At 46.0% G+C, this 57671-nt stretch carries 52 protein-coding genes, 3 tRNA genes and 1 riboswitch (2 of these 56 cut by a window edge); of the genes, 33 read left to right on the top strand and 22 right to left on the bottom strand.

Annotation, left to right across the window (positions count from 1 at the left end):
• Positions 1 to 412 carry the beginning of a U32 family peptidase gene (locus tag ICN21_RS02300; protein WP_216176448.1) on the bottom strand. The gene continues 908 nt to the left of window position 1, outside the view, so only the first 412 of its 1320 coding nucleotides appear in the window; the start codon lies at positions 410 to 412; its stop codon lies off the left edge, out of view.
• Positions 413 to 513: 101 nt separating this feature from the next.
• A complete protein-coding gene (locus ICN21_RS02295) occupies positions 514 to 1383 on the bottom strand; it encodes a fumarylacetoacetate hydrolase family protein (RefSeq protein WP_216176446.1) in 870 nt (289 codons plus the stop codon).
• A 177-nt stretch (positions 1384 to 1560) separates the two neighbouring features.
• Here ICN21_RS02295 and ICN21_RS02290 point away from each other — a divergent pair, with 177 nt between their 5' ends.
• The gene (locus ICN21_RS02290) at positions 1561 to 3219 is read left to right on the top strand and encodes a thiamine pyrophosphate-binding protein (protein ID WP_216176444.1); all 1659 of its coding nucleotides are present in this window, start codon (positions 1561 to 1563) and stop codon (positions 3217 to 3219) included.
• 5 nt (positions 3220 to 3224) lie between these two features.
• On the opposite strand, the gene ICN21_RS02285 is transcribed toward ICN21_RS02290, so the two are convergent.
• On the bottom strand, positions 3225 to 4253 hold the full coding sequence (locus tag ICN21_RS02285) for a tripartite tricarboxylate transporter substrate binding protein (protein WP_251369930.1): 1029 nt from the start codon (positions 4251 to 4253) through the stop codon (positions 3225 to 3227).
• A gap of 126 nt (positions 4254 to 4379) precedes the next feature.
• Positions 4380 to 4455: transfer RNA gene (locus tag ICN21_RS02280), tRNA-Asn, on the bottom strand.
• A 21-nt stretch (positions 4456 to 4476) separates the two neighbouring features.
• Here ICN21_RS02280 and thiD point away from each other — a divergent pair.
• The 3 genes from thiD (at position 4477) to ICN21_RS02265 (ending at position 6159) form a co-directional block, all read left to right on the top strand.
• Positions 4477 to 5358, top strand: a complete 882-nt coding sequence (gene thiD, locus ICN21_RS02275; RefSeq protein ID WP_216176442.1) for a bifunctional hydroxymethylpyrimidine kinase/phosphomethylpyrimidine kinase — start codon at positions 4477 to 4479, stop codon at positions 5356 to 5358.
• A 157-nt stretch (positions 5359 to 5515) separates the two neighbouring features.
• On the top strand, positions 5516 to 5833 hold the full coding sequence (locus ICN21_RS02270; RefSeq protein ID WP_216176440.1) for a hypothetical protein: 318 nt from the start codon (positions 5516 to 5518) through the stop codon (positions 5831 to 5833).
• Positions 5834 to 5916: 83 nt separating this feature from the next.
• Positions 5917 to 6159: a hypothetical protein gene (locus ICN21_RS02265; RefSeq protein WP_216176438.1), complete on the top strand. Its 243-nt coding sequence runs from the start codon at positions 5917 to 5919 to the stop codon at positions 6157 to 6159.
• On the opposite strand, the gene ICN21_RS02260 is transcribed toward ICN21_RS02265, so the two are convergent.
• From ICN21_RS02260 to ICN21_RS02220, 9 genes are all read right to left on the bottom strand, one after another.
• The gene (locus ICN21_RS02260) at positions 6156 to 7082 is read right to left on the bottom strand and encodes a thiamine phosphate synthase (protein WP_216176437.1); all 927 of its coding nucleotides are present in this window, start codon (positions 7080 to 7082) and stop codon (positions 6156 to 6158) included. The two genes, ICN21_RS02265 and ICN21_RS02260, sit on opposite strands and share 4 nt — an antisense overlap.
• A gap of 10 nt (positions 7083 to 7092) precedes the next feature.
• Positions 7093 to 7911 (bottom strand): thiazole synthase, encoded by an 819-nt coding sequence (locus ICN21_RS02255; protein WP_216176434.1) that lies wholly within the window; start codon positions 7909 to 7911, stop codon positions 7093 to 7095.
• A gap of 17 nt (positions 7912 to 7928) precedes the next feature.
• Positions 7929 to 8126: a sulfur carrier protein ThiS gene (thiS, locus tag ICN21_RS02250; RefSeq protein ID WP_215294637.1), complete on the bottom strand. Its 198-nt coding sequence runs from the start codon at positions 8124 to 8126 to the stop codon at positions 7929 to 7931.
• Positions 8117 to 9262, bottom strand: coding sequence for an FAD-dependent oxidoreductase (locus ICN21_RS02245; protein WP_216176432.1), 1146 nt, complete (start codon positions 9260 to 9262; stop codon positions 8117 to 8119). Before ICN21_RS02245 ends, thiS begins: the two co-directional genes overlap by 10 nt.
• Before the next feature lie 5 nt (positions 9263 to 9267).
• Positions 9268 to 11208: a phosphomethylpyrimidine synthase ThiC gene (gene thiC / locus ICN21_RS02240; protein ID WP_216861632.1), complete on the bottom strand. Its 1941-nt coding sequence runs from the start codon at positions 11206 to 11208 to the stop codon at positions 9268 to 9270.
• A 37-nt stretch (positions 11209 to 11245) separates the two neighbouring features.
• Positions 11246 to 11353: riboswitch (TPP riboswitch) on the bottom strand.
• 75 nt (positions 11354 to 11428) lie between these two features.
• Positions 11429 to 12262 (bottom strand): NUDIX hydrolase family protein, encoded by an 834-nt coding sequence (locus ICN21_RS02235; RefSeq protein ID WP_216176430.1) that lies wholly within the window; start codon positions 12260 to 12262, stop codon positions 11429 to 11431.
• A 216-nt stretch (positions 12263 to 12478) separates the two neighbouring features.
• Positions 12479 to 12553, bottom strand: a tRNA-Arg gene (locus ICN21_RS02230).
• A gap of 232 nt (positions 12554 to 12785) precedes the next feature.
• The gene (locus tag ICN21_RS02225; protein ID WP_370624043.1) at positions 12786 to 14006 is read right to left on the bottom strand and encodes an MFS transporter; all 1221 of its coding nucleotides are present in this window, start codon (positions 14004 to 14006) and stop codon (positions 12786 to 12788) included.
• An 8-nt stretch (positions 14007 to 14014) separates the two neighbouring features.
• Positions 14015 to 15235 (bottom strand): CaiB/BaiF CoA-transferase family protein, encoded by a 1221-nt coding sequence (locus ICN21_RS02220; protein ID WP_215317954.1) that lies wholly within the window; start codon positions 15233 to 15235, stop codon positions 14015 to 14017.
• A 79-nt stretch (positions 15236 to 15314) separates the two neighbouring features.
• Between ICN21_RS02220 and ICN21_RS02215 the strand changes: the two genes are divergently transcribed.
• Together ICN21_RS02215 and parC are read left to right on the top strand one after the other, a co-directional pair.
• Entirely contained in the window at positions 15315 to 17303 is a 1989-nt protein-coding gene (locus ICN21_RS02215) for a DNA topoisomerase IV subunit B (RefSeq protein WP_215317953.1), read from the top strand.
• A gap of 164 nt (positions 17304 to 17467) precedes the next feature.
• On the top strand, positions 17468 to 19762 hold the full coding sequence (gene parC / locus ICN21_RS02210; RefSeq protein ID WP_216176743.1) for a DNA topoisomerase IV subunit A: 2295 nt from the start codon (positions 17468 to 17470) through the stop codon (positions 19760 to 19762).
• A 9-nt stretch (positions 19763 to 19771) separates the two neighbouring features.
• Here parC and ICN21_RS02205 read toward each other — a convergent pair whose 3' ends face one another.
• Entirely contained in the window at positions 19772 to 20731 is a 960-nt protein-coding gene (locus ICN21_RS02205) for an XdhC family protein (protein ID WP_216176428.1), read from the bottom strand.
• Positions 20732 to 20778: 47 nt separating this feature from the next.
• On the opposite strand from ICN21_RS02205, the gene ICN21_RS02200 reads away from it, so the two are divergent.
• The gene (locus ICN21_RS02200) at positions 20779 to 21420 is read left to right on the top strand and encodes an NTP transferase domain-containing protein (RefSeq protein WP_216176426.1); all 642 of its coding nucleotides are present in this window, start codon (positions 20779 to 20781) and stop codon (positions 21418 to 21420) included.
• Positions 21421 to 21427: 7 nt separating this feature from the next.
• Here ICN21_RS02200 and ICN21_RS02195 read toward each other — a convergent pair whose 3' ends face one another.
• Genes ICN21_RS02195 through ICN21_RS02185 form a run of 3 tightly spaced genes read right to left on the bottom strand, consistent with a single transcriptional unit; the run spans position 21428 to position 24012 of the window.
• The gene (locus tag ICN21_RS02195; protein WP_215294624.1) at positions 21428 to 21883 is read right to left on the bottom strand and encodes a RidA family protein; all 456 of its coding nucleotides are present in this window, start codon (positions 21881 to 21883) and stop codon (positions 21428 to 21430) included.
• A 52-nt stretch (positions 21884 to 21935) separates the two neighbouring features.
• Positions 21936 to 23111 (bottom strand): VWA domain-containing protein, encoded by a 1176-nt coding sequence (locus ICN21_RS02190; protein ID WP_216176424.1) that lies wholly within the window; start codon positions 23109 to 23111, stop codon positions 21936 to 21938.
• 19 nt (positions 23112 to 23130) lie between these two features.
• Entirely contained in the window at positions 23131 to 24012 is an 882-nt protein-coding gene (locus tag ICN21_RS02185; RefSeq protein WP_216176422.1) for a MoxR family ATPase, read from the bottom strand.
• 173 nt (positions 24013 to 24185) lie between these two features.
• Here ICN21_RS02185 and ICN21_RS02180 point away from each other — a divergent pair, with 173 nt between their 5' ends.
• Both ICN21_RS02180 and ICN21_RS02175 read left to right on the top strand, forming a co-directional pair.
• Positions 24186 to 24551 (top strand): cytochrome c, encoded by a 366-nt coding sequence (locus ICN21_RS02180; protein ID WP_251371992.1) that lies wholly within the window; start codon positions 24186 to 24188, stop codon positions 24549 to 24551.
• 13 nt (positions 24552 to 24564) lie between these two features.
• Positions 24565 to 24918, top strand: a complete 354-nt coding sequence (locus ICN21_RS02175) for a cytochrome c (RefSeq protein WP_216176420.1) — start codon at positions 24565 to 24567, stop codon at positions 24916 to 24918.
• Positions 24919 to 25003: 85 nt separating this feature from the next.
• On the opposite strand, the gene ICN21_RS02170 is transcribed toward ICN21_RS02175, so the two are convergent.
• Positions 25004 to 25642, bottom strand: a complete 639-nt coding sequence (locus ICN21_RS02170) for a GntR family transcriptional regulator (protein ID WP_216176418.1) — start codon at positions 25640 to 25642, stop codon at positions 25004 to 25006.
• 151 nt (positions 25643 to 25793) lie between these two features.
• Here ICN21_RS02170 and scpA point away from each other — a divergent pair, with 151 nt between their 5' ends.
• From scpA to ICN21_RS02130, 8 genes are read left to right on the top strand one after another with little or no spacing between them, the layout of a single operon-like run.
• Positions 25794 to 27920, top strand: a complete 2127-nt coding sequence (gene scpA / locus ICN21_RS02165; protein ID WP_370624042.1) for a methylmalonyl-CoA mutase — start codon at positions 25794 to 25796, stop codon at positions 27918 to 27920.
• Positions 27921 to 27944: 24 nt separating this feature from the next.
• Positions 27945 to 28970: a methylmalonyl Co-A mutase-associated GTPase MeaB gene (gene meaB / locus ICN21_RS02160; RefSeq protein ID WP_216176741.1), complete on the top strand. Its 1026-nt coding sequence runs from the start codon at positions 27945 to 27947 to the stop codon at positions 28968 to 28970.
• An 11-nt stretch (positions 28971 to 28981) separates the two neighbouring features.
• The gene (locus ICN21_RS02155) at positions 28982 to 30514 is read left to right on the top strand and encodes an acyl-CoA carboxylase subunit beta (RefSeq protein WP_215297217.1); all 1533 of its coding nucleotides are present in this window, start codon (positions 28982 to 28984) and stop codon (positions 30512 to 30514) included.
• A gap of 27 nt (positions 30515 to 30541) precedes the next feature.
• On the top strand, positions 30542 to 32566 hold the full coding sequence (gene accC, locus ICN21_RS02150; protein ID WP_216176739.1) for an acetyl-CoA carboxylase biotin carboxylase subunit: 2025 nt from the start codon (positions 30542 to 30544) through the stop codon (positions 32564 to 32566).
• 15 nt (positions 32567 to 32581) lie between these two features.
• On the top strand, positions 32582 to 33049 hold the full coding sequence (locus ICN21_RS02145) for a VOC family protein (RefSeq protein ID WP_216176413.1): 468 nt from the start codon (positions 32582 to 32584) through the stop codon (positions 33047 to 33049).
• A 40-nt stretch (positions 33050 to 33089) separates the two neighbouring features.
• Positions 33090 to 33821 (top strand): tRNA (adenosine(37)-N6)-threonylcarbamoyltransferase complex dimerization subunit type 1 TsaB, encoded by a 732-nt coding sequence (gene tsaB, locus ICN21_RS02140; protein WP_255534173.1) that lies wholly within the window; start codon positions 33090 to 33092, stop codon positions 33819 to 33821.
• Positions 33821 to 34348 (top strand): ribosomal protein S18-alanine N-acetyltransferase, encoded by a 528-nt coding sequence (rimI, locus tag ICN21_RS02135; RefSeq protein ID WP_216176411.1) that lies wholly within the window; start codon positions 33821 to 33823, stop codon positions 34346 to 34348. The genes tsaB and rimI overlap by 1 nt, the downstream gene beginning before the upstream one ends.
• Positions 34345 to 34866, top strand: a complete 522-nt coding sequence (locus ICN21_RS02130; protein ID WP_216176409.1) for a DNA polymerase III subunit psi — start codon at positions 34345 to 34347, stop codon at positions 34864 to 34866. Before rimI ends, ICN21_RS02130 begins: the two co-directional genes overlap by 4 nt.
• 12 nt (positions 34867 to 34878) lie before the next feature.
• Here ICN21_RS02130 and lplT read toward each other — a convergent pair whose 3' ends face one another.
• The gene (gene lplT / locus ICN21_RS02125) at positions 34879 to 36198 is read right to left on the bottom strand and encodes a lysophospholipid transporter LplT (RefSeq protein WP_215297209.1); all 1320 of its coding nucleotides are present in this window, start codon (positions 36196 to 36198) and stop codon (positions 34879 to 34881) included.
• Positions 36199 to 36272: 74 nt separating this feature from the next.
• Here lplT and alr point away from each other — a divergent pair, with 74 nt between their 5' ends.
• Positions 36273 to 37373: an alanine racemase gene (alr, locus tag ICN21_RS02120; RefSeq protein ID WP_216176735.1), complete on the top strand. Its 1101-nt coding sequence runs from the start codon at positions 36273 to 36275 to the stop codon at positions 37371 to 37373.
• 61 nt (positions 37374 to 37434) lie between these two features.
• On the opposite strand, the gene ICN21_RS02115 is transcribed toward alr, so the two are convergent.
• Positions 37435 to 38322: an outer membrane protein assembly factor BamD gene (locus ICN21_RS02115; RefSeq protein WP_216176408.1), complete on the bottom strand. Its 888-nt coding sequence runs from the start codon at positions 38320 to 38322 to the stop codon at positions 37435 to 37437.
• Between the two features lie 20 nt (positions 38323 to 38342).
• On the opposite strand from ICN21_RS02115, the gene ICN21_RS02110 reads away from it, so the two are divergent.
• The 7 genes from ICN21_RS02110 (at position 38343) to ICN21_RS02080 (ending at position 45972) form a co-directional block, all read left to right on the top strand.
• Entirely contained in the window at positions 38343 to 39386 is a 1044-nt protein-coding gene (locus tag ICN21_RS02110) for an RluA family pseudouridine synthase (RefSeq protein ID WP_370624038.1), read from the top strand.
• Entirely contained in the window at positions 39379 to 40143 is a 765-nt protein-coding gene (gene pgeF, locus ICN21_RS02105) for a peptidoglycan editing factor PgeF (protein WP_216176407.1), read from the top strand. The genes ICN21_RS02110 and pgeF overlap by 8 nt, the downstream gene beginning before the upstream one ends.
• 122 nt (positions 40144 to 40265) lie before the next feature.
• Positions 40266 to 41888, top strand: coding sequence for a class I poly(R)-hydroxyalkanoic acid synthase (phaC, locus tag ICN21_RS02100; protein ID WP_216176406.1), 1623 nt, complete (start codon positions 40266 to 40268; stop codon positions 41886 to 41888).
• Between the two features lie 49 nt (positions 41889 to 41937).
• Positions 41938 to 42678, top strand: a complete 741-nt coding sequence (locus tag ICN21_RS02095) for a 3-ketoacyl-ACP reductase (RefSeq protein ID WP_216176404.1) — start codon at positions 41938 to 41940, stop codon at positions 42676 to 42678.
• A gap of 108 nt (positions 42679 to 42786) precedes the next feature.
• On the top strand, positions 42787 to 43347 hold the full coding sequence (gene phaR / locus ICN21_RS02090) for a polyhydroxyalkanoate synthesis repressor PhaR (RefSeq protein ID WP_216176402.1): 561 nt from the start codon (positions 42787 to 42789) through the stop codon (positions 43345 to 43347).
• Positions 43348 to 43349: 2 nt separating this feature from the next.
• Positions 43350 to 44708, top strand: coding sequence for a 30S ribosomal protein S12 methylthiotransferase RimO (gene rimO, locus ICN21_RS02085; protein ID WP_216176400.1), 1359 nt, complete (start codon positions 43350 to 43352; stop codon positions 44706 to 44708).
• Positions 44709 to 44787: 79 nt separating this feature from the next.
• Positions 44788 to 45972, top strand: a complete 1185-nt coding sequence (locus ICN21_RS02080) for an acetyl-CoA C-acyltransferase family protein (RefSeq protein WP_216176398.1) — start codon at positions 44788 to 44790, stop codon at positions 45970 to 45972.
• Positions 45973 to 45987: 15 nt separating this feature from the next.
• On the opposite strand, the gene serB is transcribed toward ICN21_RS02080, so the two are convergent.
• The gene (gene serB / locus ICN21_RS02075) at positions 45988 to 46887 is read right to left on the bottom strand and encodes a phosphoserine phosphatase SerB (protein WP_255534172.1); all 900 of its coding nucleotides are present in this window, start codon (positions 46885 to 46887) and stop codon (positions 45988 to 45990) included.
• Between the two features lie 2 nt (positions 46888 to 46889).
• Positions 46890 to 50426, bottom strand: a complete 3537-nt coding sequence (mfd, locus tag ICN21_RS02070) for a transcription-repair coupling factor (protein ID WP_216176397.1) — start codon at positions 50424 to 50426, stop codon at positions 46890 to 46892.
• A 23-nt stretch (positions 50427 to 50449) separates the two neighbouring features.
• Between mfd and ispD the strand changes: the two genes are divergently transcribed.
• The 8 genes from ispD to lon form a co-directional block, all read left to right on the top strand.
• Positions 50450 to 51217 carry a 2-C-methyl-D-erythritol 4-phosphate cytidylyltransferase gene (gene ispD / locus ICN21_RS02065; RefSeq protein WP_216176729.1) on the top strand — a complete coding sequence of 256 codons (768 nt, stop codon included), beginning with the start codon at positions 50450 to 50452 and terminating at the stop codon, positions 51215 to 51217.
• 10 nt (positions 51218 to 51227) lie between these two features.
• Positions 51228 to 51731 carry a 2-C-methyl-D-erythritol 2,4-cyclodiphosphate synthase gene (ispF, locus tag ICN21_RS02060; RefSeq protein WP_216176395.1) on the top strand — a complete coding sequence of 168 codons (504 nt, stop codon included), beginning with the start codon at positions 51228 to 51230 and terminating at the stop codon, positions 51729 to 51731.
• A 27-nt stretch (positions 51732 to 51758) separates the two neighbouring features.
• On the top strand, positions 51759 to 52349 hold the full coding sequence (locus ICN21_RS02055) for a malonic semialdehyde reductase (protein ID WP_216176393.1): 591 nt from the start codon (positions 51759 to 51761) through the stop codon (positions 52347 to 52349).
• Between the two features lie 67 nt (positions 52350 to 52416).
• A tRNA-Leu gene (locus ICN21_RS02050) sits at positions 52417 to 52503 on the top strand.
• A 57-nt stretch (positions 52504 to 52560) separates the two neighbouring features.
• Complete coding sequence (tig, locus tag ICN21_RS02045) at positions 52561 to 53898, top strand: trigger factor (RefSeq protein ID WP_216176391.1); 1338 nt, start codon at positions 52561 to 52563, stop codon at positions 53896 to 53898.
• Between the two features lie 31 nt (positions 53899 to 53929).
• Positions 53930 to 54559 carry an ATP-dependent Clp endopeptidase proteolytic subunit ClpP gene (gene clpP / locus ICN21_RS02040; RefSeq protein WP_215297184.1) on the top strand — a complete coding sequence of 210 codons (630 nt, stop codon included), beginning with the start codon at positions 53930 to 53932 and terminating at the stop codon, positions 54557 to 54559.
• 35 nt (positions 54560 to 54594) lie between these two features.
• The gene (gene clpX / locus ICN21_RS02035; RefSeq protein ID WP_216176389.1) at positions 54595 to 55956 is read left to right on the top strand and encodes an ATP-dependent Clp protease ATP-binding subunit ClpX; all 1362 of its coding nucleotides are present in this window, start codon (positions 54595 to 54597) and stop codon (positions 55954 to 55956) included.
• Between the two features lie 189 nt (positions 55957 to 56145).
• Positions 56146 to 57671, top strand: the 5' portion of a protein-coding gene (lon, locus tag ICN21_RS02030) for an endopeptidase La (protein ID WP_216123753.1). It continues 907 nt past the right edge of the window; the window shows 1526 of its 2433 coding nt (coding positions 1-1526); the start codon lies at positions 56146 to 56148; its stop codon lies beyond the right edge, outside the window.

The raw sequence follows: 57671 nt of genomic DNA, 5'->3' as shown, positions 1-57671 counted from the left end.
TTATGCCAACTGAACGCCAAAATTTTGCAGAGGCACCATTTACCGTATTCGCTTGCACAGACAAATGAATTGGCATATCTGGCCAGGCTTCTCTAGCCATCATGATCAAACCAGGGTCTGACATGATGAGAGCATCCGGTTTCAGCGCTACAACTGGCGACATATCTCGAATGTAAGTCCGCGTCTTTCCGCCATGAGGCAGTAAATTAGAAACGAGATAAAACTTTTTTCCTAATTCGTGGGCAGTATCGATACCTTGTTTAAGAACTTCAATCTTTCCGAAGTCATTATTACGAACGCGTAAGGAATAGCGTGGCTGACCTGCATAAATAGCATCTGCTCCAAAATCAAAAGCAGTTTCGAGCATTTGGAGGCTGCCCGCGGGGGCTAGTAGTTCTGGCGTTTTCATCATGGAGGTATTTTAATGCCTGCTTAGCCCATTTGCTTGGTGAGAAAGTGCCCTAAATGTGCTTAAAAGGCCTCATTTAGGGGTTAATTTAGACGCTCAGCAGTTTATTCGTCTGCGATGGTGTTACGTAAGACGCCAATAGATTCAATTTCAATCTCACAGATATCGCCTGGCTTCATAAAGACAGGAGGTGTTCTTGCGTAACCTACGCCAGCAGGAGTACCTGTGATCACAACATCTCCTGGCTCTAAAGTCATACATTCAGAAATCAACACAATAGTTTCTGCAACACCCCAAAGAAAATCTTTAGTATTGGCGTTTTGCATCACTTGACCATTTAAACGTGATTGAATGTTGAGACCATCACATCCTAGGGGAAGTTCTTCCGGCGTCACTAACCATGGACCGAATGCACCCGTTTGATCAAAGTTTTTACCAATCGTCCACTGAGTAGTTTTACGTTGGTAATCACGAATGCTGCCATCGTTGAAGATGCTAAAGCCAGCAACGCAATCTAAGGCATTTTCTAGTGTTAGGTGACGCGCTTTCTTGCCAACAATAAAAGCCAGCTCAGCCTCGTAATCGAGTTTGTCAGACACCTTTGGTCGAATTATCGGACTTAAATGCGCTGTCATGGAGCTTGGGCCGCGCATAAAAAAGCTCGGGTATTCAGGTCTCGCGTTACCACCTTCTTTTGCGTGGTCAGCATAGTTCAAGCCCATGCAGACAATTTTCCCCGGTCTTTCAATGGGAACCTTAAAAGAAATCTCTTTGAGGTTGCCGCCGATTGCTTTGGAGTTTTTAAGTGCCAAGTCTGCTCGCTCCAATTGCTCTGGAGATTGAATGATTTCTTGTAAGTTATTCCAAATGAGTGGATCTGTGGCGCACAGATCAATATAGGTATCGTGACTACCTTTTGAGAGGGCGCCAACACCCTCATATCCATTTGGACCTCTAAAGCCAAATAGCCTCATATCAATATCTCCAATTTCATTGTTTTATTTCTATCTAAGTCATGCAGTATAGGGCAGCCTTCATGCATTAAAAGGCCGACTATTCACTCATTTAAAGGCCTCCCAGCCTATTAAAGTATGATAACTTTTCAGTCAAACGCATGAATATTATTAATTATAAGAAAGCATAAAAACATCATGGATACACCAAGCACGCTGCTCAATGGTGGCCAGATCCTGGCAAATGCATTGGTAAGGCAAGGGGTGGATATTGCCTTTGGTGTGCCAGGTGAGAGTTTTCTTCCCTTATTAAATGGTCTAGTAGATCATCCTAAGTTTCGATTCATTACTTGCCGACAAGAAGGTGGTGCTGCTTATATGGCAGAGGCCTATGCAAAGTTATCCGGTCAGCCAGGTGTATTGATGGTCACGCGTGGACCAGGCGCATCAAATGCCATGATTGGCATGCATACGGCTTATCAAGATTCAACGCCCATGGTTTTATTGGTAGGGCAAGTTGGCACTGATATGGTTGAGCGTGAAGCCTTTCAAGAAATCGACTATCGCCGCATGTATTCAGAATGTGCAAAGTGGATTGGTAGTATTGATCGCGTTGATCGCATTGACGAATTTGTTTCGCATGCATTCCACGTAGCACAGGCAGGGCGCAAAGGACCTGTAGTGTTAGCTTTGCCAGAAGATGTGTTGTATATGACTAGCCAAGAAAACCCTGTGAAGCCTGCACATATCGTTCAGCCAGGCTTAGATGGGAATGTTTTTCAACCGGCAATGCAAGCTTTTGCATCAGCCAACAAGCCTATGGTCATTGCCGGTGGGGGCAATTGGAATAGTGCTGCCTGTGAGGACTTGAGAAGCTGGGTCAATAGAGAAGGTGTACCGGTGGCGACCAGCTTTCGCTCACAAGATGTCATTGATAATCTAGATCCAGCGTTTGCAGGTGATTTAGGTATCGGTGCCAATCCTGCCTTAGTGAAGCGGATTCAAGAGGCTGATGTTCTTTTGGTGATTGGTGAGCGCTTAGGAGAAATGACAACGGCGGGATACAGCTTATTGTCTGTTCCGCAAACTAAAGCAACATTAATTCACGTCCTCTCAGGACCCGAAGAGTTGGGTCGCGTTTATCGCCCAGACTTTGCCCTTAATTGCAGCCCAGAAAATTTTTGTGCAGCACTCAAGACGGTGAAGATGGCTAAGAATCATGACTCAGCAGTCATGAAGACGGCGCATGCTGAGTATTTAACATTCTCAAGCCCGGTAACCGTTCCTGGTGATCTGCAGTTGGCGCAGATTATGTCTTCATTACCAAGCTCTATTCCACGTGACTCAATCATGACTAATGGCGCCGGTAACTTTGCTACTTGGGTGCATCGTTTTTATCCCTATGGCCCTTATAAAACGCAATTAGCTCCAGCCAATGGATCCATGGGTTATGGCCTGCCAGCAGCAATTGCTGCCAAAATAACCAATCCTGAAAAGGTGGCGATTGCAGTTTGCGGTGACGGTGATTTCATGATGAATTGCCAAGAGCTGGCAACGGCAGCACGGTATGACGCCTTTCCAATCATTTTTGTGGTGAATAACAATATGCTCGGAACAATCCGCATGCATCAAGAGCGAGAATTTACCTCTCGCGTGATTGCCACAGGCTTAACTAATCCAGATTTTGTGAGGTTTGCCGATAGCTTTGGCATGCCAGGATTTAGAGTGACTAAAACGGCAGAGTTTGCGCCCGTATTTGCAAAAGCGTTAGCAAGCAAGAAGGGCGCATTAATAGAATTGGTGCTCGACCAAGAAGTGATCTCGCCAAGCAAGCTACTTTCCCAATTAGGAAAGTAGCAGGGTCAATCTACCTTCGCTCCAGAATCTTTTACAACCTTAGTCCACTTCGCAATTTCATTTTTGATGAAGTTTGAAAATTGGGCTGGTGTATTGCCAACCGGTTGTGCACCCATGGCTAAGTATTTCTCTTTGACTGCGGCACTATTGATAGCAGCCATCAATACAGAACTATCTTTATTTAAAATATCGGCAGGCATATTTGCAGGGCCCACTACTCCAAACCAAGAGGTAGCTTCATAACCTGGGAGGTTTGCTGCTTCAGCAATGGTTGGCAAATCTGGGAATGCAGGAGACCGTTTAGCGCTCGTCACTGCTAATGCTTTTAAACGTCCAGCCCGAATATAGTTAATCGAAGACGGTAAGTTATCAAACATGATGTCAACGTTGCCGGCCATGAGATCAGTCACTGCTGGCGGGCTTCCTTTGTAGGGGAGGTGAACCATATAGGTTTTAGTCATTGATTTAAACAGCTCGCCAGCCATATGGATGGAGGTACCGTTACCGCTCGATGCCATATTGACCTTGCCTGGATTTGCTTTGGCGTAAGCAATCAGATCATTTACGCTATTGATGTTGTTCTTAGACGCAAATTCTGGATTGAGCACTAATACGTTAGGCAACTCGGCGACCAAGGTAATCGGCGTGAAATCCTTAATCGGATCAAATGGTAATTTACCGCCACCTTGTGTGTAGAGCGGAAGGTTGATGCCATGTGTACCTACTGATGCCATGAGCCAGGTGTAACCATCAGGAGCAGATTTAGAAACAATCTCAGCACCGATATTGCCGCCGGCACCGGGCTTATTGTCGATGATGACATTCCACTTAGCAGTACTTAACAGTTCATTTTGGAGTGGCCGAGCAATATTGTCAGTTGCGCCACCAGCCGGGAACGGAACAATAAAACGGATTGGCTTATTGGGGTAATCAGATTGCGCAAAAGACGTTTGCGATCCTGCAAAGAAGGTAGCAATGATGATGCAGCACTGCATTGCACGGCCAAACGCGTTAAAAGGGCTACTTTGAATCATTGCCATCTCCTGTTGATGAAAATCATTCTGATGATGATTTTTAATTGCTTAATTTAAGCATAACAGAGCAAACTGAGGGGATCAAAATGAAAAAGGGCCTAGATTTCTCTAGACCCTTCACTTATTTGGCTCCTCGACCTGGGCTCGAACCAGGGACCTACGGATTAACAGTCCGGCGCTCTACCGACTGAGCTATCGAGGAATAAGCCGATATTATAGCAAGATGAGATCACTTCTTCCCACTTCTATCCGTATCCCCAGGGTACTGACTATTGCTGGCTCGGATAGCGGCGGTGGAGCAGGACTTCAGGCCGACCTCAAAGTAATCACTGCCCTCGGTGGCTATGGGATGTCTGTGATCACAGCAATTACAGCTCAAAACACTTTAGGGGTTACGCGTATTCAGGATGTCGACTTAGATGTCGTGGAGGCTCAAATCGATGCCGTTTTATTAGATATTGGCGCTGATATCGTCAAGATCGGTATGTTAGCTAGCCCAGAAATTGTTCGCACTGTCGCCAAAACACTTCGTAAGCATGGTGTCAGCAGAATTATCTTAGACCCTGTATTGCGCGCAACCTCAGGCGCAAGTTTGGGTGGTGACGATACTGCTCAGGCAATGATGCAAGAGTTATTTCCAATGGCAACACTGATCACTCCAAATTTAGATGAAGCATCTTTACTATTGAGTCACGATATTGCTGGCCCAAATGAATTTCAATTCGCAGCACAAAAATTACTCGAGATGGGTCCGCAAGCAGTTCTGATTAAGGGCGGTCATCTTGATGCAAGCCATACTCAAATTACTGACTATTTAATGTGGCGCACGATTGAAGATAGTCTTGAAGTGGTTCAGTCAAAAGAGTTCAAACACTATCGTGTGAACACTGCAAATACTCACGGTACCGGCTGTTCTCTTGCTGCGGCGATTGCGACTTATTTAGCGGATGGCCATGATTTAAGTCATGCGGTTGCCAAAGCGATTGCTTATATTGAGGCAGGACTAGAAGCGGGCCGCTTCTTGAATATTGGGGAGGGTCCTGGCCCGCTTTGGCATATGCACGATTTTTATCCAACTTCTTTGCCAAATGAAGAAAGTAGTTAAGCCCAATAGCTGCAATTGAGATTTTTGCTGACTTATCCGCATTGCTTAGCCTAGACCTTTTATAAAAATTAAATATAAAAGTTATTTTCGATACTTCTAGGCTATTAGCCATAGAGGTAATACGATAGCGAGCATGTTATTTTCCTCGTCTCCCTTTTTGGAATTTTCGAAGTCTACCCGCAAGATCAATAAGCGCTACAAAATCAATGATTGTAAAGAGCTTCTGGTCCTAGAGGCTGTATTAGGGGCTTATTCTGATGGTGTGGAATTTTCGGTTTTAGATCTAATCTTGCTTGGTGATATTGCTTCACAAGCTACCCTTCATTCCATTATGAAGACTTTGATCTTAAAGAAGATGATAAAGACCGAGACTTGTAAGCGTGATGCAAGACGTAAGTATGTATTGCCCACTAAACAGGGCTTATCCTGGCTCAAAGATAAAGACGAATTATTAGCTAGTTCTCAGAATCGATGAGAGGAAAAAAATTCTACAGATTACTCGTTCGAAAGTCTGTAGCTTCATTGGTTTTATCTCTTGGGTTTACAGCTCAATCACAAATGGCGCTCTCGCAAACATATAAGGGTGAAGTTGTCGATTGCTACAAGGATGCTATCAAAGAGTCTTTTACTTTCTACGGCAATCCAGGGGATGCATTTACCCTTTATGACAACTCTACTTGGAAAGTCGCAACGGGTGGTCAATATGAGTATGTTCCGGTTCGCTACAAAGATGTTTTAATCTGTCCTGCTGCGGGTAAATTAGTGATTGGCAATAAAGCATTATCAATTTCTAAAAACTAGGTTTGCATTAATGCTTGCAGGTGTTTGACGGCAGCCTTAGGATCTTTGGCTTGTGTGATAGCTCTCACCACCGCAACAGAACCTACGCCACTCTTAGCAACCACATGAATGCTTTCTTGATCGATGCCACCAATGGCAACTAATGGATAGTGACTCATCAATTTCGCGTATTGATACAGTCTGCCTAGTCCTTGTGGAGCCGTAGGCATTTTCTTGAGGTTAGTCGCGAAGACTGCGCCCATCGCAATATAGCTAGGACAAAAACGGTCTGCATGAGCTAACTCAGCATAACCATGAGTGCTTAAGCCCAGCCTTAAACCTGCCGCCCGAATTTTTTCCAAATCAGCAGTCTCTAAATCCTCTTGTCCGAGGTGCACTCCATAAGCCTGTGCATCTATAGCCTCTTCCCAGAAGTCATTGATAAAGAGTAAGGTCTTGCTGCCGTCAACCGCTTTGACAGATTCCTTAATTTGTTTTCTGATTTTGTAGCGATCTTCAGATTTAAAGCGCAATTGCACAGTCGGCAGTTCAGCTTCAACCATACGCTTTACCCAATCAGCATCGGGCATGACACCATAAAGTCCCAAGCGCTTCGGACATTCTTTAAAAGCATTTGGATTCATATTGCGCGTCCAAGGCAATAAGTCGAACTGCTCTGGTCTGCTGGGCCACTTAAATGGATTAAAACCACCATCATGCAAGGTCATGCGAGACCATGCTTTACCTAAGACTTTGGCATCTGATTCAATAAAGCCCATTTCAATAGCAGCAAGTGCGCCAGCAAGTTCGTAATGATCAGTTGCAGCCTCATTATCAATGCGTGGAGGAGGTGAGCTCATGGAAAATTGTGGCAATGGAATACACAATTCATCGCCTTTATGCGCTTGAATAATCTGATCGGCAAGGTCACGTACTAGACTCATGGATTAGTCTCTAGGCTTGATGCCAAAAAGGTGTGCCAACTAAAGGGGTGCTTGCCTGGGCAGACTCTTGTGGTTTCATGGCGCCCGACAGGTAAGCAGTACGACCTGCATCCACAGCCATCGCAAAGGATATGGCCATAGCCACAGGATCATTCGCAAGGGCTACAGCAGTATTCAGTAGTACGCCATCAAACCCCCATTCCATTACCGTGCAAGCATGGGAAGGAAGTCCTAATCCCGCATCCACAATCAATGGCACCTTGATACGGTCACGCAATAACTTCATGGCATAAGGATTCAGTGGACCTTGACCAGTACCAATAGGCGCGGCCCAAGGCATCACTGCTTGGCAACCTACATCCACCAAACGTTGGCATAAAATCAAATCTTCGGTGCAGTACGGTAACACCTTAAAACCATCTTTAATTAAGGTTTCTGCTGTTTGCACAAGGCGCAACGTATCGGGTTGCAAAGTGTAGTCATCGCCGATGAGCTCTAACTTAATCCAATCACTCTCAAACACTTCGCGCGCCATCTGGGCAGTAGTAATCACTTCTTGCGGACTGTGGCAGCCTGCCGTATTTGGTAGAACTGGGACTGACATTTTCTTGAGCAGATCCCAAAAGCCGCTATGGGCTTCAGTAGTGCTAGTACCTTGGCGACGCAAGCTTACGGTAATCATCGCTGGATTGGCCGTCTCTACCGCATTCTCGAGTACCTGTGGAGAAGGATAGCGCGAGGTGCCTAATAGTAAACGGCTGGCAAAGCTCTCGCCGTATAAAACGAGGGCATCAGCGCTATTCAGATTATTGGGTAATGGTGCAGTCATAAATAGTAAATAGGGGATTAGCCGCCAGTGACTGGGGCAATGACTTCAATCTGATCATTTTCATTGAGGGGAAATTGATCGTATTTCGTTTTGGGTACAAAGTTCAAATTCACCGCAACTGCATAAGGCGGTTTTGCATTAATCAAGGACAGCGCATCTGAGATCATGCTCTGACTCGGAAGCTCATATTCGATTTGGTTGACGATTACACGCATACACTTGCCTCATGATTGCTAGTGTTACTGGTAATGCTCAAACCCAATTCGAATGCAGTATTGCTTTGACCAACTTCTAAGAGCTCTAATGTGGAATCTATCACAGCTGGAGATATCATAAATCCATGGCGGTAGAGACCATTGATCATGATCAAATCTGATAAGCCTTTATCTTTCTGCACCCGAATTTCTGGCAAGTTATTTTTCAAAGTAGGGCGACATTGGGTTGCCATCTCTAAGATGCGGGCTTCAGCAAAGCCGCTATGCACGGTATACACCGCACTGAGTAACTCCATCGCAGAGCGCACACTCATCTCCGAAAGATCATCAGACTCAATCTCCGTTGCACCTACAACGTAGACGTCATTCTCTTTAGGGGCGATATAAATGGGGTAACGAGGATGAATCAAGCGAGTAGGTCTGCGTAATTTGACCTCTGGGGCAAAGAGTCGCACCACTTCACCGCGTACTCCTCGCAAGCTCTTGCCAGGTGAGGTCCAAGCATCTTTGGCGCCATTACCACGGCAATCAATTACACATTGGTATTGACTGTCATTACGCATTTGCTCCGGATCTACCGCAGTATTCCAAAGACAATTGACTTTCAGAATGATTAATTCTTGTAATAGAGCATTCAGTAATTGACGATTATCGAGTTGACCTTCGCCAGGTAAATATAAGCCTTGTATAAATCGATCTGCGACACCAGGTTCAAGTTTGCGTAACTCTGCACTATTGAGTTTTTGCGGCAGCGTTAATTGAGGATTGTGACGACAATTCTTTTCAAGATGATTGGTAAAGCGCTCGGCTTCATTGGTATCTTGTCGATGCCACAAAATCAAAGTGCCATCTTGCTGAAAATAGACTGGATTAGAGAGTTCGCTAATGAGCTGTTTCCAACGTGGCAAGCTATGAATACCCATGCGTACCACCGAATCCTCGGTAATAGCAGACTCAGCCAATGGTGCCAGCATGGCAGCAGCAATACGAGCAGCTGCACCGCTTGCATCAGAACCGCCTTGATCAAATAAATCAACTTGCGCTCCACGCTGAGCAAGCGCTACCGCCAGGAGCCGACCCATGAGGCCGGCGCCGACGATAGCGTATTTGCTGGGCATGGATAAAGCTTGATTCATCGTGATTACTGATAAATCTCGCTACCGCGCTTGCGGAACTCTGCAGACATTTCTTCCATACCCTTAGCGGCGTCGGTCACTTCTGCAATCGGAATGACTTTAGAGCCTTGCTTGGGGTTGCCATCAGCGTCTAATGTAGCAGCATAGTCACGCACTTCTTGTGTGATCTTCATCGAGCAGAACTTCGGACCACACATTGAGCAGAAATGCGCAATCTTGGCGCCCTCAGCAGGTAAAGTAGCATCGTGATATTCACGGGCACGTTCAGGATCTAAGCCGAGATTAAATTGGTCTTCCCAGCGGAACTCAAAACGGGCTTTCGATAAGGCGTTATCACGTACTTGAGCGCCGGGTAAACCTTTTGCAAGGTCAGCACCATGCGCTGCAATCTTGTAGGTGATGATGCCTTCGCGCACATCTTCTTTGTCTGGCAAACCTAAATGCTCTTTTGGTGTGACATAGCAAAGCATTGCTGTGCCATACCAACCAATTTGTGCTGCACCGATACCACTGGTGATATGGTCGTAACCAGGGGCGATATCGGTAATCAATGGTCCGAGGGTATAGAAGGGGGCTTCTAAGCAATGCTTGAGCTCTTCAGTCATATTCTCTTCAATGCGCTGCATCGGAACGTGACCAGGACCTTCAATCATCACCTGCACATCATGTTTCCATGCCTTGGCAGTCAGTTCGCCGAGGGTATGGAGCTCACCAAACTGGGCTGCGTCGTTTGAGTCAGCGATGCAACCGGGGCGTAAGCCATCACCTAAGCTAAAGGAGACGTCATAGGCCTTCATGATTTCGCAAATCTCATCAAACTTGGTGTAGAGGAAGTTCTCTTTGTGATGAGCCAAACACCATTTAGCCATGATGGATCCGCCACGGGAAACGATGCCAGTGATTCGGTCAGCTGTCAGCGGTACGTAACGCAGTAATACACCAGCGTGAATTGTGAAGTAGTCCACACCTTGTTCAGCTTGCTCAATTAAGGTATCGCGGAACATTTCCCAAGTGAGATCTTCTGCGATACCACCAGTTTTATCTAAAGCTTGGTAAATCGGTACTGTACCAATTGGAACTGGTGAGTTACGAATAATCCACTCACGGGTTTCATGAATATGTTTACCAGTAGATAGATCCATGATGGTGTCAGCACCCCAACGAATCGACCAAACCATTTTCTCTACCTCTTCATTGATTGAAGAAGTCACAGCAGAGTTGCCTAAGTTGCCATTGATTTTCACACGGAAGTTACGACCAATAATCATTGGCTCTAATTCTGGGTGATTAATGTTGGCTGGAATAATGGCGCGACCAGCAGCAATCTCAGAGCGCACAAATTCACCGGTGACGATGTCAGGCAGATTGGCGCCATAGCCTTTACCGGGATGTTGTTTAAGTAATTGCTTGTATGCAGGATCTTTACGCAGTTGCTCTAGGCCCATGGATTCACGTAAGGCAACGTATTCCATTTCTGGAGTAATAATGCCTTTGCGGGCGTAATACATTTGACTGACGTTATTGCCTGTCTTAGCAACCCGTGGCGCACTTATATGCGCAAAGCGTAAGTTTTGAGTTGCCTCATCTTGGGAACGCGCAACACCATACTCAGAGCTGGGTCCAGAGAGTTGTTCAGTGTCATTGCGTTCTTTAATCCAAGTCTCACGCAATCTTGGCAGACCTTTTTCCAGGTTGATAACGATTTCTGGATCGCTATATGGGCCTGAAGTGTCGTAAACAGGAACGGGTGGATTGGCAACCAGCTCTTCACCAACCCGAGTTGGTAATTGCTCAATCATGCGAATCGGTGCTTTGATATCTGCACGTGAACCCTGTAAATAGGTTTTGGTAGATGCAGGATATGCAAATTTTTGACCGAAGTCGCGTTCTAAGCTCTTGAGGCTCGGAATTTCATGTTTGGTGGTTTTGGGGCTAGCTGTACTCATGTCCATCTCCTAACTGTTTTAGATGGACGAAACCGGGTGTCGGTCTGATGTAACTCCCCACGCCAGCATTACCTGGATCGGGTTCTAGGGTCTTTCTCAGCGCCTGTGAGCAAAATCTGCTCTAAGGGCACCCCTGTTTCATCCTTAAGGAGGATTTAACCACGAAAAGCCGCTTTGCTGCAGGATACCGTCCAAGAGGGGCAATAAGGGGTCTAAAAGGCTATTTATTGCGTCGCAAAAGGAAATCGGCAGTCACAAAAGCAGCATCGCTAGTGAATTCATCGGCAAGAATGCGGGCAGCGGCTTCCGCAAAAGAAACGTTAATAAAGCCACTCACTTCACCGTCATGATTGGTAGGAATGAAATTATCGGCCAGCACCAGGTCATACACATAGAGTTGCTCATCATGAAAACCGCATGCTGTAAGCGGACGACGCATATGAATGCGAGTTATGGGCTCAATCGCATCGGCAATTTGCGCGGGCACTCCGGCTTCTTCCCAGAGTTCACGTCGCGCACAGACCCAAGGGGTTTCATCAGCAGAGATTCCGCCGGCAGCCATATTGTCTAACCTGCCTGGATCGGTAGCCTTATTTTCACTGCGCCTGCCCAACCAAATTGCCTGGTTCTTGGTGTAACCATTGATATGGGTTGCCATACTGCGAAATCCAAAAGTACGAAAAGCAGCTCGCTCCAGACTAAAATATTGATGACCGTTTTGATCGACCCAAGCAAACTCTTCGTTTCGCCATCCAGGGATAAAGCCACCCAAGCGCAGGTGGTTCGCTAGCTGATTTAAGCTCATTGATACATCTTTAGGCTTGCCTAAGTGAATACTTAAGCGATCATTACCCATCGAAATCAGTGGAACAGCTTGTTTCTTGAGAAACTCTTGCAGGTAAGGAATAAATTCAGGATTAAGGTAGCCAATAGCCTGCTCCTCACTAGCGCCACGAGCAAAATAAATTGGTAAGTAATCAGCGGGAGCAGAGCGCGCCGTATTCTGGAGCATTTCCTCAAGGGCGGCGATGGTGCTATTAGATAAGGCAGTCATTCGTTGAAGTGTAAGGGAACTTGACTTCCTCCGCCGCAATTTGTCAAGACTTCCTAACACAAAACTGAGAAGCAATAGGAATACACATCGCAAAAATTTGCAGAAGAAGACATGCTGATAATTTAAGCAAGCTAGGTCGGTCTATATAAATCTGCGACTTACGAAAACTTTTACCGATTTATCCACATTGCCTGTGGATAACTCTGAATACATTGTTGGTCCCGCCGACAGGAATCGAACCTGTATCACACGCTTAGGAGGCATGTGCACTATCCATTGTGCTACGGCGAGTAGTAAAACTTTTTTCCTAAGGATTAAAGAATGATGCTAAGGAAAATTTGACTACATTCATATTTGCCAATGATTGCTTAACTGCGAACTTCACTACCAACCGCATAAAGCCCAAACTTGATTGCTAATGGCGATCATCATATCGGGTGCATAGTATGCAGAAAAAATGATGAGTAATACAAGCAATGCGAAGCCATAAAAAATCCACTTCCTTAAAGCTAGCTTAGGCTGCTTAAGCATTGGCGACTCTGGCAATGGCACGCTCTTTCACTGGTAAGTTTACTAAGAACGCAAATACTCCTAATGCAATCGCAATCTGCCAAACAATCAAGTAAGAGCCTGTGCGATCAAACAAATATCCCCCCAAGAAAGCACCACAAAAACTACCTAATTGATGAGAGAAAAATACTAAACCTGAAAGCATTGTCAGGTATTTAACACCAAAGATTTGCGCCACAATGCCGTTGGTTAATGGAATTGTCGAAAGCCACAAGAAGCCCATGATGGCAGCAAACACATAAGTGCTCATAGGACTTGGTGGGATTAATAAAAATGCAGTGATTGCAAACGCACGACCTAAATAGATTCCTGAGAGCAGATAACGCTTTGGAAAGCGTTGCCCAAAATATCCAGAGCCATAGGTACCAAAGATATTAAATAGTCCAATTAAGGCAAGTGCAGTAGTGGCAACTGCAGGTGCGCCTACGGCAGGATAAATAGAAGATAAATCTTTAAGGTAGGGTGCTAAATGAACTGCAATAAAGACCACTTGAAATCCACAAACAAAATAACCTAGGGTCAATAATTGAAAGCTCGGATTATTGATGGCCTCTTTTAAAGCTTCTTTAATGGTTTGATCACCTAAGTTATGGCTGTGAACAAAATTCTTCTCACGCAACATAAACGCCGTCGGAATCATCAGGCTGGCCATTAAGCCCAACATTAAGAGCGCGTCTTGCGCACCGAATGCGCTTAACAATCCTTGTTCTGCGGGGATCATCAGGAATTGACCAAACGAACCTGCTGCTGCTGCAATGCCCATTGCCCAAACTCGTTTATCGGCAGGCACGTTACGACCTAAGATGCCATAGACTACGCTGTAGGTGGTTGCAGTTTGTGCTAAACCAATGAGTAAACCGCCCGCAATCGTGAAATTAAGTGCATCAGTGGAAACAGCCATGCCTGCTAAACCGAGCGCATAAAGTACGCCACCAGCAATCATGATTTTGAATGATCCGTAGCGATCTGCTAGTGCCCCTGTGATTGGTTGTACAGCGCCCCAAATGAGATTTTGTAGGGCAATCGTTAAGGCAAAAGTTTCACGACCCCAACCATTGGCAGTAGTGATGGGTAAATTGAATAAGCCAAAACCATGACGAATACCCATGGAGAGTGTGACCATGAGTCCACCAAAAATGAGGACTTGTTTCATGGTGAGAGAGGGTTTGGAGATAGCGGTCATTAAATGATTCCCTTGTTGCGAAGTGCGGCGATTGATTTGTCATCCATATGGAGTCGCTCTTGAAGTACTTCTTGAGTATGTTGCCCGAGAGTGGGCGGAGCCATACGAACTTCAGTAGGTGTTTTGGACAGTTTCATAGGGCTAGCGACTAATTTCATATTGCCTACCGTTGGATGCGGCACATTGATTTGCACATTGCGCGCAATCACTTGTTCATTTTCAAATACTTCTTTGAAATTATTAATCGGACCGCAAGGCACATTGGCTTGCTCCAGCAGAGCAATCCATTCGCCCTTAGTCTTCTTGCGTGTCATTGCCTCTAATAATGGAATCAGTTGTTTGCGATGTTGCACACGTAGGGGGTTGGTTAAAAAAAGTGGATTGTCTGCTAGATGAGCTTCGCCCCCTGCGTTAACAAAATGCCGATACTGGCCATCATTACCTGCTGCTACGATCATCCAACCATCTGAGGTGGGGAAGGTTTGGTAGGGAACAATGATCGGAGAAGCATTACCCCAGCGACGAGGAACCTCACCTGAGGTTAAATAGGCGCTGGAGACATTGGCCATCACAGCGATTTGTGTATCGAGTAAAGACATGTCAATGTATTGACCTTCACCAGTGTGATCACGATGTACTACTGCAGCCAGGATTGCCGTTGAGGCATACATGCCGGTAAAGATGTCGGCAATCGCAACTCCCGATTTTTGTGGGCTGGCCCCTTCAAAGTCATCTGCTTCACCAGTCACACTCATGAATCCACCAATGCCTTGAATAATGAAGTCATAACCAGGTCGATGTGCATAAGGGCCGGTCTGACCAAAACCCGTAATAGAGCAATAGATTAAATCGGGCTTAATCTTTTTTAGGCTCTCGTAGTCCAAGCCATATTTGGCGAGGTCGCCCACTTTGTAGTTTTCGATTAGCACATCGGATTCGGCAGTCAACTCACGAATAATCGCTTGGCCTTCCGATTTGCTGATATCAACCGTAATCGAGCGTTTATTGCGATTGATGCAAATAAAGTAGGCAGACTCGTCAGTTTCTTGACCATGAGCGTCTTTGGCAAAGGGAGGGCCCCAGTGGCGGGTATCGTCTCCAGCGCCTGGGCGCTCAACTTTAATAACGTCCGCACCTAAATCTGCGAGATTTTGAGCGCACCAGGGACCCGCAAGCACCCGGCTGAGGTCTAAAACACGAATATGACTTAAGGCTCCCATGCCCCGATTTTGGCATGGATGACAGGGGAATTCGGGAAAAGTTCCGACTTAGGCTCAGACATGACTACAATTTGCGCGCATGGCTACCCGTAAAACTTCCGAATACAGCGAATCGTCGATTCAGGTCCTCAAAGGACTAGAACCAGTCCGTCAGCGTCCTGGGATGTACACCCGAACTGATAATCCTTTGCACATCATTCAGGAGGTCCTAGATAACGCCTCCGATGAAGCTCTGGGCGGATTTGGTAAGCAAATCATGGTTACTTTGCATACAGACGGCAGCGTAAGCGTGGAAGATGATGGTCGCGGTATTCCAGTTGGTATGCATCCTACAGAAAAGTTGCCTGTCGTCGAAATCGTCTTCACACAGCTTCATGCTGGCGGTAAATTTGAAAAAGGCACTGGTGGTGCCTACGCTTTTTCTGGCGGCTTGCATGGTGTCGGTGTCTCTGTAACCAATGCACTGTCTAAACGATTAGAGGTCACTGTTTGGCGTGATGGTCAAGTTTCTACCTTGACCTTTGCTGATGGCAAAGTGATTGAGAAACTCAAATCTAAATCCTCTACTAAAGACGATAAGTCACATGGCACGCGCGTGCGAGCATGGCCCGACGGTAAATATTTTGATAGCTCCGCGATTCCGATGGCAGATCTGATTCGCTTGCTCAGATCCAAAGCAGTTCTTTTGCCAGGCGTCAAAGTCACACTGATTCAAGAGAAGTCTGGCGACAGTCAAACATGGCAATATGCCCAAGGCTTACGCGGCTACCTCAATGAGGCGATTGCCCAAGCTGGGCATGGTCCGGAAGTGATCCCAGCCTTTGAAGGTGAGCAATACGCTACTGGCACTGGTGAAGATGATTCCTTTGCCGAAGGCGAGGGCGCAGCATGGGTAGTGAGCTGGACCGAAGATGGCGCACCGGTCCGTGAAAGTTATGTGAACTTGATTCCAACACCTGCCGGTGGAACACATGAAAGTGGTTTACGCGAAGGGCTCTTTAATGCTGTCAAAGGTTTTATTGAGATGCATGCTTTGCAACCAAAGGGTGTGAAGCTCATGCCTGAAGACGTGTTCGCACGCGCTTCCTTTATTTTGTCTGCCAAAGTATTAGATCCACAATTTCAAGGTCAGATTAAAGAGCGCTTAAATTCGCGAGATGCAGTGCGTTTGGTTTCTGGATACGCAAAATCAGCTCTAGAGCTTTGGCTCAATCAACATGTTGACTATGGTCGCAAGCTCGCAGACTTGGTTATTAAACAAGCACAGGCTAGAACACGAGCTGGTCAAAAAGTCGAAAAGAAAAAGTCTTCTGGCGTTGCGGTACTTCCTGGAAAATTGACGGATTGCGAGAGTGAGGATATTGCCCAAAACGAGATCTTCTTGGTAGAGGGTGATTCAGCAGGCGGCTCAGCCAAAATGGGTCGTAATAAGGAATATCAGGCCATCTTGCCCTTGCGCGGTAAGGTTTTGAATACTTGGGAAGCAGAGCGTGATCGCCTATTTGCAAATAATGAAGTCCACGATATTGCGGTAGCGATTGGTGTTGACCCACACGGTCCGAATGACAATCCGGATCTCTCTAACTTGCGTTACGGCAAGGTTTGTATCTTATCTGATGCGGACGTTGATGGCGCGCATATTCAAGTATTGCTGCTCACCTTGTTTTACAAACATTTTCCAAAACTCATTGAGTTAGGCCATGTCCATATTTCTAGACCGCCGCTCTTTAGAGTAGATGCACCTGCGCGTGGTAAAAAACCAGCACAAAAAATTTATGCGCTCGATGCGAGCGAGTTGCAAGCCATTGAAGATAAGTTACGCAAGGATGGCGTCAAAGAGTCTGCCTGGCAGATCTCTCGCTTTAAAGGCTTGGGTGAGATGAGTGCTGAGCAATTGTGGGATACCACCCTCAACCCAGATACGCGGCGTTTGTTGCCGGTTACTTTAGGCACCTGGACTGAAGATGAGACCTTTAAAACCATGGATATGTTGATGGGTAAATCAGAGTCTGGTGCACGTCGTGATTGGCTAGAAGAGCGTGGCAATGAAGTGGAGGCAGATATTTAATGGCTACGAAAAAGACTCCAGGCAAGAAGCCAGCAGTTGAGCAGGCAGATCTATTTTCATCCTCTATCGAAGAGATGGAAATTGTTGAGCTTGATCAGGCTACTGCATCAAAAGGACAATCCTCAACTCCGAATGGCCCCAAGGATCCACACGATCCTAAAACCATGAATCTCAATGAAGACAATAAAGACAGTTTGACGCTAGCCGTCTATGCTGAGCGTGCCTATTTGGATTACGCCATTAGCGTTGTCAAAGGTCGTGCATTACCAGATGTCTCTGATGGTCAAAAGCCTGTCCAGCGCCGTATCTTGTTCTCGATGAGCGAAATGGGTTTGCGCGCCGATGCTAAGCCCGTGAAGAGTGCTCGTGTTGTGGGTGATGTATTAGGTAAATTTCATCCGCATGGCGACCAATCAGCTTATGACGCTTTAGTTCGCCTAGCCCAGAGCTTTTCATTGCGCTATCCATTAATCGATGGGCAAGGTAATTTCGGTTCGCGCGATGGCGACGGTGCAGCAGCGATGCGTTATACCGAAGCCCGCTTAACCAAAATTGCTGGCTTATTACTCAGTGAAATCGATGAGGGTACTGTCGACTTTGCACCAAACTATGACGGCTCATTTCAAGAGCCGAAGCTATTACCAGCACGCTTACCATTTATTTTATTAAACGGTGCCTCCGGGATTGCAGTAGGTATGGCTACTGAAATTCCTTCGCATAACTTGCGTGAGGTTGCTTCTGCAGCAATCGCTTTAATGAAGTCACCCAAGCTCTCAACAGCTGATTTATTAGAGATTATGCCTGGCCCAGACTATCCAGGTGGTGGTCAGATTATTTCTTCTACAGCTGAAATTGCGCAGATCTATGAAACTGGTCGTGGCAGCGTTAAAGTTCGTGCCCGTTGGTCTGTAGAAGAGTTGGCCCGTGGTCAATGGCAGGTCGTTGTTAATGAATTGCCACCATCCGCCTCATCGCAACGTGTCTTGCAAGAAATCGAAGAGATCACCAATCCTAAAGTGAAGGTTGGCAAGAAGACCCTAACTCCTGAACAAAATAATCTCAAATCTACGATCTTGAACGTGCTCGATGGAGTGCGCGATGAGTCTAGTAAGGATGCAGCAGTGCGCCTGGTGTTTGAGCCAAAGAGCAAGAATATTGATGTCAATGAGTTTGTAAATCTGCTATTGGCGCATACCTCCTTGGAATCTAATGCACCGATGAATTTGGTGATGATTGGTAATGATGGTCGACCACGTCAAAAAGGCTTAAAAGAGATTATTTCTGAGTGGATAGCGTTCAGAGTGGCAACAGTCACACGTCGTACTCAGTTCCGCTTAGGCAAAGTTAAAGACCGCATGCATATTTTGGAAGGGCGCTTAACGGTTCTTCTCAATATTGATAAGGTTATCAAGATCATTCGCAATAGCGATGAGCCCAAAGCTGATCTGATGAAAGAGTTCAAACTTACAGATCGTCAAGCTGAAGACATTCTTGATATTCGCTTGCGGCAATTGGCGCGCTTAGAGGGCATCAAGATTGAGCAAGAGCTTAAAGAGCTTAAATCCGAGCGTGATGATTTAGAGGGTTTGTTACAAAGTGATACTGTTTTACGTAAACGCATCATTAAAGAAATCGAATCTGATATCAAAGATTTTGGTGACGATCGTCGCACTTTGATTCAGGAAGATAAGCGTGCTGTTGCAGAAACGAAGGTGATTGATGAGCCAGTCACAGTGATCGTTTCTCAAAAAGGCTGGGTCAGGGTGCGACAAGGCCATGAGCATGACGCCACACAATTTAGCTTTAAGGCTGGTGATGCGCTCTATGCAACCTTCGAGGTGCGAACGGTAGATGTTATTCAGGGCTTCGGTAGTGATGGCCGTGTCTATACAGTGCCTGTGAGCGAGCTTCCTGGTGCACGCGGCGACGGCTCTCCATTGACCAGCTTTGTAAACTTAGCGGCAGGCTCGCAAATGGTCGCTTATTACGCTGGTCAGCCTGATGATTTGGTATTACTTTCTACTAAAGCAGGTTATGGTTTCTTGGCTAATGTGTCGGATATGACTACACGCAATAAGGCTGGTAAATCTTTTATTACTGTCGATGCTAAAGTGTCGGGTGATGCCCCTTTAGGAGCCACTCAGGTACAAGTTGGCATGAAGCAAGTTGCTTGCTTATCAGAAGCTTCTAAGTTGCTTGTATTCCCGTTAGATGAGCTCAAACGTCTGCCAACTGGTGGCAAAGGCGTGATCTTGATGGGCTTGGATGACAAAGAGTTTATGGCTTCTGCCATTGCGGTGGGACCTAATGGCGCTACCTATTCAGGGGCAGGACGAGCCGGTAAGCCTACTGAACTAAGTTTAGATGCAAAAACCCTAAAGTCGTTTGCTGGCAACCGCGCACGCAAAGGTCATTTTGTTGAGCCACGCCTCAAAGAGGGCAAGCTGAAGGCTAACTAAGCCGAAAAATTAAACTTTCTTCGGAATCGCAACACCGTATTTAACGGCGATCACTTCCGCCAGAATAGATACTGCGATTTCTGGTGGGGTGAGTGCTCCGATGTAGAGGCCCACTGGCCCATGCAAGCGCTCCACCTCCTCTTTGCTGACATCAAAATCGATTAAACGCTCTTTGCGTTTTTGAGTGTTATTGCGACTACCTAAAGCGCCCACATAAAAAGCGGGGGACTTTAAGGCTTCCATCAGCGCCATGTCATCAAGCTTGGGATCGTGTGTTAGCGCCACAACAGCAGTATGGGGGTCGACACCAATCTCGAGTAAAACATCATCTGGCATACCTTTGATAAAAGTCACGTCATCACGATTAAGACCTTCGGCATATTCTTCTCGTGGATCAATCACAATGACCTCAAAGTCAGAGGCTAAGGCAAAGTCTGCGGTGTACAAAGATAACTGACCAGCACCAATGATTACCATGCGCCAACGGGGTCCATAAGTGGTGCACATCTCAGTAGCCGTGCAAGTAAATTCATCATTCCGATTACCGACCTGCAAAGTCGATTTACCACTAGCGATATTGACACTGCGTCTTGTGACTTGGTGTGAAGTGATGGACTCAAGTAATTTCTCAAGCACTGCTAATTCGGGTCTAGGCTCTACCAAGAGACGTAAAGTGCCGCCACAGGGAAGTCCAAAGCGCGCCGCTTCTTCTTGACTTACGCCATAGATCACCATTTCAGGGGTATCGCGCGTCAGAATTTCAGTTTGGACGCGGCTAATCAAGTCATCTTCGACGCATCCACCTGATACGGAGCCTGCTACTTGACCATCTTGTCGAATCGCTAGCCATGAGCCCACAGGGCGGGGTGCTGAGCCCCAAGTTTGGACTACGGTAGCAATAGCCACAGGGTGACCTGCTGTTAACCAGTTCACTGCAGATTTGAGGACGCTTAAATCAGTACTATTCATGTAATGTCTTTTTATATTTTTTTAGATTCTTATTTATTATCACTCTAATGACTCTCTCGGGTAAATCTACCAATCTGAAGCTGGCCATTGTCCTATTGGCTGCTGGTGAAGGAAGTCGCATGGGCTCGATTCCAAAAGCCTTGCTTCGTCAAGATGGAAAAAGCTTATTAGAAACCTTCTGTACCTCTGTTGATATGCTCAATACAGTGGAGTTTTTGGTCGTGACTGGATTTCATGCACAAGCTATTGAAGCCGAACTAAAACGCGTAGGTAAAACGACCAATGCAGCAATCACCGTCATTTATAACTCAAAGTCTGCTCAGGGTCAGGGCTCATCGGTGCGACTGGCACTAGAGAGTCTACAAAGTCAATTTGATGTACTTGCGGTATGCCTGAGCGATCAGCCTCACATTACTGATAAAGAGTTGGTGGTTTTATTGGAGCAGTTTGTAGACCGAAAAGATCCAGAAGAAATAGTGATGCCACAAGTCAATGGACAACGTGGTAACCCAGTATTGTTCTCTAGAAAGGCAGTAGAGGCAATTTTGTCAATGCCGAATATGGTGTGTCGACCTTATATGGATCAACACCCAGACCTAGTCAAAATTTACGAAACAGATCATGCAGCTTTCATCCTCGATGTCGACACCGATGCTGACATGCAGAAACTAGGGATCACACGTTCTTAGAGATTATTTAGATCTCTGCGATCAGTTCAATCTCAACGCAAGCACCTAATGGGATTTGTGCTACTCCAAAAGCGCTACGAGCATGTTTGCCAGCATCGCCAAAGACTTCGAATAAGAGTTCTGAGCAGCCGTTAACAACAAGGTGCTGTTCTGTGTATTCGTTTGTAGAGTTGACTAAGCCCATCACTTTGACAATCCGTTTGACTTTATCGAGCGAGCCAAGATGATTCTGTAATGTAGAAATCAAATCAATTGCGATTGAGCGAGCGGCTGCTTTGCCAGTCTCAGTGTTCATATCCTGACCTAACTTGCCAACCCAAGGTTTGCCATCGTGCTTGGCAATATGGCCAGATAAAAATACCGTATTACCAGTTGTTGCCGCCATCACATAAGCAGCTGCTGGTGGTCCAGGTGGAGGCAAATCAATGCTAAGGGTTTTCAGGCGATCGCTAATCTTGCTCATAGTGTTATTTAAATCTTTAAAAGATATTTAATGAAAGAATCTTACTGCTTAATTATTTCGAGAGCTGACGCATTGCGCTCTCGAGACCATTTAAGGTCACTGGATACATATGATCCTTCATAAGGTTTTTCATGATGTCGATGGATTGTCGATACTCCCAAATGGATTCTGGCTCTGGATTAAGCCAGGCAAAGTGAGGGAAGTGATCTAAGAGGCGGTTAATCCAAACGGCGCCAGCCTCTTGATTGTTATATTCAACTGAGCCATTCGGGCTCAGGATTTCATAAGGTGACATGGTGGCATCACCTACAAAAATCAGTTTGTAGTCAGGACCATATTTATTGATGATGTCTTGCGTAGAAGTGACTTGATCTCTGCGACGACGATTACTTTGCCAGAGATTTTCATATACGCAATTATGAAAATAGTAATACTCCAGATGCTTGAACTCTGCTTTGGCAGCGGAGAATAATTCTCCTATCTGCTTGATGTGGTCATCCATCGAGCCACCGACATCCATGAGAAGCAATACTTTGACTTGATTATGCCGCTCAGGTCGCATCTGAATATCGAGCATGCCAGCATTCGCAGCAGTCGAATGTATGGTCTTATCTAAATCGAGCTCTAACACTGAACCCTCTCGAGCAAAGCGACGAAGACGTCGTAATGCCACTTTGATATTGCGGGTGCCCAAGGCAAGATCACTGTCGTAATCCTTAAATTCTCGAGCCTCCCATACTTTGATGGCAGTGCGATTGCCTGCGCTTTCCCCGCCAATTCGAATGCCCTCTGGGTAATAGCCACTATGCCCAAAAGGCGAGGAGCCACCAGCCCCAATCCATTTATTGCCACCACCATGCCAATCTTTTTGTTCTTTCAGTAATTCTTCAAGACGTTTCTTGAGCGCTTCTGGACCGCCCAGTTTTTGGAGTGCCACTTTTTCTTCATCGGTTAAAACGCGTTGTAGTTTCTTTTCTAGCCACTCCATTGGAATATCAGGAGTCAGGGCGATGATTTGCTCAACACCTTTAAAGTACGAGCCAAATACCTGGTCAAAGCGATCAAAGTGTTGCTCGTCTTTCACGAGCGTCATTCGCGAGAGTTGGTAAAACTCATCGATCGACGGGTTGATGACGCCTGACTTTAATGCGTCTAAGAGAGTCAAAAACTCTCTTACTGAAACCGGTACCTTAGCCTCTTTCAGATTGAGAAAGAATTGAATTAACATCGCATGAGCCTAAGAGCAATTAGCGATGGTTACGATTCATCATCACTAAGCGCTCAAATAAATGAACATCTTGTTCATTCTTTAATAAAGCGCCGTGCAGTGGAGGAACAACGATCTTGTCATCTTGACTATAGAGTGCATCTGGAGGAATGTCTTCTGCCAATAAAAGCTTGAGCCAGTCAATGAGTTCAGAGGTAGAGGGCTTCTTCTTGAGGCCTGGCAGCGAGCGTATTTGGTAAAAGGCTTTGAGGGCCGCCTCTAGGAGATCTTGTTTGATACTGGGGTGATGCACATCCACGATACTTTGCATAGTTTTAGCATCAGGGAAAGCGATGTAATGAAAGAAGCAGCGACGCAAAAAGGCATCTGGTAATTCTTTTTCATTATTGGAGGTAATGATGACGAGAGGGCGATGCTTTGCCTTAATCAGCTCGCGGGTTTCATAGACATAGAATTCCATGCGATCAATTTCACGCAAAAGGTCGTTCGGAAATTCAATGTCTGCCTTATCAATTTCATCGATGAGCAAAACAGTGGGTTCGTTTGCTTCAAAGGCTTGCCATAAAACACCTTTGACTATGTAGTTGCGAATATCTTTAACCTTTTCATCGCCCAGTTGAGAATCGCGCAAACGACTGACAGCGTCGTATTCATATAAACCTTGTTGTGCTTTGGTGGTGGACTTGATGTGCCACTGCAAGAGTGGCATTTTGAGAGCGGCTGCGACTTCTTCAGCCAGCATGGTTTTGCCTGTACCTGGCTCACCTTTGATTAACAGGGGGCGCTGAAGCGCTATCGCTGCATTGACTGCCAGTTTGAGGTCATCGGTCGCAACATAGCTTTGACTACCATCAAAGCGCTTTGAATTTTGGGCAGAGGATGTGTTGAGTGGGTGGGTCATGAGAGGCAATCTAGAGGTCTTTTATCGGATGATTAAGTATAGGGAAATAGTGCCCAATCTTCAGTATTTCTCTTGATTTAGAGCGCAGAAATGAGGAAATCATGGTTAGGAGGACGTCTCTCCGCTATACTCTCGGTGGTTGATTTAAATCAAACTGATAAATACAGATTTCTATGAAAAAACTCTCCATTCTTACTCGATTGCTTGTTTGTGCTGGCATAGCATTAACTGGATTTGCCGCTCAGGCTGATGAAGTTAAAGGCAATGCGGCTGCGGGCAACGGCAAGGTTTGGCTTTGTGTTGGCTGCCATTCCATCCCTGATTACCGTGCTGACTATCCGTTGGTTTACAGAGTGCCTATGTTGGGCGGCCAAAATGCCGCTTACATTGCTTCCTCCTTGGCTGAATACAAGAAGGGCAACCGAAAGCATCCATCTATGCGAGCTATCGCCGCTAGCTTGTCTGACCAAGATATGGCTGATATTGGCGAATACTATGCTGCGCAAACTGCCAGCTCACCTAACAACCCATTGAAGTGATAGAGACACGTTTATGAAATTTGCACTAGTTACAGCAGTTTTGCTTTCCAGTATTAGCTTGGTTCATGTTGCTAACGCTGCCAGCGTTGAAAAAGGTCAAGTTTTAGTTGAGAAAGCCAATTGCGCATCTTGCCATGGTGCTGGTTTAAATGCACCGATCCTGCCTGCCTACCCAAAATTGGCTGGTCAATATCCTGATTACATTTATTACGCCCTAAAAGCTTACAAAGTAGGCAATGGAAATGCTCAATATGGACGTAATAATGCCGTGATGGGCTCGCAAGTTCAGGCATTCTCTGATGCTGACATGCAGGACATTGCAGCTTATGTTGCCTCTTTGCCTGGAAACTTCGTTATTAAGAAGTAAATCCGTTTCAGCAGTTCTTCATTGGGTATTCAATACAAAGGCTTAGAATAATCTTCTAAGCCTTTGTTATTGATAGTAAAAACTTTTATCTCAAAGCTTCTAAGCCTCTCGCAAAGTGTTTGCGCATAGCAGTTTCAGCCCCAGTCTGGTCTCTTTTCAATAGGGCGTTGAGGATGTCACGATGCTCCACTAGAGAGTTTTGTAGTCTTCCTGTACTGGTTAGAGAATCCTTCCGATGTAATTTAAGCACCTTACGAAGATCTGCAATGACCCCATTCATCCAGCGATTTCCGGCGATTTCTTGGATTAATTCATGAAATTTGCCATTAATCTCGAAAAATTGCTCAATATCTCGATCTGCGGCTGCCTTTTCAAGACGGTGATGCCAATAGTCCAATTGATTTAACTCATCTTCACTTGCTTTAGTAGCCGTTTCTCTGGCTGCTTCACCTTCCAGCAGGGAGAGGATCGTAAAAATTTGCTCTAAATCTTTTCTGGCGACCTCAGTGACATAGGCACCACGGCGCATTTTGATTGTCACTAGCCCCTCAGAGGCCAGTACTTTAATAGCTTCGCGCATGGGAGTTCGACTAATTCCAAATTGTTCTGCCAAGCGTTGTTCATCTAGCCAGCTTCCAGGAGCTAGTTCCTTAGCAAAAATTTGCTCTCGGAGACGATCGGCTACGTCTTCGTATAAAGGTCGATTATTCAGTTTTGTATCCATAATTATGAATACATGATATCTAGACAAATTCCAAATAGTCAAGCAGAATTACAAAATCTTAGATGCAATGCAACATATTAAACGGGAGTGCTTTGTGAGTTCAGAAAAGAAAAGTCCAGCTAGTGCATGGCCATCATTTCCAGAAGTCAATATAGAGACTTGGAAAAAGTCTGCCCAAAAATCAGCACCAAATGGCGATGTGGATAAGCTGGGCTGGAATACTCCTGATGGTATTCAGTTAAAAGCGCTTTACACCTCATTAGACACAGAGAACTTAAATTACACCGATACTTTGCCTGGTTTCGAGCCTTATGTGCGCGGACCACAAGCAACGATGTATTCCGTGAGGCCATGGACGATTCGTCAGTACGCAGGATTCTCCACTGCAGAAGAATCGAATGCCTTTTATCGCAAAGCATTAGATGCGGGTGGACAAGGTGTTTCTGTTGCATTTGACTTGGCAACACATCGCGGTTACGACTCTGATCATCCACGCGTTACGGGTGACGTTGGTAAGGCGGGCGTAGCCATTGACTCTGTAGAAGATATGAAGATTTTGTTTGATGGTATTCCACTAGACAAAGTATCTGTATCGATGACGATGAATGGTGCTGTATTGCCAGTGTTAGCGGGCTATATTGTTGCTGGCGAAGAGCAAGGTGTTAAGCAAGAACTGCTATCAGGCACCATTCAGAACGACATTCTAAAAGAGTTCATGGTGCGTAATACCTATATTTACCCGCCAGAACCATCGATGCGCATTATTGGCGACATCATTGAGTACACCGCGCTACACATGCCGAAATTTAACTCGATCTCGATATCGGGTTATCACATGCAAGAAGCTGGAGCAAACCAAGTATTGGAATTGGCATTCACCTTGGCTGACGGTAAGGAATATGTCAAAACAGCGCTTGCTAAAGGTTTGGATGTTGATGGCTTTGCTGGGCGTCTTTCATTCTTCTTTGCAATCGGCATGAACTTCTACTTGGAAGTTGCTAAATTACGTGCGGCACGCTTGCTGTGGTGGCGCATTATGAAATCATTTGAACCACAGAATCCAAAGTCTTTGATGTTGCGGACGCATTGTCAAACTTCAGGCTGGTCATTGACAGAACAAGACCCCTATAACAATGTCGTGAGAACTACGGTTGAAGCGATGGCTGCCGTCTTTGGCGGCACTCAATCCTTGCATACCAATTCCCTAGACGAGGCAATCGCTTTGCCTTCTGAGTTTTCAAGCCGCATTGCTCGTAATACGCAGTTGATACTTCAGGAAGAAACCCACATTACTAGCGTGATCGATCCCTGGGCTGGTTCTTACATGATGGAGAGCCTCACTCAAGAGATGGCCGATAAAGCTTGGGACATTATTCAAGAGGTTGATGCGATGGGCGGCATGACAAAGGCAGTTGAAAGTGGTTGGGCTAAGCTCAAGATTGAAGCAGCGGCAGCTGAAAAACAAGCCAAGATCGACTCAGGCACTGACGTGATTGTTGGCGTTAATAAATATAAGCTGGGCAAGGAAGATCTTGTAGATATATTAATGATTGATAACGACAAGGTTCGTGAAGGTCAAGTCGCGCGTTTAAAACAAATCAAAGCCAAGCGCGACAGTAAAAAAGTAGAGGCTGCATTAGAGGCGTTAACTAAGGCTGCAGAAGATCACTCCGGTAATTTATTGGAGTTATCTGTTAATGCAATTCGTTTGCGTGCGACCGTTGGTGAAGTGTCTGATGCGTTAGAGAAAGTTTACGGGCGCCATCGCGCCGATACTCAAAAGGTGACCGGAGTGTATGCAGCTGCTTATGACTCAGCCGAGGGTTGGGCAAAATTACAAACTGAAATCGCTGACTTTGCCAAAGAGTTTGGTCGTCGCCCTCGCGTGATGATTGCCAAACTAGGCCAAGATGGACATGATCGTGGGGCTAAAGTCGTAGCGACTGCCTATGCGGATTTGGGCTTCGATGTGGATATCGGACCCTTATTTCAAACACCTGAAGAATGCGCCCGTCAGGCGATTGAAAATGACGTTCATGCTCTAGGTGTATCTACTTTGGCGGCAGGTCACAAAACTCTAGTGCCAGCCATCATTGCTGAATTGAAGAAACAAGGTTCTGATGACATCATCGTTTTTGTCGGCGGTGTAATCCCAAGACAAGACTACGAGTTTCTTTACGAAGCGGGCGTCAAAGGGATTTATGGTCCAGGCACCCCAATTCCAGCTTCAGCAAAGGATGTGCTTGAGCAAATTCGTCAATCTGTAAAACCTGTTTGATACAAAGTTAACACATTGACGAGCATGCTTGAAGTTGCCGACCTAGCGCTAATAGCCGATCTTACTGGTGCACCCTCGCTTAAACAGCGACGTGCATTGGCAAAGGTTATTACCTTGCTGGAATCCACTCGCTTAGATCATCGCAAACGCGCTGATGATGTCCTTAATGCGCTTTTACCTAAAACGGGTAAGTCCTTTCGCTTAGGTATTTCGGGAGTTCCAGGGGTTGGTAAATCAACGCTCATTGAAACGCTTGGTCTGTATTTAATTGAAAAGGGGCATCGTGTTGCTGTACTTGCAATCGATCCATCTTCTAGTTTGTCAGGCGGTTCCATTCTGGGGGATAAAACGCGCATGGAGCGTTTATCCGTTCTAGAGAATGCCTTCATTCGCCCCAGCCCATCGTCATTGACGCTCGGAGGTGTTGCTGAAAAAACCCGTGAGGCCATGCTGGTGGCAGAGGCTGCTGGCTTTGACATCATCATCGTTGAAACAGTCGGTGTTGGTCAAAGTGAGATTGCAGTCGCAGGCATGACGGATATGTTCTTGCTACTTCAATTACCCAATGCTGGCGATGATTTGCAAGCGATTAAAAAAGGTGTCATGGAGATTGCAGATTTGATTGTGATCAATAAGGTTGATCTAGATCCAGCTGCGGCAATGCGCGCGCAACTTTTTATCACCAGTTCATTACGTCTCTTGGGCTTCCAGGGAAATCCTGACCATGCTTCGCACGATGAAGACTTTTGGCATCCCACTGTCATGACATTAAGCGCTTTAGAGGGCAAAGGTGTTCCTGAGTTGTGGGATAAGGTCACGCATTTTCAAAAACTGCAGCGAGCCAATGGTAAGTTTGATTCACGTCGTCAGCAACAGGCTGGTGCCTGGATGTGGGATCGCATTGATGCTGGCTTAAAGAATGCATTTCGTAGTAATGAAGCGGTTCAAGCGCTTCTACCAAGCTTAGTGGCACAAGTAAACCAGGAAACCATGGCGCCTTCAGTAGCAGCAAGACGCCTATTGGAGTCCATGGGACATGAATTTTTCTAAGGAGTCGGGCAATGCAAGACATCATTCAACAACTGGAAGCAAAGCGCGAGCTAGCACGCTTAGGCGGTGGCCAAAAGCGTATTCAGGCTCAGCACGCTAAGGGCAAGTTAACTGCTCGTGAGCGTATCGAGCTTTTACTCGATGCTGGCACCTTTGAAGAGTGGGATATGTTCGTAGAGCACCGTTGCCACGACTTTGGCATGGCCGATCAAACAGTGCCAGGTGATGGCGTTGTGACTGGTTATGGAATGATCAATGGTCGTTTGGTATTTGTGTTCTCACAAGACTTTACGGTTCTTGGCGGCTCATTATCAGAAGCCCATGCTGAGAAGATTTGCAAGATCATGGACCAAGCGCTCAAAGTCGGTGCTCCCGTGATTGGTTTGAATGACTCAGGTGGTGCGCGTATCCAAGAGGGCGTAGCTTCATTAGGTGGCTATGCAGAGATTTTCCAGCGTAACGTCACAGCCTCAGGAGTGATTCCACAAATCTCCTTAATCATGGGCCCGTCTGCTGGTGGAGCCGTGTATTCGCCGGCGTTGACGGATTTCATCTTCATGGTGAAAGACAGCTCTTATATGTTTGTTACTGGTCCGGAAGTGGTTAAGACCGTGACTCATGAGGACGTGACTTCTGAGGAGTTGGGTGGGGCAGTAACGCACTCAACCGTTTCTGGTGTTTGCGACTTGGCCTTTGACAATGATGTGGATGCCATCATGATGTTGCGTCGCTTCTTTAACTACTTGCCGCTTTCTAACCGTGAAAAACCGCCCTTGATCAAAGGGGCAAACCGCACAGAAGAGCCTGATTTTTCTCTCGATACCTTAGTGCCATCTAATCCAAATCAACCTTATGACATGAAAGAGTTGATTGAAAAGATTGTGGATGATGGCGTGTTCTTTGAACTTCAACCCGACTATGCTAAGAACATCGTGATTGGCTTTGCTCGCATGGAAGGTCGCTCTATTGGTATTGTTGCGAACCAACCATTAGTCTTGGCTGGTTGCTTAGATATCAAGGCATCTATCAAGGCAGCGCGTTTTGTCCGTTTCTGTGATGCCTTCAATATTCCGGTAGTGACTTTAGTTGATGTGCCAGGCTTTATGCCAGGTACCGCCCAAGAATATGGCGGCATTATTAAACACGGTGCGAAGTTACTCTATGCCTATGCAGATTGCACTGTACCTAAAGTGACCTTGATTACTCGTAAAGCCTATGGCGGCGCTTATGACGTGATGGCCTCTAAGCACTTGCGTGGCGACGTGAATTTTGCTTGGCCTTCAGCAGAGATTGCGGTGATGGGCCCTAAGGGTGCAGTCGAGATTATCTTTCGTGAAGAAAAATCTGAGCCAATAAAGATCGCTGCCCGTGAAGCAGAGTACAAAGCCAAGTTTGCAAACCCCTTTGTGGCAGGGCGTCGTGGCTATATTGACGATGTCATCCTCCCGCATGAGACTCGCAAACGGATTGCCCGTTCGCTCGCAATGCTCAAAGATAAAGATTTAAAAAATCCTGCGCGTAAACACGGCAATATCCCTCTGTAAAGGCGCTGATAGATGATGACTACGAAAATGTTTAAGAAAATTTTGATTGCTAATCGCGGAGAGATTGCTTGCCGTGTCATGAAAACCGCCAAAAAAATGGGCATCAAGACGGTGGCTGTTTATTCTGAGGCAGATAAAGAGGCGCGTCACGTTCAGATGGCGGATGAAGCCATCTGTATTGGACCGGCGCCTTCCCGTGAATCCTATCTTGTAATGGATCATATTATTCAAGCCTGCAAAGATACTGGTGCTGAAGCAGTCCATCCAGGATATGGTTTCTTATCCGAGAATGAGCAATTTGCTAAACGATGTGAAGAAGAGGGCATTGTCTTTATTGGTCCGAAGCATGAATCGATTGCAGCAATGGGCGACAAAATTGCCTCCAAAAAGCTGGCATTAGAAGCCAAGGTCAACACGATCCCTGGCCACAACGAGGCAATTGCCACAACAGATGAGGCGGTAAAAATTGCGCAAGGTATTGGCTACCCAGTCATGATTAAGGCTTCTGCTGGCGGCGGTGGTAAAGGTTTACGTGTTGCCTTGAATGATCAAGAAGCAGCCGAAGGTTTTACTGCCTGCAAAACCGAAGCGATGAATAGTTTTGGCGATGATCGGATCTTTATTGAGAAGTTTGTGGAAGGTCCGCGTCATATTGAGATTCAGGTCTTGGGTGATTCACATGGCAACGTAGTCTATCTGAATGAACGCGATTGCTCAATTCAGCGTCGTCACCAAAAAGTGATCGAAGAGGCGCCATCTCCATTTATTGATCCTGTTACTCGTAAAGCGATGGGTGAGCAAGCCGTTGCCTTGGCTAAAGCTGTGAACTACCAGTCTGCTGGCACTGTGGAGTTCGTGGTAGGCAAAGATAAGTCTTTCTACTTCTTAGAGATGAATACGCGCTTGCAGGTGGAACATCCCGTAACGGAAAGCATTACTGGTCTTGACTTGGTTGAGCAGATGATTCGGGTAGCGGCTGGGGAAAAGTTAGCATTTAAACAAGCGGATGTGAAGTTGGATGGTTGGTCAATGGAGTGTCGCATTAATGCAGATGATCCATTTCGCAACTTCCTACCATCCACAGGCCGTCTTGTGAAATATCGTCCACCGGAGTCCATTAATGGAGTACGAGTAGATACCGGCGTGTACGAAGGCGGTGAAATTCCGATGTACTACGACTCTATGATTGCGAAGTTAATCGTGCACGGCAAAGATCGTGCTGAGGCAATTGAAAAGATGCGTGCTGCCTTGAATGATTTTGTTATTCGCGGCATTCATTCGAATATACCGTTTCAGGCTGCTTTACTGCAACATCCCCGTTTCGTGAATGGCGATTTCACAACGGGCTTTATCGCTGAAGAATATCCAGAAGGCTTTAAGAAGGATTCTGTGCAGCCTGCAGACCCAAAACGCCTTGCAGCCCTAGCTGCCTTTATGCGCTATCGCTATCTTGAGCATATCAAGATGATTGATGGTCAATTGGCTGGTCACGAAATGGTGATTGCCAAGAAGTTTGTAGTGGTCACTGGTAAGAAAACAGGATCAATGATTGATCCGTATGAAGAGGCAGTGCGCATTGAATTAAAAGATGGCATCTATTCTGTATATATTGATGATGCAGATGGTGTTAGCCGTTATGACATTGAGAGTGATTGGCGTCCAGGTCAACTGGCTTTACATGCCACGATTAACCGTACAAGCAAGATTACGGCACAAGTAGAGCGCAAGGGTGTTCGTCTCTATCTAGTGCTTGATGGTGCGCATTACGAATGTATGGTGTTGAGTCCATTAGGGGCTGAACTTCAACGTCGTATGCCAGTGAAGCTTCCACCAGATACCTCGAAGTTGGTGATGTCTCCCATGCCAGGTTTGCTCACAAAACTTGCTGTTAAGGTGGGTGAAGCAGTCACAGCGGGCCAAAAATTAGCTTCAATTGAAGCGATGAAGATGGAGAACACAATCTCTGCAGCACAGGATGGGATTGTTTCAGAAATCTGCGCCAAAGAAGGTGAAAGCTTGGCGGTAGATCAACTCATCATTCGTTTTGAATAAGCAGGACCATCATCCATGACAGCTAAACCGTTCAAAATTCTCGGTATTCAACAAATCGCTATTGGCGGCACAAGCAAAGATCGCCTCAAAAAACTTTGGGTAGAGATGCTCGGCTTTGAGTACAAAAGTACCTTTGTCTCGGAGCGTGAAAACGTGGATGAAGATATTTGTGCGATTGGAAACGGTGCCCATGAGATAGAAGTAGATCTGATGCAACCATTGGATATTGAGAAAAAGCCTGCCGTACATCAAACACCCCTCAATCACATCGGATTGTGGGTGGATGACCTTCCTAAGGCGGTTGAATGGCTCTCTGCAAATGGCTTACGTTTTGCTCCTGGTGGTATTCGTAAGGGCGCTGCGGGTTACGACATCACCTTTGTCCATCCCAAGGGTAACGATGAATTTCCGATCAGTGGAGAGGGCGTCCTCATTGAGTTGGTTCAAGCTCCTCCTGAAGTCATCGCGGGATTGCGTTCATAATTTAGTCTTTAGATAATCACAACCATAAAGCGAACTTGAATTGACGCGATTATTGGCCATCGACACTTCCTCAGCTTGGTGTTCGGTGGCTTTATCTTTAGGTGATTCAGCACCTCAGCTCCGACACGAATTGGTGTCGGCGGGCGCTAGCCAATGCTTATTGCCTTGGATTGAAAATTTACTGGCCCAAGCAAATCAGCAACTTTCTCAACTTGATGCGATTGCGATAGGTATTGGCCCGGGCGCATTTACTGGGGTCCGTTTAGGCCTTGCAGCAGTTCAAGGCCTTGCGATAGCGACAAACCTACCCGTCCTGCCAGTTGCCAGCTTGGATGCCATTGCGGCGCAACTGACCAAAACACCTCATTTTGCCAAGATCAAGCCAACTCAATTTGTGATTGCTGTTGATGCTCGTATGGGTGAGATCTATTGGGCGAAGTATGAATTCAATAGTTCCACATCCCTTCCTTTACGTATTGGCAATATCCAACTTTCAAAGCCTGAAGAGATTGATTTAAGGAATATCCAATACCTTGCTGGTAGCGCGATTAAAGAATTTGGCGAGCGCTTATTTGTAAATCATTCTTTTCCCAGTGAAGCGCTTGATCCAGAAATCTCCATTTCCGCATTGGGCATCTTAGAGCTAGCTCAACAGATGTTTAAGGCTGGACAGCAAATCTCGGTCAATCAGCTAGAGCCACTCTATGTGCGCAATAAAGTTGCCTTCACGACGAATGAACGTGAAATTGCCTTCAAAAAAGGTACGCGGTAATGACTATGCAGGATGATGGCGCTGAGCTAACCTTTATGCCGATGCAGGTGGCTGATCTAGATGATGTCCTGGCAATCGAATCGATTTCTCATATTCATCCATGGACTAGAGGTAATTTTTCCGATTCCTTGGCTGTAGGTCATTGGGCTTATTGCATCAGACCACAGCTTGATCAAGCGAATGCAATGCCAGGGAGCTATCTTGATCCGCAAGTCTTGTGGGCTTATTGCATTCTGTATCCAGCGGTAGATGAGTTACATCTTTTAAATATCACTGTTGCCCCTAAGTTACGCCAACTAGGGCTAGGAACGCGCATGATGGCAACCATTGAAGGCGTCGCTTCACAGCAGAACATGCCACGCATCATTCTTGAGGTAAGGCCTTCCAATGAGTCTGCTGTCGCCCTGTATCAAAAGCTTGGGTATGAACAAATCGGGATACGCAAAAATTATTATCCTGCCAGCGAAGGGTCTGGTAATCGTGAAGATGCCATCGTCATGGCTAAATCGATTAAGCTAGAGTCATGACCAACACACATTCAAGCTTCTTAAAAGAAATGGGCATTACAGAGTGGACTGCCCGGGATGGTTCTGCTGAAGTTGCCACTGTCACGCAATCACAGCTTGCAGTAAATGTAGCGGTATCAGCTGAAAGTACTCCCAAGGCACATTGGTGGTTTTTTGGAGGCCAACCCCAGGGTGATGCCCAGATATTGTTTCAGAATGTGATTCGTGTTTTAGGCTTAGCGAGTAATGAATGGTCGTGGAAAAGTCCAAATGACAATCTTTCTAAAATGCATGCGTCAGAAAATGCTGTCCCGCTAGTTGCTATCGCCTTTGGCGGCCCGACAGCACAAAAAATTACGGGTGAGCGTGATCCATTGCCGCAGTTGCGCGAGACGATCTTGGCTCTGAACACCGGAAATGATGATGAGATTCCAGTGGTTGCTACTTTCGATTTGGCTCAATTAGCAACAAAGTCAAAAGAGAAGACCCTGCTTTGGCAAGACCTCTTGCTGGCTAAATCTATCCTACAAAATACTTAATCTAGCGCAGTCTTAGTGCTTGTGTTCACCGATAAGGTGCATAGAGTCATATTCAGCTTGGTTGCGGGCATGACGCCGAATTACTAGCCACATGATCAGGCTCACCACTAAGCCAAATCCAATGATGACGTATTGAACCGGTAGATCAAGCCAGATTAATAATGAGTACATCGCCAGCATTCCTAATACCGAAATATTTTCATTGAAGTTTTGCACTGCAATCGAATGTCCAGCTGACATCAGTACGTGACCACGATGTTGCAATAGCGCATTCATGGGCACCACAAAATATCCCGCTAACCAGCCCACCAAAATGAGTAAGAAATAAGCCGGCAATAGATTTAAGGTGACTTGCATTTTACCTATCGTCAGCAATGGCGTATTTGGCAACATATCGGAGTTATAAATCGCTAATACGCAAACAACCAGCCCCATGGCGATTCCATAGGGAAGTACATTGAGTGAATTGCGCAAAGGTACGCGCCATGCCGCCCAGACCGCTCCGCCAGCAACCCCAACCGCGGAAATGGCTTGCAAAATAGCGCCTTGTGAGAGATTCATATGCAGCGCTACCTGTGCCCACTTAATCACAATGAACTGCAAGGTGGCGCCAGCACCCCAGAACAAGGTAGTCACCGCCAAAGAGATTTGACCCAGGCGATCATCCCAAAGCGTCTTAAAGCAGACGGAGAAATCTTTAATTAATTCTATGGGATTGGTTTTCTGGGCCACATAGCGTGCGCCGGTATCTGGAATCTTCAGATTGATTAATGCGGCGATGACATAAATCATCATGATGATGAGGATTGCTGATTCTGCGGGTGTATCTATGCCGGTATCAATGCTCGGCATATCCAAGGAAAGCAGGCTTTGCGAGACGGTGCTACTAATTAAAACACCCCCTAATACCGTACCTAAAATGATAGAGCCTACTGTCAATCCCTCAATCCAACCATTGGCGGCAACCAACTTTTCAGGGGGGAGTAATTCCGTCAAGATGCCATACTTTGCAGGAGAGTAGGCTGCAGCACCGAGACCAACAATGGCGTAAGACAATAAAGGGTGCCCACCAAAGAGCATTGCCACACAACCAACGAATTTAATCGTGTTAGTAATGAACATGACATTGCCTTTGGGGCGAGAATCAGCAAACGCACCAACAAAGGCAGCCAGCACAACATACGATAAAACGAAGAACAATTTAAGCAAAGGAGTCATCCAGGCCGGAGCGCTAAGCTGGGCCAAGAGGGCAATTGCTGCAATCAGCAATGCGTTATCAGCAAGCGACGAAAAAAATTGCGCCGCCATAATGATGTAAAAACTACGGTTCATTCGTACAATCTAGTCATTAATACAATTAAAACATGAAAGGAGGGGTGGATATGAGCGCTTCGGTTAATAGCTTAATCAATAGACCAATTTTGGCATCTATTCATTCACATGCCTTTCAGCATAACTTAAACCGTGTTCGGGAGCTTGCCCCGGAGTCAAAAATTTGGTCCGTTATTAAGGCTAGGGCATATGGGCATTGTTTTGAGGCGGCGCTCAAGGGCCTTGAATCAACCGACGGGTTTGCATTATTGGATATACAGGATGCGGTTTGGTTAAGAGAAAATGGCTGGCAAGGGCGAATTTTGCTGTTAGAAGGCTTATTTCATGAGACTGAAATGGACCTAAGCCAGGAATTACATTGTGATTTGGTGGTCCACTGTGAAGCGCAAATCGAGTGGCTCGAACGTTATGCAGATAAAGTCCATAAGCCTATTAGTGTTTTTCTGAAAATGAACACGGGCATGAATCGTCTGGGTTTAAAACCAGCCGCCTATAGAACGGCCTTTCATCGTCTGCATGCCGCAGCTTACCGCATGCATCACATGACGCATTTTGCTAATGCAGATCAAATTGATCGTCAGCCTACAGTCGATAGTCAGTTAGAGCTATTCAATCAAAATATTGAAGGCCTTGAGGCACCTACTTCTTTAGCAAACTCCGCAGCAATTCTATGGCATCGCAATGCTCTCGGCGACTGGGTGCGTCCTGGCATCATGCTCTATGGCGCATCTCCTACAGGCCTATATTCGGACATTGAGCATGCTCATCTCAAAGCGGTGATGCAGCTGCAGAGTGAGATTATTGATATTCAAGATCTTCAAGCAGGTGATCGCATAGGATATGGCGGTCGTTATGAAGCTTCTGAAAACATGCGGATTGGCATAGTGGCTTGCGGTTATGCGGATGGTTATCCACGTCAGGCAAAGGATGGCACACCGGTTTGGGTCGGTGATGATAGTAAAGCAGGTGGCGGCATTATTTGTCCGATCGTTGGGCGGGTATCTATGGATATGTTGAGTGTAGATTTACGAAATGCACCAAACGCTAAGATCGGTAGTGTCGTAGAGCTCTGGGGTGACCAGGTTCCAGTAGATGAGGTGGCACGCATGAGTGACACTATTGGCTACGAGCTGCTTTGTGCGGTAGCGCCAAGAGTGCCAGTCGCGATTAAATAGACTTTCAATAAAAAATCCTCTATTGAAGAGGATCCTTTATAACGTTATTGCAAACGCTAGATTACTTATTCCAAATCTGCCACCATTTGCGTTCTTTTTGAACACGTTGTCCAGTTTCTAGCATTTGACTGTCTGGGAAGTTCAGTTTAAAAACACGCGCAGTGTCATTGCTTAATTGAGTCATACCCAATTTTTCGTAGGACTTAGTCAAGAGATACAGAGCCTCTTCTACGGCTGGAGCACGGTCGTAATCACGGATCACCAGTTGCGCGCGGTTTGCGGAAGCCAGGTAGGCGCCCCGTTGATAGTAGAAACGGGCAACGATCACGTCTGCCTCAGCCAGTGAGTTCACGATATAGCGCATGCGATCCAATGAGTCTGGTGCATATTTGCTATTGGGGAAGCGCTCAACAACTGTTTTGAAGGATTCGAATGCTTCTTTAGCAGCCTTCGGATCTCGTTCACTTAAATCTTGCCCCGTAAATTTACCAAGCCAACCTAAATCATCGTTAAAGGTAATGAGACCTTTGAGATAGTAAGCGTAGTCCAAGGTAGGGCTACCTTGATGCAATTTGATGAAACGATCGATCGCTACCAGTGCTTGGGTTTGCTCTTGCGCTTTCCAGTAACAATAGGCGGCATTAATTTGGGCTTGCTGTGAATAGGGGCCAAAAGGAAAACGGGCCTCTAATTTGTCAAAATATTTGCCGCACTTCGCAAAGTCACCATCATTTAATTTATCGGTTGCTTCTGAGTAGAGTTTAGATTCTGACCAAATATCGGTGTCATCTTTTTGCCCATCACTACCAGCACAGCCACTTAAAACCAATAAAGCGCACATGCAAATCAAAAGCAGGGTGAGTAAACACATGCTTGAACGGGGAATGATTTTTTGAGGGGCAGATGACCCAGCAAGCCTTAAACTGGGGTCTGATATAACGTCGGACATAACTGAAAGGCTCTTTAAGCGTGGCATTGCCGCAAACTCCTGAATCGAATCCTGTTGATTATATCGATGAAGAGGATTTCATCTCCCTGGAAATTCCCCCGGAGATGGCTGGTGAACGCCTCGACAAGGTACTAGCGGGCTCTTTGCCAGATTATTCACGGAATCGGCTAAAGACCTGGGTAGAAGCGGGTGCTGTGATGGTTGACGGCAAGGTCACCAAAGCCCGTTATTTACTGAGAGGTGGCGAGAGCATTAAGGTATTTCCGCAAGAAATGCCGGAGCAATTTGCCTTTAGTCCAGAAAACATCCCTTTGGAAGTGGTCTACGAGGACGATGCCATCATTGTGATCAATAAACCCCCAGGTCTAGTAGTGCACCCCGCAGCGGGTAATTGGTCGGGAACTTTGTTAAATGGGCTGCTATTTAAATACCCAGAACTCAAATCTTTACCGCGGGCAGGTATTGTGCATCGACTGGATAAAGATACCTCTGGCTTGATGGTGGTTGCGAGAACCGCTCAAGCTCAAACCTCTCTCGTCAGGCAACTACAGGATAGAACCGTAGGCCGAAGATATTTAGCCTGGGTTTGGGGAGAGGCTCCTAGTCAAGGCAAGGTGTTGGCATCGGTTGGTCGAGATCAACGCGATCGTTTAAAGATGGCGGCAGGCAGTCCACAAGGTAAACCAGCAGCAACATTATTTAGACGCTTAGCGAAATCAACATTTTTAGAATCACCCCTAGCTTTATTGGAATGTCGTTTAGAGACGGGGCGTACTCATCAGATTCGGGTGCATCTCGAATCACTCGGATTTCCATTGCTTGGGGACCCGGTCTATCGCAAGAAAACTCCGGGCGTAGCAAAAAGTCTGTCATTTGAGCGCCAAGCATTACATGCCTTTGCGCTGAGTCTGCAGCACCCTGTAACGCAAGAGCTGATTAGCTGGTTTCGTTTGCCACCACTCGATTTAATGCAGTTGTTGCCCCAGGTTGGCATGTCGGAATCGGATCTCCCTCAAGAGTCAACTGTATTAGCTTCTATTCATAACGAACGCACTCATGACTAGTCTGACTAATGGATTCTTACAACCAGAGTGGGATGCGCCCTTATCAATCCAGACTCTAGTCACTAAAAGAACTGGTGGAGTTAGTCTAGCGCCTTTTGATTCGTTCAATCTTGGGGATCATGTGGGTGATTTGCCTGAGAACGTATTAGCCAATCGGGCGCTTTTGAGAACTTATCTGCCAGCTGACCCTATTTGGTTAAAGCAAATACATGGTGTCAAAGTAAGCACACCTAGCACACGATTACTAGAAGCTGATGCAGTCGTGACTAACATCCCCAATGAAGTCTTGGCCATCATGACCGCCGATTGTTTGCCTGTGTTATTCACAAATCAGAGCGGTACGGTGATTGGTGCAGCCCATGCTGGCTGGAGAGGCTTATGTGCCGGCGTTTTGGAAAATACCGTTACTGAAATGACAAAGCTTATCCGTCAGGATGCAGATAAAAACATCATCGCTTGGTTCGGACCCGCTATTGGGCCTCAGGCTTTTGAAGTAGGGCAAGACGTACTTAATGCATTTCAGGATTTTGGGATTTCGTATCCCCAATCCGCTTTTTCACCAATTTCTGAAAAACCAGGAAAGTATTTAGCTGATATTTACTCCTTAGCACGTAGCAGGCTTGAGTCCGTAGGTGTTGATCAGATTTTTGGCGGTCAATATTGCACAGTCACGCAGGCAGCTCAATTTTTCTCCTATCGCCGTGATGGAGAAACTGGTAGGTTTGCAAGTCTCATCTGGATATCTGACGCTAAGTAACCCCTCTATGTTTTCCCCCATGTGAGGGTTACTACTAGATTCAGAATTTAGCTAGGGTTATTGCGTATAACTCTATATGCCTTATGGATGGAGAATGGCTTTACTAATTTAAAGAGATCACTATGTTTGCAGGTATGAATCCGGGTGCAACGCCTTCTTTGGCGCCGCACCATATGGCGCTGATTCCACAAGAGCGTTTAACTGAAATTCAAAAAGAATATTTTGCAGAGCTTGCACATATTGCCACCAATCCTGAGGCGATAGAAGTTAAAGACCGTCGCTTTGCTGGCAAGGCTTGGCATTCCTCATGGAGCAAAGTGATTGCTGCCACTTATTTATTGAACTCCAAACATTTAATATCTTTGGCGCAAGCAGTAGAGACGGATGAAAAGACTCGTCAGAAAATTTTGTTCACGACCGAACAAATGATTGACGCACTCTCACCATCGAATTTCATTGCCACTAATCCAGAGGTTTTGGAAAATATTATTAGCACTCAAGGCCAATCCATTCAAAAAGGAATTGTGAATCTCCTTGGGGATATGAAAAAGGGCAAAGTCTCGATCACTGATGAAAGTGCTTTTGAGGTTGGAAAAAATATTGCTACTACAGAAGGTCATGTGGTGTTTCGTAATGAGTTATTTGAACTGATTCAGTACACGCCATTAACGGAAACGGTTTTTGAGCGCCCATACTTAATGGTACCGCCTTGTATTAATAAGTACTACATTCTGGATTTGCAACCTGATAACTCGGTAGTCCGTCATATGGTTTCGCAAGGGCATACTGTCTTTCTAGTTTCTTGGAAGAATCCAGATGCCTCGATGGCAGAGGTGAGTTGGAATGACTATGTGGGTAAAGGCGTTATTAAGGCAATTGAAGTTGCTCAAAATATTGGTGAATCAAAGCAGATCAATATCCTAGGCTTTTGCGTTGGTGGAACCTTAACAACTTCAGCGCTTGCCGTCTTAGCTGCGCGTGATGAACATCCAGCTGCTAGCTTGACGCTATTTACGACTTTGCTTGACTTTACGAATACTGGCATCTTGGATGTCTTCATTGATGAAGGCATGGTCGAGATGCGCGAGAACACCATTGGTGGTAAGGGTGGCAAATACGGCATGATGTCCGGTCTTGATTTAGGCAATACCTTCTCATTCTTGCGTCCAAACGATTTAGTCTGGAATTATGTTGTCGAGAATTACCTGAAGGGAAATTCTCCGCCACCATTTGATTTGTTGTACTGGAATGGTGATTCCACGAACTTACCGGGCAATATGTATTGTTGGTATTTGCGTCATACCTACTTGCAAAATGATCTGATTAAACCTGGCAAGGTGAAGATTTGCGGTGAGAAGGTTGATTTGGGCAAGATCAAATGTCCTGCATATGTCTATGCCTCACAAGAAGACCATATAGTTCCTTGGCAATCTGCTTATCAGTCTACCCATATTTTGAAGGGAAAAAATCGCTTTGTGTTGGGCGCCTCTGGCCATATTGCTGGCGTCATTAATCCGCCCGCTAAAAATAAGCGCTACTACTTTGAAAATAACAAGATTGCATCTACGGCAGAAAAGTGGCTTGAAGGCGCTAAGCAGATGCCTGGAAGTTGGTGGCCCAACTACACCAAATGGCTTGAACCATTTGGTGGTGAACAAAAGCCGGCTAGCAAAACATTTGGCAATACGAAATATCAAAAGATGGAAGCTGCTCCAGGCATTTATGTGAAAGAAAAAGCAGCTTAGTCCGATTGCAAGATAAATCATTAACGAAGGTTTTTTTAAGGGGAAAGTGATGTCTCAAAAAGTCGCATACGTAACTGGTGGTATGGGTGGCATTGGTACCGCTATTTGCCAACGTTTGGCAAAAGATGGATTTAAGGTGATTGCAGGCTGTGGCCCAAATTCACCACGTAAGGACCGTTGGATTGGTGAGCAAAAAGCCTTAGGCTATGACTTCATTGCCTCAGAGGGTAACGTATCGGACTGGGATAGCACGGTTGCCGCCTTTGAAAAGGTCAAAGCAGAGGTTGGTCGGGTTGATGTTTTAGTTAATAACGCAGGTATCACACGCGATAGCGTTTTCCGCAAGATGACTCCTGATGCTTGGAAAGCGGTGATTGATACCAATCTGAATTCCTTGTTTAATATCACCAAGCAAGTGATTGACGGTATGGTGGATAACAACTGGGGAAGAATTATTAATATTTCCTCTGTGAATGGCCAAAAAGGTCAGTTTGGTCAATGCAACTATTCCACTGCAAAAGCAGGTCTGCATGGCTTCACTATGGCTTTGGCACAAGAAGTAGCTACCAAAGGCGTTACTGTGAATACGGTTTCGCCCGGTTATATCGGCACCGATATGGTCAAGGCTATTCGCGAGGATGTCTTGGAGAAGATTGTTGCTGGGATTCCTGTAAAGCGCTTAGGAACCCCGGATGAGATTGCTTCTATATGCTGCTGGATTGCATCTGAAGATGGTGGCTATGCGACTGGGGCAGACTTCTCCCTCAATGGCGGTATTCACACTGGTTAATGTAGGTAAAAAGTATTTTGTTGTAGCGCAACATGGCTTATTTTCCTTTTGCTTAAACTAGGGATAAACTATGCCGATGTTGCGTTGCAGTAAACCGTAAGGAAAAAAATGGCTACCCGTACCAAAAGAGTTGGTGAAGATCGGCTGATTAAGAAGTATCCCAATCGTCGTCTCTATGACACCCAGACCAGTACTTATGTCACCTTAGCTGACATCAAAGGCCTGGTCATGACTAGTGAAAGTTTTAAGGTCGTTGATGCCAAAACAGATGAAGATCTGACGCGCAATATTCTGTTGCAAATTATTTTGGAAGAAGAGGCTGGTGGCGCACCCGTATTCTCATCCCAAATGCTTTCCCAAATCATTCGTTTCTATGGAAACTCGATGCAAGGTTTGATGGGCAATTATCTCGAAAAGACCATGCAATCTTTTGTAGATATTCACAACAAGTTAGGTGATCAAACTAGAGGCTTGGGTGCTAGCAGTACTCCTGAGGCCTGGTCACAAATGCTAAACCTCCAGAACCCCCTCATGCAGGGTTTGATGGGGAACTACATGGAACAGAGTAAAGACTTGTTCGTCAAGATGCAGGAGCAGATGCAAGGCTCTCACAATATGTTCAGTAGCTTTCCATTTACACCACAGCCTAATAAAACCGAAAAAGAATAGTTGTGGCTGGAAAAATTGGTTTTGTATCCTTGGGTTGCCCCAAGGCTTTAGTAGATTCTGAGCTGATCCTCACGCAACTAAGTGCAGAGGGTTATGAGACTGCTAAAGATTATTCTGGCGCTGATCTCGTCGTTGTTAATACTTGTGGATTTATTGACTCCGCTGTGGAGGAGAGTCTGTCTGCCATCGGTGAGGCGCTCGCAGAAAATGGCAAAGTGATTGTTACTGGTTGCTTAGGTGCCAGAAAAAATGCAGATGGTAGCGATCTGATCCAAAGCATTCACCCGAAAGTTCTCGCCGTTACCGGCCCACATGCGACTGCTGAGGTGATGCAGGCAATCCACTTGCATCTGCCTAAACCACATGATCCCTTCACTGATTTAGTTCCGCCGATTGGTGTGAAGCTTACGCCAAAGCATTATGCGTACCTCAAGATTTCTGAAGGCTGCAATCATCGCTGCACGTTCTGCATTATTCCTAGCATGCGCGGAGACTTAGTTTCTCGCCCCATTGGCGAAGTGTTGCAAGAGGCTAAGCGTCTCTTTGAGTCGGGCGTTAAAGAACTGTTGGTCGTATCACAAGACACTAGTGCTTACGGTGTTGACATTCAATATCGCACTGGCTTTTGGGATGGCAAGCCAGTCAAAACCAGAATGTTTGATCTGGTGAATGCCCTAAATCAAATCGCGCGTGAACATCAAGCCTGGGTGAGGCTCCATTACGTTTATCCATATCCACATGTGGATGACATCTTGCCTTTAATGGCGCAGTTCTCAGAGCACGGTTATGGTGTTTTGCCCTATCTCGATATTCCTTTACAGCATGCCCACCCTGATGTTCTTAAGCGTATGAAGCGTCCTGCTAGTGGTGAAAGAAATATAGAGCGCATTCTGGCTTGGCGCCAAGCCTGTCCTGAGTTAGTGATTCGTAGTACTTTTATTGCTGGTTTCCCTGGCGAGACTGAAGAGGAATTTGAGTACTTGCTTAAATTCTTGGATGAAGCCCAAATTGATCGCGCTGGATGCTTTGCTTATTCCCCTGTCGATGGCGCAACTGCCAATCAGTTGGATAACCCAGTACCCGAGACTATTCGTGATGAACGCAAAGCCAGATTTATGGCTAAAGCCGAAGAAATTTCTATTCAGCGACTTACCAAGAAAGTCGGCAAGCGGATCCAAGTCATGATTGATCGGGTAGACGAATCTGGTGGAATTGGCCGCAGCATTGGTGACGCCCCTGAAATCGATGGTTTAGTCAGGGTTTTGCCTCCCAGTAAGCCTTCTAAGCGGTACCGAGCCGGAGAAATCATCCGCGCTACTGTCATTAGCTCCCAAGGGCATGATCTAATAGCCGAAACTTGAAGATTTTTTAAATATATTATTTGTTTAATGAAGTAAGTGGAAATTCAGCCCATTTTTGGGCATAGCTAAGGGGATTGATATGAGTCGTGATGTCGTTGTCTTAAGTGCTGTTCGTTCAGCAATCGGTACCTTCAATGGTTCTTTGAGCAGCTTTGAGCCTTCAGAGCTTGGTGGAATCGTCATGAAAGAAGCAGTAACTCGCTCTGGTGTAGATCCCGCTTTGATTAATTACGTGACGGTTGGCAACACGATTCCAACTGATAGTCGTTACGCTTACGTTGCACGGGTTGCTTCGATTCAGGCAGGTTTGCCTATGGATTCTGTCGCAATGGCGCTGAACCGTTTGTGCAGTTCTGGTTTGCAAGCGATTGTGACCACTGCTCAGCAAATTATGTTGGGTGATTGTGATTACGGTATTGGTGGTGGTGTTGAAGTAATGTCGCGCGGTATGTATGGTTCACCAGCGATGCGCAGTGGCGCTCGTATGGGTGATACCAAAATGCTCGATTTAATGGTGGCTGTTCTAACTGACCCATTTGGTGTTGGCCATATGGGCGTTACAGCAGAAAACCTGGTTGAAAAATGGAAGCTCACCCGTGAAGAGCAAGATGCATTGGCAGTGGAGTCACACCGTCGTGCAGCAAATGCCATTAAAGAAGGTCGCTTTAAATCACAAATCGTTCCAATCACGATCAAAACTCGCAAGGGCGATATCGTGTTTGATACCGATGAGCATTGCAAGCCTGATACCACTATGGAAACACTTGCCAAGATGAAGGCCGTGTTTAAAAAAGAAGGCGGCTCAGTGACTGCTGGCAATGCATCTGGTATTAATGACGGCGCAGCGTTTTTTGTATTGGCTGATGCTGAAACTGCTAAGAAGGCTGGGCATAAACCGATCGCACGTTTAGTGTCATACGCAGTAGCTGGCGTTCCAAACCACATTATGGGCGAAGGCCCAATCCCTGCGACCAAACTTGCTCTGGAGCGCGCTGGCCTGAAATTAGATCAAATCGATGTGATCGAGTCTAACGAAGCGTTTGCAGCGCAAGCTTTGGCAGTTACGAAAGGCCTCGGTTTAGATCCTGCTAAGACGAACGTGAATGGTGGCGCGATTGCTTTAGGCCACCCTATTGGTTGCTCTGGTGCAGCGATTGCAACTAAAGCGCTTCATGAATTACAGCGTATACAAGGCAAATATGCTTTGGTCACCATGTGTATCGGTGGCGGTCAAGGTATTGCGACTATTTTTGAGCGTATGTAAATCGCCTAAGTAATCTTAAGTAATCAGCAGCAAAGCAGCATCCAAGCCGACGTGGTCAAAAGCCGCGTCGGCTTTTTCTTTAACGATGGGTTTTGCTTGATAGGCAACACTAATACCTGAGCCATTCATCATGATCAGATCGTTTGCACCATCACCCATCGTGATTGCGTTGGCTTTGCTGCAACCTAAGTTGCGGCAGGCGTCATCTAAATGAGCCGCTTTCGCGGCGCCATCAACAATATCGCCGAGCACCTTGCCAGTGAGCCTGCCATCAATGATCTCGAGCGTATTAGCTTGGGATTGTTTGAATCCTAATTGTTGCCTTAATTTTTCTGTGAAGAAGGTAAAGCCTCCAGAGACGAGCAGGGTATAGAGTCCACGTTGATGGGCGCCTGCAAGAAGCTCAATGGCACCAGGATTTGGGCGTAAGCGTTCACGATAGACTGATTCCAAAGCATCAGCGTGTACACCCTCTAAAAGCGCTACGCGTCTACGCAAGCTTTCTTTAAAATCCTTGATCTCACCGCGCATCGTGGCCTCTGTAATTTGGGCAACGGCTGATTTTTTGCCCGTAAAGTCTGCAATCTCATCGATGCATTCAATATTGATGAGGGTAGAGTCCATATCCATGGCAAGAACGTGAATATCTTGCACTATTAAATTTGCTTGCAGAAAGCATAGGTCTACCCGATGGATATTTGCAATAGACCGTAAAGATTCTCTCTGAGTGATGTCTAGGTGCTGATTGCAATCCCAACGATCTGAATGGTATGGGCCGTTCGATCTTTGACCGCCAAGACTGTGCAAAGTGGCGCCAAACTGCAAAGCCCGATCCTTCAGTTCAAAAATGAGCTTTTCAGAAATGGGTTCCCGAGAGAGAGCGACAAGAGTTTGGTGCGGTTGGTGCTTAGGCATAGCTAAATGATAGTGCTTAGAACGGCTGACTCGTTTAAGCGGCGCAAAACTTGTCGAATGACATCCAAGCGCTGCTCAAGCTTCTCAAACTCTCGGTCTTTTTGGGGCAGCACTTTTAACTTATCTTGGCCATTCAACTGAATGTGTTTTGATGACTGAATCAACTGAATAATCTTCATTGGATCAATCGGTGGGTTTGGAATGAACTGAATTTGGATAGAAGCTGTGCTGGCATCTATTTTCTTAATACCAAAACCAACCATTTCTAAACGCAGGCGGTGGGTTTCATAAAAAGATTTGGCTTGGTCTGGTAAATCGCCAAAGCGATCTACCAACTCTTCACGTAGACCCATTAATTCGGAAAAATCATTACAACCAGCAAAGCGCTTATATAAAGAGAGGCGCTCATGCACGTCAGGGCAATAGTCTTCAGGGAACAGGGCGGGTACACCTAAATTGACATCGGTAGTGGCTTGCAAAGGAGAGAGCAGATCTGGCTCTTTACCACTACGCAGAGACTTCACCGCGCGATTAAGCATCTCGGTATATAGCTGAAAGCCAATTTCATGAATTTCGCCCGACTGTTTATCCCCTAAGACTTCCCCAGCACCGCGTATCTCTAAATCGTGCATCGCTAAGTAGAAGCCAGAGCCAAGCTCTTCCATGGCTTGAATCGCATTCAAACGCAATTGGGCTTGTTTACTGAGGGCCTCAGGATCAGGTACCAATAGGTAGGCATAAGCTTGATGATGAGAGCGACCAACACGACCACGTAGCTGATGCAACTGCGCCAAGCCAAACTTATCCGCACGATGCATGATGATGGTGTTGGCTGTAGGTACATCGATACCGGTCTCAATAATGGTGGTACACAGCAGAATATTGGTGCGTTGAGTGACAAACTCACGCATGACAGATTCAAGCTCTCTTTCATGCATTTGCCCGTGAGCCACACTGATACTCGCCTCAGGAATGAGCTCCTGCAAAGCGTGTTTACGATTTTGAATCGTTTCTACTTCATTGTGCAAGAAGTAGACCTGACCACCACGCTTAATCTCACGTAGGACAGCTTCACGAATGACGCCATCTCCTTCACGACGAACAAAGGTCTTAATTGCTAAGCGTTTTTGTGGTGCCGTTGCGATAATGGAGAACTCGCGCAGTCCTTCCATTGCCATCCCCAATGTTCTTGGGATGGGTGTAGCCGTCAAAGTCAGAATATCAACTTCTGCACGTAAGGCTTTGAGCGCATCCTTTTGACGGACCCCAAACCGATGCTCTTCATCCACGATGACTAAACCCAGATTAGCAAATTGCGTTTCTTTAGAAAGCAATTTATGGGTGCCGATAATGATGTCGGCTTCTCCTTTAGCGATCGCTTCGAGTGCTGCATTAATTTCTTTCGTGGTCTTAAAGCGAGATAGCTCAACAATTTTCACCGGCCAATCAGCAAAGCGATCTTTCCAAGTGGCGACATGTTGTTCGGCCAGTAAGGTGGTTGGAGCCAAAATGGCAACCTGTTTGCCACCCATTACGGCGACAAAGCTTGCGCGTAGTGCAACTTCTGTTTTACCAAAACCAACGTCACCGCACACTAAGCGATCCATTGGAGTACCGCTAGTCATATCACCTATCACCGCGGCAATGGCGTTGGCCTGATCGGGCGTTTCTTCAAAGCCAAAACTTTCAGCAAATGCTGCATAGTCATGGGCTGAGAATTCAAACGCATGTCCTTTACGAATGGCTCTAGCTGCATAAAGACCCAAGAGTTCTGCAGCCGTATCGCGAATTTGTTGAGCAGCCTTCCTTTTAGCTTTATCCCACTGACCAGAGCCCAGTTGATGCAAGGGTGCCGAATCGGGGTCAGAGCCCGCGTAACGGGTCACCATCTGTAATTGCTGAACGGGTACATACAGTGTTGCTTGCCCCGCGTATTGCAAGTGCAAGAACTCTTCAAAGATGGGCGCCTCTTTAGGTGGGGCAAGATTAAGTAGAACTAAGCCTTGGTATCGACCGATTCCATGTTCTGCATGTACTACCGGGTCGCCAATCTTGAGCTCAGACAAATCCTTAAAGAGCATATCGGGATCAGCATTTTCTGAACCTTTACTCTTACGTCTTTGTCTTGCTGTTGAGGTAAATAATTCTGCCTCTGTAATAACCAGTACATTTTCTGCTTGCCAAAGAAAGCCATTAAAAAGCGGGGCGGTCACTAAGCCAAACAGAGCATCACTTTTCATGAAATCAGCGATGTTTTCAAAGCCTTCAGGCTTGAGCTTGAAAAGCGGCTTACCATGTTGACCAGTTACAGAATTACTTTCTTCAAGTAATTGTCGAATAGATTCTTTACGTCCCGCACTATCACTACACATCAGGATGCGGAGCTTCTCTTGAGCAACAAGCTGGCGCAAGCGCGCTATCGGATCAGTATCGCGGCGATGAACAGCAACATCAGGAACAGGTAAAAATTGCTTGGCCTCATTCTCTTCATTGTCTAAAACTAAGCGGGCATAGGGCTTAGTGGTGGTGAAGAATTCATCTACATCGAGAAATAATTCTTTTGGTGGAAGGATTGGGCGATCTAAGTCATGTTTGAGAAATTCATAGCGAGAGAGAGTGTCTTTCCAAAAACTGCGAATAGATTCTTCTGCATTACCAATGTTGACTAGCCAAACGGGATCACCCGATCTAGGGAAGTAATCAAATAGACTGGACTGCTCTTCAAAAAATAAAGGTAAGTAGGATTCGATGCCAGCACTGGGTATACCTAGGTTGGCATCCTTGTAGATGGTGCAACGGGTTGGGTCACCTTCAAATACCTCGCGCCAACGGCCTCTAAAGGCAGTGCGTGCTTCATCATTAAAGGGAAACTCGTGACCCGGCAGTAATCGAACCTCTTTTACAGGATACAAGCTGCGTTGTGTATCGGGATCAAAAGAGCGAATTTGCTCAATCTCATCACCAAACAAATCGAGACGATAGGGCAAGGTGGAGCCCATGGGAAATAAGTCGATGAGGCCACCACGAATACTATATTCACCTGGTCGCATCACAGCGCTGACAGGGTCGTAACCCGCTTGTTGCAATTGCAGTCTTAAGGCTGATTCATTGAGCTTATCGCCTTGTCTGAAGAAAAACGTGTGACCTGATAAAAATTGCGGGGGACCTAGACGCTGGAGCGCAGTAGTCACTGGAACTAAAACAATGTCACAACTTCCATTGAGTAACTCATAGAGGGTGGCGAGTCGCTCCGAAACTAAATCTTGGTGTGGCGAGAAGTGATCGTAGGGGAGGATTTCCCAATCTGGCAATAAGCGGACCTTGAGTTTCGGAGCAAAAGCAGGAATCTCTTCAACCAGTCTTTGGGCTTCTTGAGCCTGGGCACAGAAAATCACCATGACGGAGAAATCGTTGCGGTAGCGCAGGGCAGATTGGGCAAGCAAAGCCGCATCAGCTGATCCTACTAGCCCCGAGAAGGTAAAGCGCTGCCCAGCCCGCGGCGCAGGTATGGGGGGTACTAGATTTAATGCATCAGACATCTGAGCTCATTATAGAATCAGGCATGGGCTTAGGAAATCAATCTACAGTGAAATGCCACGCACTCTTGCCAACCGCAGGGTCTGGTTCTCGCCTAGGCGGTGAGCTTCCTAAGCAGTTTCAGCAGTTGGCAGGAAAGCCGATGTTGGCTTATGCCCTTGAAGCTTTCATGCATTCCCCCCAAATCGAGTCTATATGGATCGGTGTTGCCCCTGGTTTTATTGATAACCCCATTCTCAAGACTCTTGCCGATGGCATGAATAGCGGCGAGAACGGTAAGCCCATTCACTTTTTACCAACCGGTGGACCCACTCGCCAAGAAACCGTTCGCAATACCTTGAGCGCATTGTTGAAATCAGGCATCTCTGCTGACGATTGGGTATTAGTTCATGACGCTGCCCGTCCTGGCATTACTCCAGCCTTAATCGATAAGCTCATCACCTCTGTCGTGAAATCATCATCAGGAGGCTTATTGGCCATCCCATTAGCAGATACTTTGAAGCAAGCCGATCTTGATTCTGTGGTTGCTGGCAATATGCCACATACAGAGAAAACGATTCCTCGCAAACATCTTTGGCAAGCTCAAACGCCACAAATGTTTGGCCTAAAAAAATTACACGATGCGCTGCAAGATGCCATTAGACAAGAAGCAGATGTCACTGATGAAGCCAGTGCAATGGAGTTATCAGGCGTTAAACCACTACTCATCGAGGGCGCCACTCGCAATTTCAAAGTGACTCATCCAGCCGATTGGGAATTAATGCAATTGCTTTTGAACTCTAGTCATTCATAAAAATCTAGCTATGACACAAACTACGCCTCACATTCCTCAGTTCCGTATTGGTCAAGGCTATGACGTTCATGCCTTGGTGGCAGATCGCAAGCTTATTCTTGGCGGAGTGCATGTCCCTTACGAGAAGGGCTTGTTAGGGCATTCAGATGCCGATGCGTTGTTACATGCGCTGACAGATGCATTGCTAGGTGCTGCAGGCTTGAATGATATTGGTCAGCTGTTTCCTGATACTGACCCACAATTCAAAGATATGGATAGCCGCATATTAATTAGAGCAGCATTACAAAAGATTCAAGCTGCTGGATATCATGTGGGCAATGTGGATGCCACCATCATCTGCCAAAAACCAAAGTTAGCTGAATTCTTACCAGAGATGGTTCGTAATATTGCCCATGATCTTACCGTTACACCAAGTCATGTCAATCTCAAAGCCAAGACAAATGAATCTCTTGGTCATCTTGGTAGAGGCGAGGGCATTGCAGTGCACGCCGTGGCATTACTCTACAAGTCATAATATTTCTCAATCTCATTGGAGCAGTTCATGGGTCATTCCATTGATCAAGTAGCACTAAAGCAATTATTTATAGATGCACGCACGCATAATGCATGGCAACCAAAATCCGTCAGCGATGAGCAACTAAAGCAAATTTACGAGATCTATAAATTTGCACCCACATCCGTAAACAGCAATCCAGCCCACGTTCTTTTTGTAAAAAGCCCAGCAGAAAAAGAGCGCTTAGTAGCCTGCGTTAATCCAAGTAATGTAGATAAAACCAAAAGTGCACCAGTAACTGCCATCATTGGTATGGATCTGGATTTTTATGAACAGCTACCCAAGCTTTTCCCCCATGTAGATGCGAAAAGTTGGTTTATCGGTAAAGATGACTATATTCAGTCAACGGCTTTCAGAAACTCTAGCTTGCAAGGCGCTTATTTGATCTTGGCTGTTAGAGCCCTAGGCCTAGATTGTGGCGCTATGAGTGGCTTTGATGCTGATAAGGTGAACGCTGAGTTTTTCCCTGGCGGCAGGTTAAAAGCGAACTTTTTGCTCAATATTGGCTATGGAGATGCCTCTAGCTTGATGCCACGTCTTCCCCGCCCATCCTTTGATGAGGCCTGCAGGATCCTATAGACCCTCAAGCATTGTAGAATTACGGTCTTTAGAGTGAAGTTTAAGCTCGGCAGTGTTTGCGGATATCGCGAGGATGGCGAAATTGGTAGACGCACCAGGTTTAGGTCCTGACGCCAGAAATGGTGTGGGGGTTCGAGTCCCCCTCCTCGCACCACAAGATTGCTACTTGGCTTGGACTTCACATTTCCAGATCTTCAATTAAGAGACGAGAATGGCTGTGCAGATAGAAAATTTAGGTTCATTAGACCGCAAAATGACTTTGGAATTCGCTCGTGCTGATTTGACAAAAGCACGCGAAGCTCGTTTGGCTAAAGTTGGTAAGACCATGAAAATGGCCGGCTTCCGTCCAGGCAAGGTGCCTAAGAATATTGTTGAAAAGCAATATGGCATGCAAGTGGATTTCGAACTCCAGTTTGATAAAGCTTCTGAACTCTTTTATGAGCAAAGTCAAAAAGAGGGCGTTAAGCTGGCCGGACAACCTCGTCTAGAACCAAAGAGCGAACTCGATGCTGACACGATTGTGTTTGATGCTTTCTTTGAAGTACTGCCTGAAGTCAAGGTCGGTGATTTCAGTAAAGCGGAAGTAACTAAGTACACCACTGAGATTGGTGACGCAGAAATAGATCGTGCACTTGATGTACTGCGTAAACAACAAGTGCATTACCACTCCCGAGGCGAAGCTGGCCCCCATGGTGATGGTGGTGCTAATACTGCCGCGCAAAACGGTGACCAAGTGATCATCGACTTTGTTGGCAAGATTGATGGCGTTGAGTTTACTGGCGGAAAAGCAGAAGACTTCGAATATGTCTTAGGTGAAGGGCGCATGCTTCCTGAGTTTGAAGCGGCTACCTTAGGATTAAAGGTTGGCGAGAGTAAGGCATTTCCATTAAGCTTCCCAGCGGATTACCATGGCAAAGATGTTGCCGGTAAAACTGCAGAGTTCACCATTACTGTGAAGTCTGTTAACTGGGCACACTTGCCTGTAGTAGATGATGCGTTTGCACTTTCCTTAGGTGTAACCGAAGGTGGCGTTGCGAAAATGCGCGAAGAAGTAAAACAAAATTTAGATCGCGAAGTAAAGCGTCGCATTACTTCCTTATTAAAAAGTGAAGTCATGGAGAAAGTGAATGAATTATGTGAACTCGATGTTCCTAAATCATTAGTTGCGTCTGAACAGGAACGCTTAGTTCAAGGTGCGCGTGAAGACCTCATTCAACGCGGCGTGCCAAACGCTAAGGATGCCCCAATCCCGCCAGAGATTTTTGCTGAGCAGGCACTCAAGCGGGTGCGCCTTGGTTTGATCTTAGGCGACTTGGTAAAGCAAAATAACCTGGCTGCTACGGCCGACCAAATCAAGACTGAAATTGACGAACAGGCAGCAACTTACGAAGATCCTAAAGAAGTAGTTCGTTGGTTCTACAGCAACCCAAGCCGCCTAAAAGACATTGAAAATCTGGTGTTAGAAGACAATGTGATTAAATATTTCACATCTTTAGCTAAAGTGAACGATAAGGCGATTAGCTTTGAAGAGTTAAGCAAGCTAAACTAAGTTGTCATTTATTTAATAAAAAGGCCTCAATATGATCCAGAATCAATTTCAATCTGAAGATTTAGAACCGAAAGGATTGGGTTTGGTTCCGATGGTTATCGAGACCTCGGGTCGGGGTGAGCGTGCATACGACATTTATTCACGCCTCCTAAAAGAGCGCGTCGTGTTCTTAGTCGGCGAAGTGAATGATCAAACGGCTAATTTGGTAATAGCGCAGTTACTATTCTTGGAAAGCGAAAATCCAGATAAAGACATTTCTTTATATATCAACTCACCAGGTGGATCGGTATCTGCTGGTTTGGCGATATACGATACGATGCAATTTATCAAACCAAATGTCAGCACCTTGTGCATGGGCATGGCAGCCAGTATGGGTGCATTCTTATTATGTGCCGGCGAGAAAGAGAAACGCTACGCATTGCCGAACTCTCGCGTCATGATCCATCAGCCTTTGGGTGGCGCACGCGGACAGGCTTCAGATATTGAAATTCAAGCACGTGAGATTCTGTATTTACGTGAGCGTCTTAATAAGATCTTGGCTGATCGCACTGGCCAATCAATCGAAACGATTGCAAAAGATACTGATCGTGACAACTTCATGTCTGCTGAACAGGCGCGTGATTACGGGCTGATCGATAAAGTGATTGAAAAGCGCCCTTAAGCGCTAGACCTAACTAAACTGATTGAGCGAATACTTTGAGCGATACAACGAGCACTAATTCAACTGATAAAGTTTTGTATTGCTCCTTTTGTGGCAAGAGCCAGCACGAAGTCAAAAAACTGATCGCCGGCCCTTCTGTATTCATCTGTGATGAGTGCATCGATCTTTGCACCGATATTATTCAAGAAGAGATTGCCAAACTTCCTAAAGATGAGGGTGATGGCTCTCTGCCAACCCCACACCAGATTCGTGAAAACCTTGATCAGTATGTTATTGGTCAAGAACACGCTAAGAAGACTTTGGCTGTAGCTGTTTACAACCATTACAAGCGTTTGCAATATCTCCCTAAGCCTAAAAAAGTGAAGTTAGATAAGGACGGCAAACCTGTTGAGGCGCTTGACAAAAAAGAACCCAAGCTTGCTGCTAAAGCGATTGTGGATGGAGTTGAGTTGGCAAAGAGCAATATTTTGCTGATCGGACCAACTGGTTCCGGCAAAACATTGTTAGCGCAAACATTGGCTCGTATGCTCGATGTACCTTTTGTGATGGCTGATGCAACCACATTAACTGAAGCTGGCTACGTTGGTGAAGACGTAGAGAATATTATTCAAAAACTTTTACAAGCGTGCGATTACAACGTTGAAAAAGCGCAGCGCGGTATTGTGTACATTGATGAGATCGATAAGATTTCTCGTAAGTCAGATAACCCATCGATTACGCGGGATGTATCTGGTGAGGGCGTTCAACAAGCTTTGTTAAAGCTGGTTGAAGGTACGATGGCCTCCGTGCCACCACAAGGTGGACGGAAGCATCCAAACCAAGATTTTCTACAAGTCGATACCACTAATATTTTGTTTATCTGCGGTGGTGCCTTTGACGGTTTAGAAAAAGTGATTCAGCAACGTACCGCTAAAACCGGTATTGGCTTCAATGCTGTCGTTCCTGGTAAAGACGATCGCGGTGTAAGTGATTTGCTGGTTGAAGTTGAACCAGAAGATCTGATTAAATTTGGCTTGATTCCCGAATTGATTGGTCGCTTGCCTGTCGTGGCTACATTGGCTCAGCTTGATGAAGAGGCTTTAATTCAAATTCTGACTGAACCCAAAAATGCACTGGTAAAGCAATATCAAGCCTTACTGACCATGGAGGGCTCCGAGCTTGAAGTCCGTCTTGAAGCGCTTTCGGCTATTGCTAAGAAGGCTATCGCCCGCAAAACCGGTGCACGTGGCCTGAGATCTATCCTGGAAGGCTCTTTGATGGATGTGATGTACGACTTGCCATCCTTAAAGAATGTTCAAAAGGTCGTGATTGACGAATCGAGTATTGCTGAGGGCGGTAAACCCTTATTAGTCTATAAACAAGATCTCGAACAATCCGATTTAAGCAAAAAAGCCTAAATTTTCAGTGTTTTTGCCATTTATTTGGCCTATTTGCCTCTTTTCTGCGCCTTTTCCCCTTGAATTTCAGTAAGTGCTACCCATATAGGTAGTATGCTATTCAAAATATCGTCTGTATTTAGTGGCTATTAAATCTCATAACACTAGAAGTAGACCCTTGAGGATTGATTACTTTGGAGGAATTGCCTAATGCCTGGCCACTTATTACTACCCTCTGAGCCGATTCAACTACCGTTACTGCCCTTGCGGGACGTAGTTGTCTTCCCCCATATGGTGATCCCCCTGTTTGTAGGTCGCCCAAAGTCCATTAAAGCACTAGAGGCCGCGATGGAAACGGGTAAAAATGTCCTTTTAGTAGCGCAAAAGACTGCTGCTAAGGATGAGCCTGTTATTGAGGATCTCTATGAGGTCGGTTGCATTGCCAATATTCTGCAAATGCTTAAATTACCTGATGGCACCGTGAAGGTGCTCGTTGAGGGAGTGCAACGTGCTGAAGTGAGCCAAATTGAAGATAGCCTTGGTTACTTCAATTGCGAAGCTACGCCAACGGCTTTAAATGCCATTGATGCCCATGAAACTGAAGCCTTGCGCCGCGCTATCATGGCTCAGTTTGATCAATACGTAAAACTGAATAAAAAAGTTCCGCAAGAAATCTTGTCATCGCTTGGTGGCATTGATGACCCAAGCCGTCTTGCCGACACGATTTGCGCACATTTACCAGTGAAACTGGAGCAGAAGCAACGCTTACTGGAGATGACTGATGTTGTTCAGCGTCTCGAAAGCCTCTTGGCTGATCTTGAAAGTGAGATCGATATTCTGCAAGTGGAAAAGCGCATTCGTGGACGCGTGAAGCGCCAAATGGAAAAGAGTCAGCGCGAGTACTACTTGAATGAGCAAGTCAAAGCGATTCAGAAAGAATTAGGCGAGGGTGAAGAGGGTGCTGATCTCGAAGAGCTCGAGAAGCGCATTAAAGCGGCTCGTATGCCTAAAGAGGCTTTGAAAAAAGCAGAATCAGAATTAAAGAAGCTCAAGTTGATGTCGCCTATGTCTGCTGAAGCTACCGTGATTCGTAACTTCATTGATACCCTGGTCAATCTTCCTTGGAAGAAAAAAACCAAGATCAATAACGATCTCACCAATGCTGAAAAAGTATTGGATGAAGACCACTATGGTTTAGACAAAGTCAAAGAACGCATTCTGGAATATCTCGCAGTTCAACAACGCGTTGACCGTGTTAAAGCACCGATTCTTTGTTTAGTTGGCCCTCCTGGCGTTGGTAAAACTTCTCTAGGCCAATCGATTGCTCGTGCAACTAATCGAAAGTTCGTGCGTATGGCATTGGGCGGCGTGCGTGATGAGTCTGAGATTCGTGGTCACCGCCGTACCTATATTGGTTCTATGCCGGGCAAGATATTGACTAGCTTAACCAAAGTAGGTGTGCGCAATCCATTATTCCTCTTGGATGAAGTGGACAAGATGGGCATGGATTTCCGTGGTGATCCTGCTAGCGCCTTATTGGAGGTTTTGGATCCCGAACAAAACCATACGTTCCAAGATCATTATGTCGAGGTTGATTTTGATCTCTCAGATGTGATGTTCGTTGCCACCTCAAATTCATTAAATATTCCCGGCCCATTGCTTGATCGTTTAGAAATTATTCGTTTGGCTGGCTATACCGAGGATGAAAAGACCAGTATTGCTGTCAATTATTTAAT

The sequence above is a fragment of the Polynucleobacter sp. AP-Feld-500C-C5 genome, assembly GCF_018882265.1.
Classification (GTDB): domain Bacteria; phylum Pseudomonadota; class Gammaproteobacteria; order Burkholderiales; family Burkholderiaceae; genus Polynucleobacter.
This window is presented reverse-complemented; position numbering and strand designations above follow the sequence as displayed.

Coding starts and splice junctions, on each gene's coding strand:
- ICN21_RS02295 (WP_216176446.1), bottom strand. CDS start 1,383: ATGAGGCTATTTGGCTTTAGAGGTCCAAATGGATATGAGGGTGTTGGC.
- ICN21_RS02290 (WP_216176444.1), top strand. CDS start 1,561: ATGGATACACCAAGCACGCTGCTCAATGGTGGCCAGATCCTGGCAAAT.
- ICN21_RS02285 (WP_251369930.1), bottom strand. CDS start 4,253: ATGATTCAAAGTAGCCCTTTTAACGCGTTTGGCCGTGCAATGCAGTGC.
- thiD (WP_216176442.1), top strand. CDS start 4,477: ATGAGATCACTTCTTCCCACTTCTATCCGTATCCCCAGGGTACTGACT.
- ICN21_RS02265 (WP_216176438.1), top strand. CDS start 5,917: ATGGCGCTCTCGCAAACATATAAGGGTGAAGTTGTCGATTGCTACAAG.
- ICN21_RS02260 (WP_216176437.1), bottom strand. CDS start 7,082: ATGAGTCTAGTACGTGACCTTGCCGATCAGATTATTCAAGCGCATAAA.
- ICN21_RS02255 (WP_216176434.1), bottom strand. CDS start 7,911: ATGACTGCACCATTACCCAATAATCTGAATAGCGCTGATGCCCTCGTT.
- thiS (WP_215294637.1), bottom strand. CDS start 8,126: ATGCGTGTAATCGTCAACCAAATCGAATATGAGCTTCCGAGTCAGAGC.
- ICN21_RS02245 (WP_216176432.1), bottom strand. CDS start 9,262: ATGAATCAAGCTTTATCCATGCCCAGCAAATACGCTATCGTCGGCGCC.
- thiC (WP_216861632.1), bottom strand. CDS start 11,208: ATGAGTACAGCTAGCCCCAAAACCACCAAACATGAAATTCCGAGCCTC.
- ICN21_RS02235 (WP_216176430.1), bottom strand. CDS start 12,262: ATGACTGCCTTATCTAATAGCACCATCGCCGCCCTTGAGGAAATGCTC.
- ICN21_RS02220 (WP_215317954.1), bottom strand. CDS start 15,235: ATGGGAGCCTTAAGTCATATTCGTGTTTTAGACCTCAGCCGGGTGCTT.
- ICN21_RS02215 (WP_215317953.1), top strand. CDS start 15,315: ATGGCTACCCGTAAAACTTCCGAATACAGCGAATCGTCGATTCAGGTC.
- parC (WP_216176743.1), top strand. CDS start 17,468: ATGAATCTCAATGAAGACAATAAAGACAGTTTGACGCTAGCCGTCTAT.
- ICN21_RS02205 (WP_216176428.1), bottom strand. CDS start 20,731: ATGAATAGTACTGATTTAAGCGTCCTCAAATCTGCAGTGAACTGGTTA.
- ICN21_RS02200 (WP_216176426.1), top strand. CDS start 20,779: ATGACTCTCTCGGGTAAATCTACCAATCTGAAGCTGGCCATTGTCCTA.
- ICN21_RS02195 (WP_215294624.1), bottom strand. CDS start 21,883: ATGAGCAAGATTAGCGATCGCCTGAAAACCCTTAGCATTGATTTGCCT.
- ICN21_RS02190 (WP_216176424.1), bottom strand. CDS start 23,111: ATGTTAATTCAATTCTTTCTCAATCTGAAAGAGGCTAAGGTACCGGTT.
- ICN21_RS02185 (WP_216176422.1), bottom strand. CDS start 24,012: ATGACCCACCCACTCAACACATCCTCTGCCCAAAATTCAAAGCGCTTT.
- ICN21_RS02180 (WP_251371992.1), top strand. CDS start 24,186: ATGAAAAAACTCTCCATTCTTACTCGATTGCTTGTTTGTGCTGGCATA.
- ICN21_RS02175 (WP_216176420.1), top strand. CDS start 24,565: ATGAAATTTGCACTAGTTACAGCAGTTTTGCTTTCCAGTATTAGCTTG.
- ICN21_RS02170 (WP_216176418.1), bottom strand. CDS start 25,642: ATGGATACAAAACTGAATAATCGACCTTTATACGAAGACGTAGCCGAT.
- meaB (WP_216176741.1), top strand. CDS start 27,945: ATGCTTGAAGTTGCCGACCTAGCGCTAATAGCCGATCTTACTGGTGCA.
- ICN21_RS02155 (WP_215297217.1), top strand. CDS start 28,982: ATGCAAGACATCATTCAACAACTGGAAGCAAAGCGCGAGCTAGCACGC.
- accC (WP_216176739.1), top strand. CDS start 30,542: ATGTTTAAGAAAATTTTGATTGCTAATCGCGGAGAGATTGCTTGCCGT.
- ICN21_RS02145 (WP_216176413.1), top strand. CDS start 32,582: ATGACAGCTAAACCGTTCAAAATTCTCGGTATTCAACAAATCGCTATT.
- rimI (WP_216176411.1), top strand. CDS start 33,821: ATGACTATGCAGGATGATGGCGCTGAGCTAACCTTTATGCCGATGCAG.
- ICN21_RS02130 (WP_216176409.1), top strand. CDS start 34,345: ATGACCAACACACATTCAAGCTTCTTAAAAGAAATGGGCATTACAGAG.
- lplT (WP_215297209.1), bottom strand. CDS start 36,198: ATGAACCGTAGTTTTTACATCATTATGGCGGCGCAATTTTTTTCGTCG.
- ICN21_RS02115 (WP_216176408.1), bottom strand. CDS start 38,322: ATGTCCGACGTTATATCAGACCCCAGTTTAAGGCTTGCTGGGTCATCT.
- pgeF (WP_216176407.1), top strand. CDS start 39,379: ATGACTAGTCTGACTAATGGATTCTTACAACCAGAGTGGGATGCGCCC.
- phaC (WP_216176406.1), top strand. CDS start 40,266: ATGTTTGCAGGTATGAATCCGGGTGCAACGCCTTCTTTGGCGCCGCAC.
- ICN21_RS02095 (WP_216176404.1), top strand. CDS start 41,938: ATGTCTCAAAAAGTCGCATACGTAACTGGTGGTATGGGTGGCATTGGT.
- phaR (WP_216176402.1), top strand. CDS start 42,787: ATGGCTACCCGTACCAAAAGAGTTGGTGAAGATCGGCTGATTAAGAAG.
- ICN21_RS02080 (WP_216176398.1), top strand. CDS start 44,788: ATGAGTCGTGATGTCGTTGTCTTAAGTGCTGTTCGTTCAGCAATCGGT.
- serB (WP_255534172.1), bottom strand. CDS start 46,887: ATGCCTAAGCACCAACCGCACCAAACTCTTGTCGCTCTCTCTCGGGAA.
- mfd (WP_216176397.1), bottom strand. CDS start 50,426: ATGTCTGATGCATTAAATCTAGTACCCCCCATACCTGCGCCGCGGGCT.
- ispD (WP_216176729.1), top strand. CDS start 50,450: ATGGGCTTAGGAAATCAATCTACAGTGAAATGCCACGCACTCTTGCCA.
- ispF (WP_216176395.1), top strand. CDS start 51,228: ATGACACAAACTACGCCTCACATTCCTCAGTTCCGTATTGGTCAAGGC.
- ICN21_RS02055 (WP_216176393.1), top strand. CDS start 51,759: ATGGGTCATTCCATTGATCAAGTAGCACTAAAGCAATTATTTATAGAT.
- tig (WP_216176391.1), top strand. CDS start 52,561: ATGGCTGTGCAGATAGAAAATTTAGGTTCATTAGACCGCAAAATGACT.
- clpP (WP_215297184.1), top strand. CDS start 53,930: ATGATCCAGAATCAATTTCAATCTGAAGATTTAGAACCGAAAGGATTG.